This is a genomic window from Halapricum hydrolyticum (assembly GCF_025517535.1).
Lineage (GTDB): Archaea > Halobacteriota > Halobacteria > Halobacteriales > Haloarculaceae > Halapricum > Halapricum hydrolyticum.
Window position 1 is genome coordinate 1 of record NZ_JAOPKC010000001.1, and the last position, 55,565, is coordinate 55,565.

The window sequence follows — 55,565 nt, forward strand, 5'->3', positions numbered from 1 at the left end:
GACCCCTGTCTGGGAGGAACAGATGGGGTCGATTGCGACGCACGTCAACGCCGTCCTCGCCCGCGAGCAATCCCCACGGGCTGGCCTCGAATCGCTGGCATCCGAACTCCGGCGCATCGAACAGAACGCCTGACTCGCCTCGGAGTTCCCCCGGGGACCGTCCCCGGCCGCTTGTAAAGGCAGCTCGGTGGTCAGTGCGCAGGCTTCGTGAACCGGTGATTCAGAATCGTATACGTGAAACAAACGGCATCTCTGTGCTGCACTCACGCTCTGTATCGTTCACACCCATCTCAATAAATATCATCTAACATACCGGAACGTATGAAGACTTGGGAGAATCCATATAGCGGACCACCAAGCGTTTTTCTGCTGGCGACCGACGGGACAGTATGAGCGAACAGGACCCGGACGACGACACTGCAGCCGGACGCGTTTACGATCCCGACGCGGACCACCCGTTCCCGGACGAGCGGGTCAACGACGTGCTCGATCGGATCGAGGACGACCCGGAGATCCAGGCGCTGCTGGCGGCTCAGAACGTCAATCCCGTGGCACGCAAGCGGTACAACGACCACGGGCCGAAACACATCTCGATCGTGCGAAACCGTGCGCTGTGTCTCTACGACCTGCTCAAGCGTGGCTCTGTCCCGTTCAACGGGGCGGCCGACCAGGGCCTCGCGGAGGCCGACGAGGCGGTCATCATCGCACTCGCCGCGACGCTGCACGACATCGGGCACATCGTCCATCGGGACGATCACCCCTATTACTCGATCCCGCTAGCTGCGGACGTGCTCGACCGATTTCTCTCGGAAATCCCCTACTACGACATCGAACAGCGTGTCAGGCTCAAAGGCGAGGTCCTGCATGCCATACTCAGTCACGATACAGAGGAGGAGCCGCTCACGACGGAGGCAGGCGTCGTCAGGGTCGCCGACGCGCTCGATATGGAACGGGGGCGCTCGCGGATCCCCTACGAGCACGGCGGCCGGGGAATCAACACGGTCTCCAGTCAGTCGATCGAAACGGTCCGTCTGAAGGAAGGCGTCGACAGCGTCGTCCTCGTGGAGATCGAAATGAACAACGCCGCCGGCGTCTATCAGGTCGACAACCTTCTCAAGGCGAAACTGAACGGCTCGGGGCTGGAAGACGACATCCGGATCGTCGCGGTTAATACTCATAAGGAAGGTGATCGGATCGTCGAACGGATCGAACTGTAGCCGCGAACGGGCCTTCGCCGATCGATTCGTCGCGCCCGACGGCTCTAGATGTAGTTCGAATGTCAGAATGTTTTTGCGTGCTGGCGTGGATCGTTCCGGTGTGACTGCGGCAACCGTACTGACGATCGGTGGTGCGAAGGGCGGTGCTGGCAAGACTGTCACGGCGATCAACGTCGCCTCGGCGTTGCGGTCGGTCGGGTTCTCGGTCGCGCTCGTGGACGCGGATCTCGGGACGACGAACGTCGCCGACGTACTCGAACTGGACGTCGAGATCTCGATCCACGAGGTGCTGGCCGGCGAGGCCGACGTCGAGGAGGCGATCGTGACTGCCGAGACCGGTCTGGACGTCCTGTCGGGCGGCGACTCGATCGCGTACCTGGCCGAGGCCGATCCGGCCGAACTCCGGACGGTGATCGACACGCTTTCCGGCGAGTACGATACTGTGATCGTCGACACCGGGACCGGTCTGAGCCACGAGGTCCTGGTGCCGTTCGGGCTCGCTGACGGGGTCGCTCTCGTCTCGACGCCGAACGACACCTCGATCGTCGACACGCGCAAAACCGCGGAGGTCGTCGAGAAAGTCGATGGGACGCTTCTGGGCGTCGTCGTCAATCGCGTGACGGACGATACCGATCTCGAGCGCGTTCGTGAGCAGATCGAACTGCCGCTGCTGGAGTTGCTCCCCAACGATCCCCAGGCCAGCAAGACCGAGCCGGTCGTGATGAAAGCGTCCGACACGGATCTCGCTGGGGCTTACCGCCAGCTTGCGACGACGCTCCACCGACAGGTCAGCAACGAGGAGTGACCCGCATCGTTGCGATCGGGCAGGGCGTCCTTGCGCGAACGACGATGGCAATCTTTGAGTGAGCGTCCGCCCGAGTGCCTGCAATGACGTTCTTCGACCGACTGGCCGAACGTATCGACGCCGTCGACAGCGTCGTCTCCGTGGGGCTCGATCCCGACCCGGACCGCCTTCCCGAGTCCGTCGCCGACGCCGACCTGCCGCGCTTTCAGTTCAACCGCCGGATCATCGACGCGACCCACGAATATGCCGCCTGCTACAAGCCCAATGCGGCCTTCTACGAGGGACCCGACGGCTGGGCCGCCCTCGAGGAGACGATCGCTTACGCCCACGGCAAGGGCGTGCCCGTCTTACTGGATGCAAAGCGCGGTGACATCGGGAACACGGCCCGCCAGTACGCGAGTACACTCGACCCGGACGGGCTCGACGCCGACGCGATCACTGTCAACCCCTACATGGGACGGGACTCCCTGGCGCCGTTCCTCCAGCGCGAGGACAAGGGCGTGTTCGTCCTCTGTCGCACCTCGAATCCCGGCGGTGCGGACCTGCAGGACCTGGAACTGGCTACCGGCGAGCCGCTGTACGAGCGCGTCGCCGCCCTCGCGGACCTCTGGAACGACAACGACAACGTCGGACTCGTCGTCGGCGCGACCAACCCAGACGAGCTCGAAACGATCCGCGGACTCGTCCCCGAGATCCCGTTTCTCGTGCCCGGAATCGGCGCGCAGGGCGGCGACGCCGAGGCGGCCGTCGAACACGGGCTCGTCGACTGGGAGAGCGAAACCGCGTCCGGCCTCGAAGTGGGGCTGGTCAACTCCTCGCGCGGGATCATCTTCGCCGGCGAGGAGGCCCGCGGCGGTGCGGACGCCTACTTCGGTGCGGCAGGACAGGCGGCCAGGCGGCTCGCGACGCGGCTCGACGACTACCGATAAATCGGTCCCTACGACGCCTCGCGCATCACGTGCAGCGACGTGGGGATGCTTGCTGCGACGAGTCCGTACACGCCGCCCAGCAGCGGTTCGACGCCGAACGACGGGGCGAGAAGGAACCCCGCGGCGAATCCAAGCGGGTCCAGGACGAGCGCGAGGATGATGATCTGCTGACCGAACGGCTTGGAGCGAAACCACCGTGTTAGCGAGGACATCAAACGGCGGCTCGTCGCCCCCTCACTTGAATCTTCGAGAAGCGGCACCGACGTGCTCACCCGGTGAAGACGATCGGTGCCGGGGTAAAGCAGAGCAGTCCGGCCACGAGCGTCAGCACGCCGATCGCCTTGCGCGTGCGGTCGACGCCGGACTCGTCGATCGGCCGCGCGCCGCCCATCCGGCTCAACACCAGCGCGAGGACGCCCCACAGCATCCACAGCGCGACGGCACGACTGTCGCCGAACACCAGCTGCCAGCCGGCGATCGCGAACAGGAGCGCGGGAATCACGAGCTGGAACCGGTCGAGTCGATCGCCGACCAGCGCTCGCGCGACGTGCGCGCCGTCGAGTTGCCCGACCGGAAGGAGATTGAGGAAGGTCACGAACGCGCCGACCCAGCCGCCCAGCACGACCGGGTTGACCATCAGCGACGGGTTGTCGTAGACCAGCGGCTCCCCGAGGGCGAACGCGACCGCCTGAATCAGCGGCGGATACCCGAGCTCGACCTGCTGGATCAGCGCGTCGGATCCGACCTCGATCGGGGGCAATGAGACGCCGATCGCCGTGACGACGACCGTCGCGACCAGTCCGGCGAGCGGTCCGGCGACGCCGATGTCGAACAGCGCCGTCCGGCTCGGCAGGTGGTCTTTCATCCGGATGACGGCCCCGAGCGTTCCCAGCACGTTCGGCAGCGGGATGAAGTACGGCAGCGTCGCCTGTACGTCGTGGTGTCGACTCAGCGCGTAGTGGCCGAACTCGTGGACGCCGAGCACGCCGAGCACAGCCACGGCGAACGGCCACGCCCCGAGCATCGCCAGCGGATCGTCAGCGAGTGGGATATCGTACCACCGCGCGCCGGCGAACAGCGTCGTCGCCACCGTCGCAACGAAGAGACCGACGTTGAGCCAGGGGATCCCGTCGATACCGACCGAGCGCTCCTCGGCGACGAGGACGTGCTCGCCGGTCTCGTAGCGCAGCGTGACTCGATACCCGCGATTGCGAAACAGCGGCGCGAGTCGATCGACCACGTTGCCTTTCGGCGCCAGCGGCTCGCCGTAGTACCGGATCTCGCCGTCGCCGCGGTCGACCTCGTAGACGTAGAAGGTATGTGCGAAGGCTTCAGGACGCGGGTACTCCTCCAGACGATCCGACATCGGCTGGTGTTACGGTCTGGATTCGCAAATACCTGTTCCGTCCGCCGTCATTCGCAAATACCTGTTCCGTCCGCCGTCTCAACTGTCGCGCTCGGGCGTGTCGGACTCGGGTTCGGAGACGACTTCGGCGGGGACGCCGGCCACGGTCGCGCCCGGTGGCACGTCCGAGTCGACCAGCGAGTTGGCCGCGATCTGCGCGTCCGCGCCGATCTCGACGCCGGGGAGGACGATCGCGCCGGCACCGATCATCACCCGCTCGCCGACGACGACCTCGCCGGTCCGGACCTCGTCCTGCAGATACTCGTGACAGAGGATCGTCGCGTCGTAGCCGATGATGGCGTCCTCGCGCACGGTGATCAGTTCCGGCCAGAACACGTCCGGCGTGGCCGTCAGCGCCCAGGCGACGCCGGTCTCCACGTCGGCGCCGAGCCGCCGGAGCAGCCAGTTTTTCACCCGCAAACTCGGGGAGTAGCGGACGACCCAGATAATCAGAAAGTTGACCACGATCCGCAGGGGGTGGCGCGTCTCCGGCCAGTGCAGCAGCGAGTTCCGGGGGCCGGGCGTCGCCCGTCTGGAGAGTCGATCGTGGCGGGACGTGTCGTCGGACACGGCTTCGGGTTCGAGAGCCGCGACTATAGGAGTAACTGTTACTGTTCTCCGCGCAGCTCGGCCACGTGATCGATCCGCTGCTGGATCAACTCGGCCGTGCCGATGTCGTGGCGGACGCGCAGGCCGTCTTCGCCGGCCTCGCTCAGGACCGCCTCGGCGATCTCCTCGGCCTCGGCAATTTCTCCGGCGACGCCGACGACCGCGAACGACCGGGACGTCGTCGTGTAGATCCCGTCCTCGCGTTCGTCGACGCTGGCGTAGTACAGTAGCGCCTCGCCGGCGTACTCGCTCGCGATTTCGCGGGCCCCCTCCTCGTCGACGGCGACCTTCGTCCCGGCCTCCGGCTCGGCCGGATACCCCTCCGGGACGGCGTACTTGCAGACGGTGGCTTTCGGGGCGAACGACAGCTGCGGCAGGGACTCGCCGTCACGGGCAGCCGTCAGCACGTCGAGGAAGTCCGTATTCAGCACGGGCAGGGTGTTCATCGCCTCCGGGTCACCGAACCGGGCGTTGAACTCCACGACCTTGATGCCGTCGGCCGTGAGCATGAACTGCCCGTAGAGGACGCCCTTGTACTCTCCGAGTGCTTCAACGGTCGCCTCGATGACCTCGACGGCGTCCATGTAGTCCTCGCGGTCCATGAACGGCAACTCCAGCGTCGCGTCAGAGTACGACCCCATGCCGCCGGTGTTGGGTCCCTCGTCGCCCTCGTAGGCGCGCTTGTGGTCCTGGACGGCGGGCGTCACGCGCACCTCGCCGTTCGCCACCAGCGCCTGGACGGTGAACTCCTCGCCGACGAGCCGCTCTTCGAGCACGACTCGATCGTAGTCCGAATCCCGGAGGTACGCCTTGGCTTCCTCGGCGTCGACCTGGTCGCCCATGACGCGGACGCCTTTCCCGCCGGTCAGACCCGCGGGCTTGATCGCCAGGTCGCCGTCGGAGGAGTCGATGTACTCACAGGCGGCCTCCATGTCCTCGAAGGTCTCGAATTCGGGGTATCCGGGGATGTCGTGTTCGCGCATGAACCGCCGCTGGAAGGCCTTGTCCGTCTCGATGCGCGCCTCGGACTCGCGCGGACCGAACGCGTAGACCCCGGCGTCGTCGAGCGCGTCGGCGACGCCCGCCTCGAGGGGTGCTTCGGGACCGATCACCGCGATGTCAGCCTCGACGCGCTGGGCGTAGGTCGTCACGGCTCGCGGGTGGGTCGTATCGAGCACCTCGAACCCGTCCGCGAGACGGGCGATACCCGGGTTCTTGTTGCCGGCACAGGCGTACAGTGTACAGTCGGAATCGGCCAGTGCGCGGGCGATCGCGTGTTCGCGCCCGCCGCCCCCGACCAGTAGCACGGTCTCTGTCATACGCGATACCCCGCGGCACGACCGGTAAAAGGTTGCTGTTCGCCGCTGTCGCAGCCTGACGCGCGATCACTGTATTCGGCTGGCGGGTTCGGTCGAGATCGGGTGTTTTACAAATCGATGGAGAGATCAGAGCGGCATGGACAGAGCGCGTGCGATCGTCGTCGGGCTCGCGGGCGTCCTGCTCGTGCTCGCCGCGCTGCTCGTCCACCCGTTCTTGGAGTTCGTCCTCCTGGCGGTGTTGCTGGCGTTTCCGCTCCGGCCGCTCCAGCGGCGATTCGAGGGTCGATTCGGCGAGCGCACGACGGCCGCTGGACTCGTCGTCGGCGCGACCGTCACCGTCCTCCTCCCGCTCGCGTGGCTCATGTGGGTGGTTATACGGGAGGCGACGACGTTCGTCGAGCGCGTACAGCGCGGCGAGATAGACTTCTCTGCGGTCGAGACGTCGATCCGGAACGTGACGGGGCAGGACATCGACCTCCTGGAGACGGCCCGCCGGACGCTGCAGGAGACCGGGATTGGAACGGTCGACGGTGCGATCGGTGCGTTCGGGACGGCGGCGGACCTGCTGATCGGGACGGCACTGACGATCTTTCTGCTGTACTACTTCCTGAAAGACGCCGACCGGTTCGGGCGGTGGCTGGAGCGGACCGTGCCGATGTCCAGCCGCGTCTATGATCAGCTTCGCGAGGAGTTCAACGACGTCATGTGGGCAGTACTCGTCAGCCATGTGTTCATCGCAGTCGTCCAGGGCGTCGTCGCCGGACTCGGACTGGTCGTTTTCGGCGTCCCGAACGCCACGTTCTGGACGGTCGTGATGATCTTCCTCGCCGTCATGCCCATCATCGGCTCGTTTCTCGTCTGGGGGCCAGCAGTCGTCTATCTCCTTAGCGTCGAGCGACCGATCGCCGGTGTCGCGCTTCTCGTGTACGGGACGATCGTCGTCAGCTTCACCGACGACTTCCTGCGGCCGCTCGTCATCGACCGGTACACCGAGACGCGACTGAATCCCGGCGCCATCGTTCTGGGTGTCATCGGCGGGATCTACGTGTTCGGGTTCATCGGCGTCTTCTTCGGCCCGGTCGTCATCGGCGCGCTGCGAGCGGTCCTCGACGTCTACCGCCGTGAATACGTCGAGGACGTATCGACGGCCACGGCAAGTGAATAGAGCATACAGTATCCGTCGACCGGTGGCGATCGCAGAAGCCGGGTGAGACTGCCGGAGGCGTCGGAATTTACCCTCGTCGTCTCGAACCACACGCATGACCGACGACCCGCTCGCACGCAACCGCCTCGAAGACGAGGAGAGTCCGTATCTCCAGCAGCACGCGGACAACCCCGTCAACTGGCAACCCTGGGACGAGACTGCCCTCGAAGCCGCCCGCGAGCGTGACCGTCCGATCTTCCTGTCGATCGGCTACTCCTCCTGTCACTGGTGTCACGTGATGGCCGAGGAGAGTTTCGAGGACGAAACGGTCGCCGAGGTGCTCAACGAGCACTTCGTTCCGATCAAGGTGGATCGCGAGGAGCGACCGGACGTCGACAGCGTCTACCAGACGCTCGCGCAGATCGTCAGCGGCCGCGGCGGCTGGCCGCTGTCGGTGTGGCTCACGCCGGAGCAGAAACCCTTCCACGTCGGGACGTACTTCCCGCGCGAGCCGCGGCGCGGAATGCCCGGCTTTCTGGAGGTGCTGGGAAAGTTGCGGGCCAAATACACTGACGAGCGCGAAGAGATCGAAGCCCGCGCCGAGGAGTGGACCGAGGCCATCGAGAGCGAGGTTTCGACGACGCCTGACTCGGCTGGTGCGGTCGGCGACGACCTGCTCGTGGCCGCGGCAGACACAGCAGTCAAACGCGCCGATCGCACGCACGGCGGGTTCGGTTCGGGCGGTCCCAAGTTCCCCCAGACGGGACGACTCCGATTGCTGTTGCGTGCACACGAGCGGACCGGTCGCGAGGAGTTCCGGACAGTCGCGACCGCGGCGCTGGATGCGATGATCGAGGGCGGGATCTACGATCAGCTCGGCGGCGGTTTCCACCGCTACGCAACCGACCGAGAGTGGGTCGTCCCGCACTTCGAGAAGATGCTCTACGACAACGCCGAGATCCCGCGGACGCTCCTTGCGGGTTATCAGGTCACGGGCGAGGATCGCTACGCTGCGGTCGCACGGGAGACCTTCGAGTTCCTGCGGCGAGAACTGCGCCATCCGGAGGGCGGACTGTTCAGCACGCTCGACGCACGCAGTGCGCCGCCCGACGATCCCGAAGCGGGTGACGAAGAAGGCGCGTTCTACACCTGGACGCCCGCGGCGGTACGCGAAGCCGTCGCCGACGAGGCGGACGCCGACCTGTTCTGTGATCGCTACGGTATCACGGCGGCCGGCAACTTCGAGGGCGAGACGGTGCTGACCCGCGCCGCGTCGACCGAGCGACTTGCTGCCGACCACAATCTGGACCCAGAAGCGGTCGAAGACCGCCTCGAAACTGCTCGCCAGCAGGCCTTCGACACACGGGAGGAGCGACCGCGGCCGAACCGCGACGAGAAGATCCTCGCCGGCTGGAACGGGCTGGCGATCTCGGCGCTGGCCGCGGGTGGGCTCGTACTCGACTCGTCGTATGCGGAGATGGCGGGCGGCGCGCTGTCGTTCTGTCGCCAGCACCTCTGGGACGCTGAGGCAGGCCAACTCTCCCGCCGATACAAGGACGTCCAACCACGCTCGGGGGCCAACGAGACGGCGTCTCGCTCAGGCGACGTGCGGATCGACGGATACCTGGAAGATTATGCCTTCCTCGCGCGCGGCGCGTTCGACACCTACCAGACGACCGGCGACGTCGAACAGCTGTCGTTCGCACTCGATCTCGCCGAGGCGATGGTCGAGCGGTTCTGGGACGCAGACGCGGGGACGCTGTATTTCACTCCCGCTGGCGGTGAGAGTCTGATTGCCCGCCCGCAGGAACTGTCCGATCAGTCGACGCCGTCCAGCGCCGGTGTGGCCGCGGAGACGCTGCTCGCACTCGATCACTTCCGGACAGACGATCGGTTTGCCGACGTGGCCGCTGGCGTGCTCGAAACGCACGCGGCGACGATCGAACGCGATCCGCTCCGTCACGCCTCGCTGACGCTTGCCGCCGATCGCTACCGGAACGGGTCGGCAGAGCTCACGATCGCTGCCGAGGCGATCCCCGAGCCGTGGCGCGAGCAGCTGGCAACGACGTACCTTCCGGCGCGGATCCTGACCCGTCGGCCACCGACCGCTGACGGACTGGACGCGTGGCTCGGCCGGCTCGGATTCGAGAACGCGCCGCCGATCTGGGCCGGCCGGAACGCTCGCGACGGCCGGCCAACCGTCTACGCCTGCCGGGACTTCGCGTGTTCACCGCCCCAGAACGACCTTGGCGCGGCGATCGACTGGCTGCGAGCGTAGTGTCACTCTCGATCGCGGGCGTACGGTCCTGCAACCACGACTCGAATCAGTCGGAAAAGCAACTATTCGAGCGATTTTGCCCGGTTGTGGAAGTCTCCGCCACATTCGCAGGCACCTGGGTGTGTCGTCGCCTGGACGATGGTACCACACTGCAGGCATTCGTACTCGGACGCGGATTCCGGATCGTTCTCCCCTTCGATGTCCTGGCTATGAGGCATGATCGATAGTGAGGGTGGGTGACTGAAATATTAACCGGAGAAGGAATATAATGACATATTACCACAGGTGGCGAAGTCGCCGTACTCGCATTCGGCGCACTGCCAACCCGTCTAGCGCTCCGCAAAGTACTCGCGGATTCGCTCGGCCAGGTATACCGGGATCGAGACCGGCTCTTCTTCGACGAAGCGGGCGATTTCCTCGCGGTCGTCTGCTCGCGGCCCGTTGCCGCTCGCACCGTCCGTGTCGCGTGGCGACACGCGCTCGACGACCACTGTCGGAATGTACTCGATCCCGTACTCCTCGACTTTCGGACCCGCTTTCGAGCCGTCGTCCAGTTTTTCGACGGGAATCTCTTCGACCCGGTCGTCGCCGACGCCAGCCGCCTGCAGGGCCGCGCCGAACGCGGGCAACTGGGCGCGACAGTCGCCACACCAGTCACCGCCCCAGACGATGTACGTCAGTTCGTCGTGCTCGGCGAGCGTGTCGATCGTGTCGCTGTGTGCCTCCTCGTCGAAGACGGGATCCGGTTCCATCGTTTCCAGCGTCATGGCTCGTCGTTCGAGCCCGGCGAATAAAACGGTCGCGACTGTCCGTGAGAGCCGATACAGCAGCCCGTCTTACTGCTGCTCGAAGGCGGCGACCATCTCCGATGCGGCAGCGTCGACGTCGCGCTCTGCGACGAACGACGCGATCGCCGTCTTGAGCTCGATGAGTTGCTCGGGCCGGACGCCGAGTCCGTGCGTGATCGACAGCGGCTGAGAACGTGACGACTCGAAATCCTCGTGCTGACGCTGGAGGAATCCGGTGAACTGCCCCATCGCGACGTCCGTCCGTGGCGGGATCGACCCCTTCTTCTGGTTGAATCGCCGCTGTCCGTCGGCCGATCCGGCGTAGCGCAAGAACGCCTCGACGGCCTCGTCGTTGTCGGTCGCTTCCGAGGCGATTACCGCGTCCATGTTCATCGCGTATCGACCTTCGGTCCCGGGGAAGGGAACGTGATCCCAGTTGGATCCGTATCTAAATCCGTCGGTCTCCGTGTAGGCGCCCGCAGCCCAGTCGCCCTGATGGAAGAACACCGATTCGCCCTCGATGAATCGCTCGTTGGCGTCGGTCAGCGAGACGTACAGCGCGTCGTCGGTAGCCAGATCGGCGTACGCCGAAACGATGTCCAGCGCGTCCTCGATCGCGCGCCGGTGCCGTCCGGCCTCGCCGTCGGTCACCGACTGGTAGACGTCGTGGCCGTGCTCGCCGAGTAACACCGTCTCCCACAACTGGAGGACTGTCCAGGGGTTTTTCATCGGTAGCAACATCCCGACCTGCCCGGTTTCGACTTCGACCTGCCGGAGCAGTTCGACGAACTCTCGGGGACTCGAGACGCTCGATGGGTCCACACCCGCTTCGACGGCCAGTTCGACGTTGTAAAAGAGGTTGTTGATCCGGTGGATGTTCAACGGGACCGCGTGGTACGTGCCCTCAAATGTCGCGGCACTCCGCGGCCCGTCGAGATACTCCCGTTCCATGGCCGCGTCCGTCCAGACGTCCGAGACGTCCGCGAGAACGCCGGCCTCGACGTACGGCGCGAGGTTCTTGCCGGGCCACTCGACCCAGACGTCCGGCGGGTTCTCCTTGAGAATCCGGCTTTTGACCGTCAGACTGAGGTTCTCATCGGTGACGTCGCCGAGCGAGACGCCCGGATGGCGGCTCTGGAACCCCTCCAGGAGTGCGCTCATCGCCGCCTCACCGTCGCCGCCAACCATCCGGTGTAAGAGTTCGGCCCCCGACCTGGAGCCGGCATACCGGCTGTCGGTATTTGACATGTTCGCCCGTTCCTCGCGGCCGTTATTTAACTTACCGCCGCGGTTCTCAAGACTGGTACTATCCGTCCGATCCCACAGTCCGGACGACACTCTCTCGCTTTCGTTTCTGCTCTCTATCCTGCCCCCGAATGGACGACCGGGAGTACGAAAATAGATTCTGATAACCGGTGGAAGGATATATATGACCTATGGAGAAATCTACTCATATGGGATTCTCTCTCGACCGCGCAACAACTGCTGCGCTCGCGCTTCAGTTGGCACACGCGCTCTACCAGGCTCTCTTGCCGTCGGTGGCTGCTGGGCCGGCGTACGTGGTGTCGGCGGCCGGTGGATTCGTCGTCGCCGGGGCCGCGCTGGCGTATGCAGGTCGGCGGTTCGACGTCCGGATCGGTCAGTTGCAGACCGAAATCGAATCGCTCGCGGACGAGCGTGATTCAGCACGACAGCAACGAGACGAACTCCAGGCGGAGGTAACGACGCTCGAACGGCGGCTCGAAGACGCCCAGGCGGCGCTCGCCGAGCAGCGAGACGCGGCCAGTCCGTCAGCACCGGCGACGACGGACGGCGGCGTGCCGGCTGTCGACGACGGGCAGAGTAGTGAACTGCTTCAGGCACACACGGAGACCATCGAGCGGGTCAGCGAGGGCGATCTCAGTCAGCGTCTCGAGACGGAAACGGCGGATGAAGCGGTGAACGACCTGTCGCGAGCGTTCAACGAGATGGCGGCAGCCTTCGAGCAGACGATCGACACGGCGGGTGAGTTCAGCGAGGACGTGGCCGGTTCGAGCGAGCAGGTGACGGCTGCGACGGAGGCCGTCAGGGAGGCTAGCGAAAACGTCGCGGCGTCGATCGACGAGATCGCCGCGGTGTTCGGAGACCAGCACCAGCAGATCAGCCGTATCTCCGAGGAGATGTCGGAGATGTCCGCGACGATCGAAGAGATCGCCGCCTCGAGTGACGAGGTCGCCCAGAAAGCAGATCGGACCGAGCGCCACACTGTCGAGGGGATCGAAGCCGCCCGCGGCGTCGCCGACGCCATGGACGAAGCAAACGAGCAAACCGAGGTCGTCGTCGAGGCCGTCGAGGCGCTCGACGAGCAGATGGAAGAGGTCGGACAGATCGTCGACATGATCGACGACATCGCCGAGCAGACGAACATCCTCGCACTGAACGCCTCGATCGAGGCCGCGCATGCCTCTTCCGGTGAGGAAACCGGGTTCGGGGTCGTCGCCGACGAGGTCAAGAACCTCGCCGAAGAGACCAAAGACGCGACCGACGAAATCGAGACGCTCATCGGCGAGATCCAGGAACAGACCGGCGAAACCGTCGAGGAGATCAACGAGATGCAAACGACCGTCCAGGACGGACAGGCTGACGCCCGGGAAGGGCTCGAAGCCCTCGAATCGATCCTCGAACACGTCGAACAGACGGCCAGCGGCGTCAAGGAAATCTCCAACGCGACGGACGATCAGGCAGCCTCCAGCGAAGAGGTCGCCTCGATCGCCGACCAGGCCGCCGAGACCAGTCGCGAGCACGTCCAGGAGGCCGAACACGTCGCCGCGATCGCCGAGGAACAGACGCTCGCGCTCGGCGAGATGTACGTCAACGCTCGCATGCTCACGATGCGTGCCCGCCAGCTCACGACGCTGTTCGACCGCTACGAGACATCGTAGGTGACGTTTCGTACCGGAACGAGGGGCTCGACTCGCTACACCGAGAACACGTATGCCGATCCCGAGTCTGTTCCGTGCGGATCCTCGTCCAGGAGGGCACCGACGAGAGCCGTCGTCGCGTCGCCGGAGAGCGCGACACCCCATCCGAACCAGTCCTCGCTGTCACCGTCGGCGGCGACAAGTTTCGTCCGCTGATTCCAGGTGCCGTCCGATCGATCAAATACGTACGCCGCCCCTGCCTGTTCCCCATTGGGGTCCGTCTCCGCGTGTGCACTGCAGAGGGCAGTCGTCCCGTCGGCAGACAATGCGACGGCCCGCCCGAACCAGTCTTGCGGGTCTCCGGTCGAGAGTTTCGCCTGCTGCTCCCAGGAACCATCCAACTGTTCGAACACGTATGCCCCTGGGCTCGGGCGTTCGTACTCGGAAGTACCGATGAGCGCAACCGTCCCGTCGGCAGAGAGTGAGACGGTAGAACCAACCCGATACCCCACCTCTCCGGGCACGAGTTTTGCCTGCTGATTCCAGGTGCCGTCCGACCGCTCGAACGCGTACACCGACCCCAGGATTATCTCTTCAGGAGTAACCCTGTCGTAGGCAGCGCTGACCAGCGCGGTTGTCCCGTCGTCAGAAAGGGCGACAGCCTGTCCGAAATGGTCGTCCGCGTCACCGTCGGCGGCCGAGAGTTTCGCCTGCTGATCCCAGGCACTGCCTGACTGTTCAAACACGTATGCCGACCCCGCCTGTTCCCCGTTGGGATTTTCGTCTTCGGCCGCGCCGATGATGGCTGTCGTCCCGTCACTCGACACCGCAACATCGAGACCGAACATGTCGCCAGGCTCGCCGTCGGCGGCAGTGAGCTTCGCTTCCCGGTTCCAGTCCCCGCCCGTCTGGCTGAAGACGTACGCCGACCCTGCTCCGGACTGCGCGTCGCTGCTACCGTCCGGATCGTCGTCGTTAGGAGCACCGATGACCGCGGTCATCCCGTCGCTCGATACTGTCACCGAACCGCCGAACCAGTCGCCAGCGTCGCCATCGGCGGCAACGAGTTTCGTCTGCTGGGTCCAGGAACCGATACGACGATCGAACACGTACGCCGCTCCTGCCTGTTCTCCGTTAGGGTCCTTGTCTTCGAACGCACCGACGACCGCGGTTGTCCCATTTCTCGACAGCCCCACCGAAACGCCGAACCGATCCTCGGCATCGCCGTCGGCAGCCGAGAGCTTTTGGGACACGTCAGATGGGGGTGGAGAAGGTGTCGGGGTGGGCGTCGGGGGAGGAGTCGGAGTCGAGGTTTGCGTTGCGGTGGAGGGAGGTGTCGAAGTGAGCGTCGCGGTGGAGGGAGGCGTCGAAGTGGGCGTTGCGGTGAGCGTGGCGGTTGGAGTTTCCGTCGGCGTTGCAGGGCTGTCCGTGGGTATCGAGTTGGTTTCGGATGGCGTGTCCTGGTCTGTGCCGTTTGTGGAGGTGTTGTCACATCCGGCGAGAACAGCCGTAGTACTCCCCAGGAGCAGAAGGAATTGGCGACGAGACTAATTCATACTATCTAATAGCATGAACCGTTCTGAAAAAGGGCACCGTTGAATATACACCCCTATCATAGCGCTCTCGTCGTCCGTGTCAGTAGGTGTCTCACCTGGGACGTACTTTTACTACGCGGTCGGTCGTCCGTTCGGACATGGACGTCGGTGTACTGACCGTCCCGCTCGGAGACCAGCCACGCGAATCGGCTTTCGAGTATCTCGCCGAACTCGGCGTCGACGCGGTCGAACTCGGCTGTGGCGGCTATCCGGGGGAGGGCCACGTCGATCGAACGGTACTGCTGTCCGACCCCGATGCACGGGCCGCTCTCCGGGAAGAGCTGGACGCACACGACCTGCGCGTGAGCGCGTTCGCGACGCACAACAACCCGCTCCACCCCGACGAGGAGCGGGCAGCCGAGGCCGACAAAGAGCTACGGGAAGCGATCGACCTCGCCTCGCAGTTCGACGTGGGGACTGTGACCTGTTTCTCGGGGTTGCCCGCCGGCGGTCCGAACGACGAGGTGCCCAACTGGGTGACCGCACCCTGGCCGGGCGAGCACGCCGATGCCCACGCGTATCAGTGGGACGTCGCGACCGACTACTGGGGGGACCTGGCGAGCTACGCCGACGAGCACGGCGTCGACCTCGCGATCGAGATGCACCCGAACATGCTGATCTACGAGCCGACGGGGCTGCTCGAACTCCGCGAGCGGACGAACGAGCGCGTCGGCGCGAACTTCGATCCGTCGCACCTCTACTGGCAGGGGATCGAGATCACCGACGCGATCAGACTGTTGGGCGATGCGATCCATCACGTCCACGCCAAGGACACCCGGATCTACGACGCCCAGGCCCGGACGAAGGGCGTGCTGGACACGACGCCGTACGACGAGGTCGCCGAACGGTCCTGGATCTTCCGGTCGGTCGGCTACGGCCACGGCGAGGACCACTGGCGGGACGTCGTCTCGACGCTGCGAATGGTCGACTACGACGGCGCGCTCTCGATCGAACACGAGGACGCGCTCACCTCCGCCAGCGAGGGCTTGGAAAAAGGTGTCGAGTTGCTCCAGCGAGTCGTCTTCGAGGAACAGCCCGGCGACGCGTACTGGGCGTGATCGTGGCTGCGGTCCGTCGTCAGGAGATCGTGGCTGCGGTCCGTCGCCAAGTTATTTTGCCGTGCCTGGCGACGTGTCGAGCATGGCACTCTCGATCGGGATGCTCGGGTACCGCTTCATGGGGCGCGCTCACGCGAACGCCCTCGCTCGATTGCCGATGTTCTTCCCGGACGCACCGGCCGTCGAACGGGACGTGGTGATCGGCCGCGACGAGTCGGCACTCGCCGACGCTGCAGACCGGCTCGGGTTCGCACGAACGGCTACCGACTGGCGGGACGTGATCGGCGAGGTGGACGTCTTCTACAACCTCGGGCCGAACCACCTCCACGCCGAGCCGTCGATTGCGGCGCTCGAAGCTGGCGTGCCAGTCCTCTGTGAGAAGCCGCTCGCGGCCGACGACGCGGCCGCCGAACGGATGGCCCGAGCGGCCGCCGACGCGGACGTCCCGACGGCAACGGCGTTCAACTACCGGTACGTCCCGGCGATCCAGTACGCAAAGCGATTGCTCGACGCCGGCGAACTCGGCGAGATCCGTCACTTCCGCGGGCACTACCTCCAGGACTGGCTGGTCGATCCCGACGCGCCCTGGAGCTGGCGACTCGACGCTGATCTCGCCGGCAGCGGCGCGCTCGGCGACCTCGGCGCGCACACGATCGACCTCGCTCGCTATCTCGTCGGCGACGTCGCCGAGGTCAGCGGGCAGCTACAGACGTTTGTCGACGAGCGACCCGCTCCGGATGGCGACGGCACCCGCGAGGTGACCGTCGACGACGCCTACAGCGCGCAGGTGACCTTCGAGAACGGCGCTGTCGGGACACTGGAGGCCTCGCGGTTCGCGACCGGCCACGAGAACGACCACACCATCGCAATCCACGGCTCGAAAGGGAGTCTGCGATTCGGCCTCGAACGCCTGAACGAACTCGAAGTTAAATTCGAGGGCGACCGCGGCTACCAGCGCGTGCTCGTGACCGACGAGGACGATCCCTACGGCGATCGCTGGTGGCCACCGGGGCACGTCCTTGGATGGGAACACACCTTCGTCCACGAGAACTACGAGTTCCTCACTGCCGTCGCAGAAGGGGGCGAGTACCGCCCGAACTTTGCCGACGGGGAAGCCGTCCAGCGCGTGCTGGCAACCATCGAGGAGAGCGACGAGCGCGGCGAGCGCCTGCCAGTCAAATGAACGGCGATAGCGACGCCGACACGGGCGAACTGACGCTCGCGTTCTCGCTGTCGGCCATCGAGCGACTTGCGGACCCGAACGCGGTATTCGAGGACGCGCAGACCTGGAGCCGATATATCGGTCTGATCGACGACGATACCGAACGGATCGAGCAACTCGTCGCGGAGTGCGACCTCCGGCAGGATTTCGACCTCCGAGACCGGGACAAGTGGCTCACCCTGGAAGAGATACACGAGGCGACGCCGACCCCGCGGCACGTCTACGTCGGGGCGAGCGACGACGACATGCGAGTATCGACCATGTTCGACTGGGAGTACATTCGCGTCACCGAGGCAGCCGAGAAAGCCGGCTGGGCCGTCTCCGAGCGATCCGATCCGGGACTCGCCGCTCGACTCCTGACGGCCGTTCGAAACCTGATCGGGTGACTGCTGGACCAAAACGCTGCGACTCGCGTCGCTCGTCGCAGTCCTATCGCTCTTCAGAATCGAGCACGCGAATCTGGTCGCCCCGAACCGTCACGCGGCCACCTTTTTCTTCGTCGGGTTCGCTCACTGCATTCGCGAACCACTTCTCGAAAAAGCTGGACCAAAACGCTGCGACTCGCGTCGCTCGTCGCAGTCCTATCGCTCTTCAGAATCGAGCACGCGAATCTGGTCGCCCCGAACCGTCACCGGGATCGGGACCGTCGCCTCGTAGAGTTCGACGGTCACCTGGTCTTTGCCCTCGTCGATGCGCTGGACCTGTGCCTTCTCGCCTTTGAACGGACCGGCGATGAGCTCGACGATGTCGCCTTCGGCGATCCCCTCGACGTCGGGTTTGGGCGAGAGGAAGTGCTCGACTTCCGAAATCGAGGACTCGCCCTGGACCACGCCGTTGGCGTGGGGGATCTCATCGAGGATCCGATCGAAGACCGAGATGTCGTCGGCCTCGACCATCACGTAACTCGTCAGCGAATCCGGCGCGAGCGCGGCGTGGATCTCATCTTCCTCACGGCTGATGATCATGTCCGCGACGGTGCGCTCCTGGCTGGCCGTGGTCTTGACTGCGTAGACGCCCATCAGGGACCACCCGGGACGAACGACATGAACGCGAAGATCAGGAATCCGAGCAACCCGACCAGGAGAATCCCGGCCCCGGCGATCTTGGCCACCTGCGAGAACTCCTCCCAGGACGGCGTACTCGCCAGTTTGAGGACGCGGATGTATGACGATAGCTCTGTCGGGACGTGCATATCTGGTGTTTACCCGTCAGCACTTTTCTATCTATCTCTTTGCGCCCGGCGCGAGACGCGCCTCGAACTCGGCTTCATCCGGTCGAGGCCGCCAACAAGACACATTGAAACCGGCTGCAGACGCAGGACCCGTTATGACAGAACCGCGTATCCGCCGGGCGCGAGCGGACGACCACGAAGACGTCGTCGCGTTCACCCGGGAGACGTGGTCCGATCGGGACGTCGAGGACTACATCCCGGACGCCTTCGAGGAGTGGGTCGAGACCGACGGTCCGGAACAGCGCACTGTCGTCGTGGAGGTCGACGGGAGCGTCGTCGGGGTCTGTCAAGGTGTCGTCCTCTCCGAACACGAGGCCTGGCTCCAGGGGATGCGCGTCGATCCCGACCACCGCGGATCGGGAATCGCGCTGTCGATGATGGACGATCTGTTATCGTGGGCGCGCGAGCAGGGCGCATCGGTCGCCCGCGACATGGTCTTCTCCTGGAACGGCGGTGGCCTCGGCCTGTCTCGTGCGGCCGGGTTCGGACCGGCGACGGAGGGGCGATGGGCCCAGCCCGCACCGGACCCGAGCGCCAGCCCGGGCCTGGAGCGACGCGACGATCCCGACGCGGCCTGGAGCCACTGGCAGCGCAGCGACGCCCGCGACCACCTGTCCGGGCTCGGCGTCGACACCGACGAACCCTGGTCGCTCTCGGAAGTCACTCGCGAGCGCCTGCACGAGGACTGCCAGCGCGTCATCTCCCTTCGCGACGAGACCGGCACGCGGGCGACGACCGCGCGAATCCGCCAGCGCGAACGAAACACTGACGACGGCGTCGAGACGTGGGCCGTCTACGGCCACAGCGCGTGGGACAGTCCCGACGCCGCCCGGGCGCTGTTCGACGCCGTCGCCGCCGACGCCGCCGATCTCGGGGTCGACCACACCCGCGTTCTGATACCGGAAACCTGCCGGCACGTCTCGGTGGCCGCAGCCGCGGACGGGCGGATCTCCGACGAACCGTTCTTCGTCCTCGAAGCGGATCTCACGGGATCGCCATAGTACAGCCACTCTCGTTCGGGGCGTAACCTATTTCGCTGTTGTGTCCATACTATGCAATATAATGGTCGAATTCGTCCTGCTCGACGCCTCGGTCGGAGACACGCCAGTACGACGGAACTTCCGGCGTGAGCTCCCGGGCGACGTGACGGTTTTCGAGATCAGCGAGGGCGAACTGCCGCCCGATCCCGAGACGTTCTCCTACGACGGTGCAGTCATCAGCGGCTCACAGTGCTCGACCTACGACGACCAGCCGTGGATCACTGATACCGAAGACTGGGCACGGGCGGCCCACGACGCCGGAATCCCGATGATCGGGGTCTGCTGGGGCCACCAGTTGCTCGCGGAAGCGCTGGGCGGACGGGTCGCCGACATGGGCGAGCGCGAACTCGGCTACCGGACCGTCCGGCGCGTCGGCGCGTCGCAGCTGTTCAACGGCGTCTCCCGGACGTTCACGGCCTTCGAGACACACACCGACGCCGTCGTCGAACTACCGGAGAACGCGCGCGTGACCGCACGCAACGACGCAGGGCTCCAGGGGTTCCAGATCGGTCGGACCTACGGCGTGCAGTTCCATCCCGAATACGACATGGATGCCGCTCGGTGGGTCATCGAGGGGAAAGACATCTCCGAGAAAGACAGGCAGGCGGCACTCGAAACTGTCACCGAGGACAACCACGCCGCGGCCGCACAGGCACGGCTGGTCTTCGAGAATTTCCGTCGGGTTGTCGCCGGCGAACGGGTCTGTCGGATCGATCCGATCACTCCGGACCGGTGACGTCGGTGACGGTACCAACGCCCTTCGAGCGGCCCTCGCGGAACACGAACCGCTGTCCCTCCTCGATGCAGTACGGCCGGAATTTGAATCGAACACGGGCACGTCCGGTGTCACCGGGCAGCAGTTGCCCGCCCTCGGGGTAGAACGCGGCCGCCTCGCTGACGGTTTCGAGGTGAACGACCGGTTCGTAGCCGTCGCCGATCCGCGTCGGATGGTTCAGCACCATCACCTCGGCCTCGAACTCACGAACCGGCGTCGGATCGGCTTCTCGGGGGAGCAGGACCATCCCGCGCTCGACGTCGGCCTCGCGGACGCCCTTGAGCGCGATCCCGACGATGCGGCCGGCCTCGGCCTCGTCGACGCGGTGGTAGTGCATCTCGATCGAGCGGACCTCGACTTCCCGAAAGGTTCCGTCGGCCATCGGCCCGAGCAGGAGTTCGTCGCCGGCCTCAACGCGTCCGGAGCGGATCGTCCCCGACGCGACCGCGCCGACGCCGCTGACCTTGTAGGTTCGATCGATGTACATCTCGAAGTCGCCGTCGGCGGCGGTCTCGGTCTTCGGGAGGCGCTCGAACAACTCGTCGAGCGTCTCCAGCCCGGTGCCGTCGACGGCCGAGGTCCGAAGGACCGGCACGACCGTCTCGGAGATCTCTTCGACGGCTGCGTCGATCCCGTGGCGGGTGATCGGTAGCGGCGTCTTCTCGGCGTCACGGAGCAGTCGCTCGACCTCGCGTTCGACCTCGGCGAGGCGCTCGTCGTCGACGAGATCGACCTTGGTGATCGCGACGATCGTGGGCAGTTCGGTCGCCAGCAGGATGCCGAGGTGCTCTCGGGTCGTCCTCGTGGGCCCGTCGTCGGCCGCAACCGTCAACAGCCCGTAGTCGAGTTTCTGGCCGACGATCCCGCGAATGGTCGTCCGCAGCCACGGCTCGTGGCCGACGGTATCGACGAAGCTGACCAGACGGTCGGATTCTTCGACCACGCGGGCGCGATCCGACTTGCGGTCGGGGTTGTCCATTCGGACCGGGCCGTCCTCGTCGAACCCGTAGACGCCGTAGGAGAGATCCGCCGAGAGACCCCGCTCGATCTCGTGTGGGCGGACGTCCAGATACGAGCGCGTGTCTCCCTGGCCGTCGTCGGCCTGGCCGGTCACCAGTGACCCGACGAGCGTCGATTTCCCGTGGTCGACGTGGCCCGCAGTCCCGACGACGATGTGCTCGTCGTCGGCCAGTCGCGTCCCTTCCCGGATCGTCGCGACCCCCACGATCCCGCCGCGATCGACGCTCCAGGTCTGGACGTCGGCGATGTGCGCGCCGGCCTCGTCGGCCAGAAGCGAGAGGACGTCCATCGACTCGGAGAACGTCTCGGGTTCGATCCCGGCCAGACCGCCGTCGTCGGTGACGCCGACGACGTAGGTCGCCTCGCCGTCACCGCTCAGGACGCGGTGGCGCAGCTGCGCTGCGAGGCTCTCGAAGCGCCCCTCCGTCGCGTGGAGGTCCTCGCTGAGCCGCTCTTTGAATTCGACGCTGCCCCCTTCCTGCTCCCCGCGTTCGAGTGCACGCTCAAGGACGGCCCGGTCCGGGCTCATAGGCGTGGGTAATTGTGGCGCTCTCATAAGCCTTCCCCGTATTCGCCTCAGTACAGGTCTGTATCGCTATATATCATCCTTCGTGGTGTGGAACGATTTGCGGTACGTTGGATCCACATCGACCGCCCGGCGTTGCCCTGGAGAGACACGAACCAGGACTCGGACGATTCGTCTTCTGGTGGCAGTCGCCACGGTAACTAGCACTATCGGATCGGGTCGACGCCGATCGCCTCGAAGAACCCGTCCGCGTATGCGTCGTCGGTGACGCGATCAGCCGCCGCGAGCGCCGCGTCGTCCGCGTTCGCGACTGCGACGGCCTCGCCCGCGACCTCGAACGTCGACACGTCGTTCTCGGAGTCGCCGACCGCCAGAAACGCCGCGGGGTCCAGACCGAGTTCGTCGGCGACGACTTCGAGTCCCTGGCCCTTGCTCACGTCGGGCGATTTCACGTGGTAGGCGTAGCCGGTGTCGACGACCTCTAATCCGCGCTCGGCAGCGATCGATTCCAGCGGTGCCAGCGGCTGTTCGCGAGCGACGGCGATCTCGGTCTCGCGCCACCGGTTGACGAAATCGATCTCTCGCCACCCCAGACTGTAGCCGGCCTCGACGTACGCGTCGGCGACGGCCTGTGCGGCCGCGCGATCCCCTTCGAAACGGAGCGTGTCGGTGTCGGCGACGGCGACGACCCCGCCGTTCTCGGCGATCACCCGCCCCTCGATCCCGGCGAACTGGCAGAGCGCGATCGGATACGGCATGGACTTGCCCGTCGCGACGACGACCGGTGCGGGCCACTCCCGCAGCACTGGCAAGACACGGTGGTCGATCGCCCCCTGGCCGTCGGTCAGCGTTCCGTCGACGTCGACCGCAAGCGGCGGCGCGTCCATCATATTTGCTCGTCGATGCGGAGAACTATCGGTCTTGCGTGTCCGCTATTCGTCCGTAAGTCGTTCGTACGCAGCTTTGACGCGCTTGAACTGTGCCTCGTCGCCGTCTTCGGTGTCCGGATGCACCGATTTGACTTTCTCCCGGTAGGCCCGTTTGATCGCCTCCTGGTCGGCGTCGGGGTCGAGTCCGAGCGTGCGGTAGGCTTCAGCAGTCGTCGGACCGTCGCTGCCGGGCGGAGCGCGGGTCCGGCGTTCGCGGGGACCGACCCGGCGTCGCTCGCCCGGACCGCTCGCCCGCTGCCGCCGACCGCGACTGCCCGGCGGCACCCAGTCCTCGCGGGGGCCGGCCCCGAAGTCGCCACGTCTCCCGCGACCGTCTCGGCGGCGGTCGCGACCTGCGTTGCGTTCGGCCTGGCGCTGGACGCGCGCGTAGAGACGACTGGCCAGCCGGCCCGTCCCGTGAATCCAGAGCAGGTAGGATACTGCTCCGAACATCGCCGCCACCACGAGGACGAACGGATTATAGACGACTCCGAGGAGCGCGAACAGGACCGCCATCCCGCTAAACACTGCAGCGAGCCCGACCAGCAGGCGTGATTCGTCCACGGATAGCGTTCGGCCAGGCTACCCCTAAACCTCCCGGCAACGGCAGAGAGTGTCGGGATTTCGGCGTCTCGCCCGAGGGACGGCAGCCGCGCCACCACCAGCGTAAAGCGTCCGTGGGTGCTATACTCACACATGAATGCTTCCGGACTCTGTGACATCTGTGGGAAGCCGGACGTCGACCACGTCTGTGACCGGTGTGGACGACTGGTCTGTGAGCGCCACTATGACGACGGGCACGGGGTCTGTACGGAGTGTGCTACCGAGCTCGGTCTCGGGGACGAGCACGTCGATCCGGACGACCTTCCCAACGACGTCGATATCTACCGGTTCTAGGGGTCGTACGACGCTTATCGGTTCGACGTCTCCTGCCTACCGCGGCGTGCAGACGAACACGGTCCGGTCGTCGTCCGGGCCGTAGCCCCCGACCGGTTCGACGTCGAGACCGTATCCAGACAGCGTCGCCGCGATTTCGAGATCGTCGAAGGGGGTCATCGGACGCGTGTCGACACAGACCTCGCCGTCGGGCGTGAACACGATCTGATCCCAGCGCAGCCGGTCGCCGTCGGGATTCATCTGCACGAGACGGGCGTATCTGCCAGCGTCCGTCTCGCCCACGTCGATCGCGACCTCGTTTCCCTCCGGCGGCAACGGCGAGTTGTCGAAGACGAACACGCCGTCGGCAGCGAGGTGTGCGGCCACGTCCTCGATCGCCGGCCCGAGTTCCGCCGGCGGCAGGTGATTGATCACCCCACGAATCGCGACGACGACGTCGAACTCCGAATCGACCGGGATCCCGGGGACGCCAGCCGCGTGATAGTCGGCGTCGACCTTCTCTCGGGCACGGGACAGCATGCCCTCGTTCGGGTCGATCGCGGTCACGTCGTAGCCGGCGTCGACGAATCGCTGGGTGTGTTCGCCGGTTCCACAGCCGATCTCCAGAAGGGTCAGATCCGCTGGGTCCCGGTCGTCGAGCAGGTCCTGGACGAACGCACAGTCCCGATCGTAGTCCCACTCCGACTGGATCGCGTCGTAGAGTTCGGGATAGTCGGTGTACAGCCGTTCCATGTGCTGACGGCGAACCCGACCGCCGTATATGTACCGGCGATCGAGGCGACTGCCCCGGGGCTTGACCCCGTGGTGGGCTCACCGTCGTTTGGACCGGTTTCCCGGACCCGGACCAACCCACATTTCCAAGGTCTCCGGGCGATAACGTCCTGTATGTCATTCCCTAACTCGGGGAAAGATCTCGAGTGTCGGTGTACGCGCTGCAAGTACAACAACAGTGGAACGTGTGGGTATCAAGGGCGACTGCTCATCAATCAGAACGGCGAGTGTGAGATGATGGAAACCGGGTTTGGCGGGCCGCCCGGTCCGCACGGACAGCAGGAATGATCCGGGAGCGTGTCGGATCCGGACGGCGCAAGCCGGTCCGACGCGATAGAGACGGATGTCGTCCTCGACTATCGGAAGGGCGTGCGAAGTAGTGTCATGATACCAGGTCGTTTTTCTCGGCACCGCTGTTCTACCCAGTATGGACGCCGAAAAAGACGCGTACGGCCAGGCGATCCTGGACTATTACGAGTACGAGGACGGATTCGAGATCGTCGAACGCGACGACGGATTTGTTGCCCCTTCTGGTGGCCCGGAGATGTATTTCAGCGAGTACGACGATTGGGGCGAGCACGTGCAGGCGGCCTTCGATCGTCTCCGAGGCCGCGTGCTAGATGTCGGTTGCGGCGCGGGCCGGCACGCACTGCATGCACAGCGGCAGGGCCACGACGTATCCGGGATCGATGTTTCGCCCGGCGCGGTCGAGGTGAGCCGCGACCGGGGCGTCGAGGACGTCCGCGAGTGTGACGTCGCCGAGGTCGTCGACGAGTTCGAACCGGACGCCTTCGAGACCGTACTGATGTTGGGCAACAACTTCGGACTGGTCGGGACGGCCGAGACCGCGCCGGACGTGCTCGGTGGGCTGGCGACGGTCACCTCAGACGAGGCTCGGATCCTCGCCGAAAGTCACGACGTGTACGAAAACGCCGACGACTACCACCGGGTTTACCACGAGTACAACCGCGATCGGGGCCGTCTGCCGGGCGCGCTGCGGATCAAGACCCGGTACAAGACCCACGCGACCGACTGGTTCGACTACCTGCTGGTCGCTCCCGAGGAAATGGATTCGGTTCTGGCTGACACAGTGTGGGCCCGGGCGGAGACCTACCGGGGCGAGAACGGGCAGTACGTGGCGGTGCTGGAGAAGGCGCCGCTGCGGCGTTGAGCATACGCGCGAGCGGTAGCGAGGTCGCTTTGTGCCCTCGAACGTCGAACGGCGAAGTGTGCCCTCGAAACGTCGAACGGCGAAGCCGTGAGACAGTGAGCGCCGTTTCACCGGACGCGAGGGCTTGCCCCGAGCGACCGGCAGTTTTCCCCAGGTTTTTTGCAAGGAGTGGTTCGAGCGCGCCGGAGGCGCGGCTCGAACCCGACGCAGTAAAAAGTGGTTTCTAGTAAATGAGCTCGTCGTCGTTCTCGACCATATACAGGGTCCGGGCGGCGATGTTGACCGCGTGGTCGCCGATCCGTTCGAGGTCACGGATCGTCAACAGGAGCCGCGACACGTCGGTCATGAGTTGCTCGATGTCCTCGTCGTCGTTCGGGGTGGCGGCCTCCCGCTCGATCAAATCGCGCATCACCGTGTCGGAGGCGTCGGCACACATCGCGTCGATCTCGTCGTCGCGTTCGGCGATCTCGAAGCAGGCGTCGACGTCTTCTTCGGCGTAGGCTTCCATCGCGTCTTCGACCATCTCGACGACCGCGTCGCCGATCTCCTGGGCGTCGACTTCCGGGAAGACGTCCCGGTCGGCTTCGAGCGTGTACTCGCCGAGGTTCGTCGCCAGATCGGCGATCCGTTCGAGGTCGGTGATGATCTTGAACGACGCGGCGATAAAGCGCAGGTCGCCCGCGACCGGCTGCTGGAGTGCGAGCAGGTTCACGCAGTCCTGTTCGAGATCGAGATACAGCTGGTTGACCTCGTAGTCGTTGTCGATGACTTCCTGAGCGAGCCCCTCGTCTTTCTGCTGGAGGGCGTTCTGTCCCATCCGCACGCGCTCGAGGACGACTTCGCTCATGTACAGCACGTCCTCGCGGAGGGCGTTCAGCTTCTCCTGGTAGGATTCTCGTGGCATTTGTTCGTATGCTGTGTGATAGGCTGGGCTACGTTAGTTTTACTGTCGAAGCTTGTTGGCCCCGATCCCTCTTCGAGTGGCGGCTACCCGAACTTGCCGGTGATGTAGTCTTCGACGCGCTGGTGTTCGGGGTTCTCGAAGATCTTCTCGGTGTCGTCGAACTCGACGAGTTCGCCGCCGGTGAGGAACACGGCGGTCTTGTCGGAGATGCGGGCGGCCTGCTGCATGTTGTGGGTGACGATCACGACGGTGTAGTCCTCGGCGAGGTCGTCGATCAGATCCTCGATCTTCGAGGTGGCGATCGGGTCCAGCGCACTGGCTGGCTCGTCCATGAGGATGACCTCGGGATCGACCGCGATGGCACGAGCAATGCAGAGGCGCTGTTGCTGGCCGCCTGAGAGATCCAGCGCGGACTTGTCCAGTTGATCCTTGACTTCGTCCCAGAGGGCGGCTTTCTTCAGCGACTCCTCGACGACTTGCTGTTCGTCGACGTCCATGTCCTGGACGCGCAGGCCGTAGGCGACGTTGTCAAAGATGCTCTTGGGGAAGGGGTTGGGATGCTGGAAGACCATGCCGATCTTCCGGCGCAACGCCACCGGGTCGACGTCCTCGTCGTAGACGTTCTTGCCGCGGAAGAGCAACTCGCCCTCGATCCGGGCGGCGTCGACGAGGTCATTCATGCGGTTGATCGAGCGCAGGAACGTGGACTTGCCACAGCCCGAGGGGCCGATCATCGCGGTGACCTGCTTTTCGGGGATTTCGATGTTGACGTCCTGCAGCGCCTGCACGTCGTCGTAGAACACATCCAGATGGCGAGCCTCAATGACGGTTTCCGTGGACGCTACTGGACCTGCCCCACGGTCGTCGGCGACCTCGGTAGTTCCGAGCAGTGATTGCTCGGACGCTTCTGTGCTCGTCTCGTCGGTTACTTCGGTTCCGGTTTCAGATGCCATAGGTCTGTGTGATGGGGTCGTTAGCGAGCGATGCGGCGGTGGAACGGTGTTGTGTTATTGTCATTGTTCTCGCTGATACCTGTTCCGGATGACGATCGCAGTGGCGTTCAAACTGAGCAGTGCGATTAGCAACGTCATCGAACCGGCGGCGGCGACGTTCTCGCGGAAGAGTTCTTTGGCGTCTAGCGCCCAGCTGAACACCTGCAGCGGCATCGCCGTTCCCTGGTCGAGCAGCGAATCGGGGACGCCGCCGATGGCAGCCAGCCCGACCATGATCAACGGTGCGGTCTCGCCGATCGCACGCCCCAGCGCGAGGATCGTCCCCGTGAGGATCCCCGGGAGCGCGCGCGGGAGCACGACGTTTCTGATCGTCTGCCAGCGCGTCGCGCCCATCCCGTAAGACGCCTGGCGCAACGAGTCCGGCACGGCCTTGATCGCCTCCTGTGCGGAGATGATCACGATCGGCAGGATCAACAGTGCCAGCGTGAATCCGCCGGCGACGACCGCGCCCAGCCGCAATCCGCCGTAGCGGATGAATACACCGACACCGAGCAGCCCGTAGACGACAGAGGGGACGCCCGCGAGATTCGAGATGTTGATCTCGAGGAAGCGCTTGAGTCGGCTCTCGCCGGCGTACTCTTCGAGGTAGATCGCCGCGCCGACGCCGACCGGGAACGAAACGAACGTCACGATCACCATCAGATACAGCGAGCCGATGAGTGCAGGGTGGATTCCAGCCAGCCCTGGCTCGTAGTGTGAGCCGTTCGTCAGGAAGTCCACGGTGAGCCAGGTATCGGGGCCACTGATGCCGAGTCGCCGTCCGAGCACCACTCCAGCCAGCAGACCGCCGCCCAGGATGACAGGGACGGCAACGCCGGACGTTCCCGACCGGTCCCGGTCAGAGAGCCACCACCCGTACGTACCGATCGCACCCGCGGTTGTGAGCCCGAAGACCAACTCGACCGCCGGGACCAGCAGGACGAACCGTTCGTGCATCTGCAGAGCAATCACGAGACCGAGGGCGAAGACCACCGGAAGCGCGAGGCCGCGACCGCCCTCGCTCCGCGTTCGAAACACGTCGAGCACATATGCGAGTGCCGGGAGCACGACCGTGACGCCGTATAGGGCCGGGACGACCCCGGAGACGATAACGTACTCGCGGTGGAACCAGAACCCGGCGAGGGCGCCTGCGAGGAGGACAAACGGGGCAAACAGACCGAGCAAGCCGGGTACCCGGCGCCGTACGGCTATCGCCCCGTAGACGCCCGTGCCGAGCACAGCACCGAGTGCGTAGACGCCGACGGCCGTCGACTCGCCCGGGATGCCGAGCGATGACTCGACTGTCATCCCGAGGACTATCGACGCGACTTCGAGACCCAGCGCGGCGATCCCCGTACCTGTGATCGCGGCGGCGGTCGCGCGGACACCGAGCGATCCGACAGCCGGGTTCCGGAGGAAAAACAGCGCCAGCAGCGCCGACGGGATTCCGACCGTGATAGCGTAGACGAGTGTGGCCTGCGTCCCGAGGAAAAACGAGACGATCGAGGCGATGCCGCCACCGCTGACGATGATACCGACGAACTGGAGGCCGACGGAGAGTTCACGACGGTGGGTCAGCAGGTACGCGAGGTACGCCCCCGTCGGAAACACGGACGCGACGACGACCAGCAGCGCGAGCTGGCCGCCGAGCCAGAGCACGAGGACCGTGGTCAGGGCGAGCGTCCCGAGCGCGAGGCCGACCGCACGGATTGCGACACGACCGACCGTCCGGTTCGACCAGCAGTAACTCCCGACGAGCAGTGCGGGGATACCGAACGTTCCCAGAAGCAGGACGTACCACTCGCGCTCGGCCGTGAACGGCTGGAACGCGTCCAGCGCCGTGTAGACCAGCAACACGAACAGTGCCAGAACGCCGACGAGGGCCGCAGCCCTGGTGATGTTCTCGAACACGACGCCTCGAATCCGGTTCACACGACCGAAGGTCGTCGACTCACTCTGTGTAGCCATTATTCGTATTCCTCCCGGTAGCGTTCGGCGACGAGATTGCTCACGACGTTCATCACGAACGTGATCGCGAACAGCGTGAGTCCGATCGCGAAGAGGCTCTTGTAGGTGAGCGATCCGGGATCGACGTCACTCTTCCCGATGTTGATCATCGCGGCCGTCATCGGTTCGACGCTGTTGAGAAACGCGCTGAAGGGATCGAGTGGATCGATCAGCCGCGCGTTCGACCCGGCCGCGATCGTCACGATCATGGTCTCACCGATGGCTCGCGACAGTGCTAGAATGAACGACGAGAAGATGCCCGAGATCGCTGCCGGGACGACGACGGTCGTCGAGACTTCGAATTTCGTCGCGCCGAGTCCGTAACTCGCCTGCCGGAGCGAATCGGGGACGGCACTCATGGCGTCCTCGCTGATCGAGGAGACCATCGGGATGATCATGATCCCGACGACGAGCGACGCCGAGAGCGCGTTGAACGTGCTGATCGACGGGAAGATCGTCCCCAGAGCCGGCGTGACGTACACCAGCGCGAAAAAGCCGTAGACGACAGTCGGGACGCCGGCCAGAATCTCCAGCGTCGGCTTGAGAATCGACCGCGTGCGATCGCTGGCGTACTCGCTGAGATAAATCGCCGTCAGGACGCCGATCGGGAGCGCGACGACGGCGGACCCGAACGTGATCAGTAGGGTCGCACTGACCAGCGGCAAGACCCCGTAGGACCCCTCGATCTGCGGGCTCCAGTTCGTCCCCAGCAGGAAGTCCTCGATCGGGACCTCCGACCAGAACGTCAGGGCGTCGCTGAATAGCGTCGCGATGATCGCGACGGTCGTCAGGACCGACAGAATACCGCAGGCGAGGAAGATCGCCCGATACGTCTGCTCTTTGGCCGTTCGCGAGGCGTTCGTCTCGTCGGTGACGATGTCGCGGGTCTCACTACTCATCGCTTGTCACGCTGTCGATCGCGGCCTCCAGACGACCCCGCTGGAAGGCCTGCTGTCGTTCGGTCAGCGGTACGTATCCGACCGCGTCTGCCACGAGCTCTTCGCTGGTCACGTTTCGGACGTAGAACCGACAGAACTCCGCCACGTGTCGCTGTGCGAGCGCGCCTTTGGCCACGTAAATGAACAGCGGCCGCGAGAGCGGCGTGTACCGCCCTTCGGCCGCGTTCTCCAGCGTCGGCTCCACGCACTCCGCGTCGGTTTCCGGGTCCTCGATCGAGACGGCCTTGACGGCCTCACTGTTACCGTTGTAGTGGGCGAACCCGAAGTAGCCCATCGAGTATTTCGATCCCTTGACGCCGGTGACGATCGTGTTGTCGTCTTCGGTCGCCGAATAGTCGCTCCGATGGGCGTCTTCCTCGCCCATGATCGCTTCAGTGAAGTAATCGAACGTTCCCGACGTCGAGGCTGGCCCGTACAGTTCGAACTCTTCGTCGGGCCACTCCTCGCGAACGTCGCTCCAGCGGTCGGCTCCGTCTGGACCCCAGATCTGGGCGAGTTCGTCGACGGTCAGACAGTCCACCCAGTCGGCCTCGTTGTTGACCACGACGGTCAATGCGTCGGTCGCAACCCTGATTTCGAGCGGTTCGATGTCGTTTTCGGCACACTGTTCGCGTTCACTGTCTTTGATCCCGCGACTGGCGTTGTTGATCACCCGGTCACCGGTACAGAAGTAACTCCCGAATCCGCCACCGGTCCCGGTCGACTGCACTGAGATGCGGACGTCGGGGTGCCTGTCGAGAAACTCCACTCGCATCGTCCGGGTGAGCGGGTATACCGTACTCGACCCGGCAATGCCGATTTCCCCCGACAGTGGACCGCCGGCGTTGCCATCGCCCGAATCGCCACTGTCGTACTCTGCCCGACTCTTGATGCAGCCTGCCAGACCAGTCGCTCCTGCTCCGGCCGCCCCAGCGAGAAACGAGCGCCGGGACACTCCACACGCCATCTCGCGTGTCATTGCCGGTTTGAAACCACGATGTAGATAAGTATTCTACTATTATCAGTATGTGGTCTATATAGGAGTATATATTGTGGGGTGGCAGAGACAGCCCGCCGCCAACAGATGGGGTCACTGCAACAGCGTGTCGTCGGCTTTGATCGCGTAGTAGGTCCTGGCTGCGATGTTGGTAGCGTGATCACCGGTCCGTTCGAGATCACGCACGAGCACGAGCACCTGCTGGACGACTGGCGGTTCGACGTTTGCGAACGGTTCTGTTCTTCTCGGCTCGAGGAGCTGTCGAACGAGCGTCTCCATCGCGTTCTGACAGCGACTGTTGAGGGCCGTATCGCGCTCGACGACGGCCCGGCAGAGGTCGGCGTCACCGGTTTCGAACGCGTAGAGCGCGTCGGCGACCATCTCGGACGCCAGTTCGCCGATCTCGACAAGCCGGACGGCGGCGAAGGTATCGCTCGTGACCTCGTGCAGCAGCGGCCCGACGAGCGACGCGAGATTCGCCGCCAAATCGGCGATCCGTTCGAGGTCGGTGAGTATCTTGAACGCGGCGACGACCGTCCGGAGGTCGCTCGCGACCGGCTGGTGCAGTGCGAGCAACTCGATGCAGTCGCGTTCGAGGTCGAGATAGCGCTCGTTGACAAGCCTGTCGCCGTCGACGACCGTCCGGGCGAGTTCCGGATCGAGCGTGTCCAGTGCAGACAGCGCCCGCCGGAGCTGGTCGCGAACGAGATCGCCGAACGCGACGACGTCGTTCCGCAGTGCGGCCGGTTCCTCGGAGAGCGACGATGCGGGCATCCTCACCCGAACTTGCCGGTGATGTAGTCTTCGACGCGCTGGTGTTCGGGGTTCTCGAAGATCTTCTCGGTGTCGTCGAACTCGACGAGTTCGCCGCCGGTGAGGAACACGGCGGTCTTGTCGGAGATGCGGGCGGCCTGCTGCATGTTGTGGGTGACGATCACGACGGTGTAGTCCTCGGCGAGGTCGTCGATCAGATCCTCGATCTTCGAGGTGGCGATCGGGTCCAGCGCACTGGCTGGCTCGTCCATGAGGATGACCTCGGGATCGACCGCGATGGCACGAGCAATGCAGAGGCGCTGTTGCTGGCCGCCTGAGAGATCCAGCGCGGACTTGTCCAGTTGATCCTTGACTTCGTCCCAGAGGGCGGCTTTCTTCAGCGACTCCTCGACGACTTGCTGTTCGTCGACGTCCATGTCCTGGACGCGCAGGCCGTAGGCGACGTTGTCAAAGATGCTCTTGGGGAAGGGGTTGGGATGCTGGAAGACCATGCCGATCTTCCGGCGCAACGCCACCGGGTCGACGTCCTCGTCGTAGACGTTCTTGCCGCGGAAGAGCAACTCGCCCTCGATCCGGGCGGCGTCGACGAGGTCATTCATGCGGTTGATCGAGCGCAGGAACGTGGACTTGCCACAGCCCGAGGGGCCGATCATCGCGGTGACCTGCTTTTCGGGGATTTCGATGTTGACGTCCTGCAGCGCCTGCACGTCGTCGTAGTAGACGTCGAAGCTCTGAGCTCTGAGGATCGTCCGGCCGGTCGACGTCGCGTTCTTGCCCGGGACTTCGATCGCGGAGTCGACCAGGGGCTCGCTGGTCGGATCCGCACTGTTCTCGCCGCTCGATACCGTCTCGTCCTGGTTTGTGAGTCGTTCCTGGCTCATGCTGTCTCCTCCCGCTGGAACTTGTTGCGGAGAATGATCGCCGTCCCGTTCATGATGAGCAGGACGACCAGTAGCGTGACGACGCCTGCCGCGAGGACGCCGTGCCGATAGAGGGGATCGAACTCTTTCGACCACCGGAAGATCTGTCGGGGCATCGCACTCCCGGTCGCGAAAAAGCCGTCAGGTGCGCGCCGGACGATCGCCGGCATCCCGATCATCAGAAGCGGCGCGGTCTCGCCGATCGCCCGTCCGAGCGCGAGGATCGTCCCGGTGAGAATACCCGGGAACGCTTGCGGGAGCACGACGTCCCTGATCGTCTGCCATCTGGTCGCTCCCATCCCGTAGGAAGCTTCCCGGTGGGAATCGGGCACTGCCCGGATCGCTTCCTGTGCGGAGATGATCACGATCGGCAGAATGAGCAGCCCGACCGCGAGCGCGCCGACGATGATCGCACCCACCGGCATCGACAGGAACCGGATGAAAAGCGCCAGTCCCAGCAGTCCGTAGACGACTGACGGGACACCTGCGAGGTTTCCGATATTGATCTCGATGAGCGTGACGAACTTGCCAGCTAGCCCCTGACTTGGCGCGTACTCCTCGAGATAGATCGCCGCGCCGACACCGACCGGGAAGATCAAGATCACGATCGCGAACAGCATCATCACCGATCCCACGAGCGGCGGGTAGATCCCGGTCTTCTCGGCGGAGAACCGCGAGTGAGCGTTCGTCAGGAACCCCCAGTCGAGCCACGGGTCAGGCATGCCGAATCCGACCTGCTGGACGAGCAGCCACCCGGCAAGCGCCCCACCGATCAGAACGAGGGGGAACGCGAGTCCGGCCATCCCCTCCCGTCGACGGACGACGCCTTCGACGTAGACCGCCAGCGGCGGGACGGTGACACTGGCGACGACGATCCACACGTCGGATCCGACGCCGAGTGCCGGGGCAGCGACCAGTCCGAGGGCGGCGACGATCATCGAGAGGCCGCCCAGTGCCAGTCCGGCCTCGCGGCTCTCGCGCCGCCGGGCCAGGATCGGGGCGAAGATCGCTACAACGGGCAGCGTGACGGTTGCGAGCAGCATCACCCACCGAACCGGCAGAAACGGCGAGGCGAGCACGAGCTCCCGGACGCTGAATAGCCGTGTCGTGAGTACGGGGCCGACGCCGGCCAGACCCGCGATCCCGTTGACGATGTCGTTGAACATCGCCGGCGGGAGGCCCGCGAGCGCGACGACGGGGGCCACGATAATGATTGCGAGCCGTTCGACCGCTTTTCGGGGGCGCAGACGGGCGTGACCGTAAATCGCGCCGACGGCGACGAGCAGCGCCAGCTCGGTCGCGAACAGCTCCGAGACAGTCAGCACCTCGATGAACATGACGAGTACGCCGGCCGAGACGAGCAGACTGACGATCGGGAGTCCGAGAGTCGCGTAGGCGACTTCGCCGGCCGGATCGTCCCGTCGATAGTAATACAGCGCAGTCAGCGCGACCGGCAGTCCCAGGGTCGCTCCAAAGACGAGCAGGTACGCCGGCAACACCACAGGCACGACGAACAGCTCCAGACCGGGGAGCACCGGGATCGCGAACGTCAGTGCGGGCTCCGCCTCGAACGGACGGAAGGCGTCGTTGGCGACGAACAGCAACAACACCATCACCGAGACCAGCGCCAGGGAGGTCGACGCCAGACAGATCGCCTCGAAGGCGCGTCCCCGGAGCCGGCTGACCTGTCCGGCCTGTTGGGCCCACGACGGGGTTTCAGCCGCCATCAGTGGCTCACCTCCGGAGTCGGCGTCCAGATCGCAGTCATTCGTACTCCTCCCTGTATCGTGCGGCGATGCGGTTGCTCGCGAGGTTCATCAGGAACGTCACGACGAACAGTGTCATACCGATCGCGAACATGCTGAGGAATCCGGGGCCGCTGACGTTGTCGGCGCTGTTGATCTGGACCATCGCCGCGGTCATCGGCTGGTTTCCTTCCCAGAGGTTCTGCAGTGGGTTGGCGAAATCGAACATCCGCGATCGACTCCCCATGGCGACGGCGACGATCATCGTCTCGCCGATCGCTCGTGACAGTGCGAGGATGTACGACGAGAAGATGCCCGAGATCGCTGCCGGGATCACGACGCCAGTCGACACTTCGAACTTGGTCGCGCCCATACCGTAGGCGGCCTGCCGGAGCGAGTCCGGGACGGCACTCATTGCGTCTTCGCTGAGACTGGAGACCATCGGGATGATCATGATCCCGACCATGACCGACGCGCTGAGGACGTTGAACGTGTTCAGCGGAAACCCGAACGTCCGCAGGAACGGCGTGACGTACACCAGCGCGAAGATCCCGTAGACGACCGTCGGAATCCCGGCGAGGATCTCCAGTGCCGGTTTGAGCACTGACCGTGCGCGATCGCTGGCGTACTCGCTGAGATAGACGGCAGCCGCAGTGCCGATGGGGAGCGCGATCATCGCCGAGATGATCGTCACGAGTAGCGTGCCGGTCAACAACGGCAGGACGCCGAACTGGTCCCGCGAGAGGAGGAACTCCGTGCCGGTGAAAAACCCGACAGGGTTGACCTCGGGAAGCGTGAAGAACTCGACTGCGTTCCAGCCCAGCAGACCGACAATCCCGAGCGTAACAGCGATCGAGACGCTCGCGCACGCGAAGAAGACGTAGCGATACATCCGTTCGACCGTCGCTCGTTCGGACGGCCGCGACGTGATTTCGTCGGCTGTTTCTGTACTCATAAATAGAAACGGAGGCGGGGTCTACTTGCCGGCCGCTTCGTCGAGCTTCGCGAGGTTCTCGTCGCGCAGATCCGTACTCGATGGGACGTAACCGATCTCCTGAACGATGTCCGTCTCGGCCTTTTCGAGGTAGAACTTCATGAACTCGTAGACCTCCTCCCGCTGGAGGGCATCTTTCGCGACGTAGATGAACAGCGGTCGTGCCATCGGGTACGAGCCGTCCTTCGCGTTGGCGAGACTGGGCTCCGTACACCCCTGGCCGCCGTCGATCTCGAGGGCCTTGACCTGCTCGCTGTTGGACTTGTAGTAGGCGTACCCGAAGTACCCCATCGCGTTCGTGTTGTCTCGGATCCCCTGGACGATCGTCTCGTCGTCCTCCGTGGGCTGGTGGCGGGCGGTGTGGCGGTAGTCCTCGCCGACGATGTTCTCGTTGAACCAGTCATAGGTACCGGACGTCTCGGCGGGCCCGAACAGCGGGATCTCCTGATCGGGGAACTCGTCGCGGATCTCCGACCAGTTCGTCGCGCCGTCCTCTCGCCAGATCTGGGACAGTTCGTCCGGTGTCATGCAGTCGACCCAGTCGGCGTCGTTGTTGACGGCCATTGTGAGAGCGTCGCCGGCGATCTGGAACTCGACCGGCTCGACGTCGTTCCCGCTACACTGCTCTGTCTCGCTGTCCTTGATCGGGCGGGATGCCCCGTTAATCTCCGCGTCACCTGGACAGAACCAGTTCTTGAAACCGCCACCACTGCCCGTGGGATCGACGGTGACGTTGACCCCCTCGTGTTCCTCCATGAACAGCTCGGCCATGGCGTCTGACACGGGGAAGACAGTGCTCGACCCCTTGATGGTGATCTCGCCGGACAACCCGGAGTCGCCGTTGCCGTTGCCGTTGCCATTGCCATTGCCGTTGCCATTGCCATTGCCGTTGCCATTGCCGTTGCCGTTGCCGTCACCTGTGGACGTACAACCGGCCAGTGTGATCGCTCCCGCTGCGCCGGAACCGATCAGGAACTTGCGTCGCGTCACGTCGCCCGCGTCTTTGCGTGACATCACCTGAATCCAACTGTGAAACAGGGAAATACCCTGCTATGAGGAGTATAGATAGTTCAATTCTATATAGTAAGGACAGTATGGTATACATTGTCGCATATTGCCAGCAATATTGATATTGTTTCGAGCGATCGGCAGTTGCCGGTTCTCGTTGACGGCTGGCGATGAGTCCCCTCCTGACCGAGGTCAGGGTGACTCTCTTCCGGCGACGTAAGGGTCGATATCGGCGAATGTCTTGTCCGATTCTCCCTTGGCGACCAGCATCCTCGTTCACTCTTCTACTCTCCGGAAAATAAATACAAAAACATAGTTATATGTTACACTATAGCTGTCATGATGGGTGGCTTTGGCTGGACGTAGCAATATATACATATTAGTGGCATTTACTACATAGATGTTCCATAATCTATTAGTCCACGCGAGTCTCCAGTTGGGGTATGGAGACCCGGAAAGTCCAGGTGACAGGCGGCTCGACCTACACCGTGTCACTTCCGAAAGAGTGGGCGACCGACAACGACGTCAGCGCGGGATCCGTCGTGGAGTTTCATTCCGAGAAGGACCTGCTGTTGCTCTCGCCGCAGGACGAGGTCGATCGGACCGAGGGAACGCTCGACATCACCGGGCTGGCGGAAGACCACGACTTGACGCGTGCGGTGATGACCATGTACGTCAGCGGGTTCGACATCATCACGCTCGAAGCCAGTCGGATCACTGCCGCACAGCGTCGCGTCATCCGCGACGCCACGCAGGGACTGGTGGGGCTGGAAGTGATCGAAGAGACCGGCGAACGGGTCGTGCTGCAGGACCTGCTCGACTCCTCGGAGCTGTCGGTCCACAACGCGATCACGCGCATGCGCCTGGTGTCGCTGACGATGCTGTCCGACGCCGTCGAGGCGCTGATCGAGAACGACGACGAACTCGCCGACGACGTGATGGAACGGGACGACGACGTCGACCGGCTGTGGTACATGGTTTCGCGGGTGTTCCGGACGGTACTTCGCGATCCCGCTGCAGCCTCCGACATCGGTTTCCCCCGCGAGACGGTGTTCGATTACCAGTCGGCCGCCCGCCAGCTCGAGCGGATCGCGGACCACGCGACCAAGATTGCCCGGATCGCCGGCGAGGTTGGCGACGTCACCGACGCGGAGGCCGAGGCACTGATCGATCTCAAGGACGGCGCCATCGAGGTCCCGGAGCTGGCGATGGACGCGCTGTTCGAGGACGACCCCGACGAGGCGACGCGCATGGCGAACGAGGCGCGTGCGATGGTCCGTGACGTCGACGATCAGAGCCGCGAGGTGGACAACCTCATCCGGAAGCAGGATGATCCACAGAGTGCCCAGCGACTCGGCCTGGTCGTCGACTCGCTGTCCCGGACGGCCGACTACGGATCCAATATCGCCGAGAGTGCCCTCCAGAAGGCCGCGCCCCGGCCGAGCTAGGCCGCCTCAGCCGCCCGCTCGAACCGACCCCCTCTCGCGCTTGCGGCGAACGCACCGATCAGTCTCGCTTCGACCTGGACTCCGAGCGCCCGCGCTACTCGGCCCGGAGACCACGCATTCGATGGCCCTGTATCGTCTTCAGGCAGGCACCGGCGTCCGACAGCACCGGTGCTGGCGTCTCCAGATCGGCGTAGAGATACTCGTAGAACCCGAAGCCGTCTGACCCCAGCACGTGTATCTGATCCGATTCGCGGAGCTGCGTCTGACGCTCGTTCGCGAGGCCGAGACAGCGCGACTGTAGCGTCGCCAGCGTGTCGTCGATCCGGCTCAACTGACGGGTCCCGGACGCCGACTCGATCGCCGCACCCGCTTCGACGACATCCCGTTCGATCGCCGTGAGGTCGGCTTCGAACGCGACGAGTCGATCCCGTTCTCGCTCGACGTACTGGAGCGCCCGCTTTCGCTCGTCACGGGCCTGCCTGCAGGCGTCGGTGACGGCGTCGTATACCTGCCGTGTCAACACGGTACCGTCGACGATGCGACTGGCCAGCGGTTCCCCGAATTCGGCCGCGAGGTTCGCCCGGAGCGACTCGTCGTATTCGATCTCGTAGTGCGGGACCTCCATTACTGTCTCCCGATACGCGTCGCGCACCTCCCCTAATCCGCGAGCAACCTCGGTGGGACGGGCTATCGATGCCGCGGTCACGGCACCGGACTGAACGGCTGTCGAGGCTCGGGCGTCCACCTGAATCGCACTGACGCGCCGCAGCAGCGTCTCGAACGCGTCCCGCTCGGCCTCGAGAATGTCACGTTCGGCTCGGACGGCAGCGAGCGCGCGGTCGATGTGTGGATGTCTGATGTCAGTCATCTCTGATCGGGACTCGGCGAGCACTCGATGGCACAGTGCGTCAGACGCTGTGCGCACCAGTCTCTCGGCCTCGACTGAACGGAGAAACACGAAAATGTGTTACTATTAGATCTATAGTTCGGTATTGATCTATATATGTGGGTGGTGATGAGCTGTCGGCACACGGAGAGGGCCCGAAATCGACGGCTGCGTCCCGCACTCGCGGGAAGACTCCAATTGCGTTTCGTTGAAAGCGGTCGTCTCGAGTGGCGAGCCCAGTCACAATTCGATCGGGTCGATCGCGCTGCGTCGCCCATCGAGCACGTCGAACCGATCGTCGCGACGCCGTTCGAGCCAGTAGAGCAGCCGCTCGGCCCACTGGAGCTTCTGCCGTTTCGCGGGTCCGACTGCCGGGTCGTCGAAATCCCATCCGGGGAAGACGAGCTCGCTCGCGCCGAAGTGGTCGGCCAGAAACGCCGCCCGGTCGCCGTCGGTGAACCCGCCGAAGTTCCGGACTGGGGTCCGCGGCGCCGCTTGCGTCGTCGGGATCACTGCCGACAGCCGACAGCGCGGGACGTACTCATGGACGGCGTTCGCGTTGTCGCCGTGCGCGTGGATCACGACCGGCGTCCCGTAGGTCGTCAGCCGGACGGCAGTCTCGGGCGTGCCGTCGAGGTCGGTGACCAGACAGTCCACGCCGATTTCGCTGGCGAGTAGTCGTCGCCCGGCACTCGAGGCGGCGACGACGGCGTCGGCCCCGCGAGCCAGTTCGAGTTCGCCCTCCAGGGACGGCCCCGCGCCCGCAATCGCCACGCGGTCGCCGGCGAAATCCAGCGATCCGTCGAAGACCTCCCCGTCCAGTGCACGCAACATACCGGCGTACACGTCACGGGCACGTTCGTCCGCCTCACGGTCGTACCCCATGTCCTCGAGGATCTGCTCGTAGATCGGTTCCCAGGTCTCGAAGTCCATGCTACTCTAGACGTTCCGCGATCGTCGCGAGTGCTTCACCGAGCGCGTTCGATTCGTCGATGTCGGTCGCGAGCGCACCGAGAGCGGCCGGCGACCCGATCAGCAGATCGCTATCGCCCTCGCCCGGCGCGTAGACGCCGCCATGGGCCGGGGCGTGGGTCGCGAGCCAGTCGCGCTGGGTCGGTGAGAGGCCCCCCAGCTCGAACACGCGGACGACCGACCGGGTGGCCGTCCGCTCGTCAGCACCCACGCGCTCGCAGTGTCGTTTCGCCTCGCCTACTGTCGTCACGTCGAGTTCCTCGATGTCGATCGCGCCGTCGTCGATCCGCTGGCGGGTGAACGTGTCGCCGACGAGGGCGGCGTCGCGCGTCTCGGCGACGTCGTGGGTGCGAATCACGTGTGCGCCGCGTTCGACCGCCATCGACGTCGCCGCCAGACTCACCGGCAACGCCGCCTCGGTCGATCGGTCCGCGATCGATCGCAGGAAGTTCTTGCGGTTGATCGAGACGAGGATCGGCCGTCCCAGTCCGCGGAATTCCCGGAGCCGGCGGAACGTCTCCCGGTCGTCCTCGATCGTCTGGGCTTCGCTCCAGCCGCCGAAGGCCGGATCGACGATCGTCTTGTCCGTCAGGCCGTGTTGCTTCAGTGCCTCGTAGACCTGATCGACGTAGTCCGCACCTCGTTCCCACTCCGGCGAGCGCCGCTCGGCCCAGGGCGTCTCCTCGACGGCGCCCGGACGCTGCAGATCCGGCGGACTGGCCATCTTCGCGACGGCGACGTCGTAGTCCGAACAGATCTCGGGCATCTTCGGGTCCGCGAACCCGCCGATGTCGTTGACCATGTCGAATCCCCGCTGGAGTGCACGTTCGGCGACCTCGTGATAGCGAGTCTCGATCGAGAAGACCGCGTCGCCGTTCACTGATTCGATCGTCTCGATCGCGACGTCGAGACGGTCGAGTTCCTCCTCGGCGGAGAGGACCTCGAACCGCTTGTTCGCCGATTCGAGTCCGATGTCGACGATATCGGCCCCCTGATCGATGAGTTCGCGGTCGACGTAGGCGGCGGCCTCGCCCGGATCGTCGTAGACGCTCGGATCGTATGGCGACTCGCGGCTGACGTTGAGCACGCCCATGATTCGCGGGGGATGATCGTCGCCGATCCGCAAGCCGCCGGCGTCGACAGTCTGCATGGCTGCCCCGAGGGTCCGGAGGAAGAAAAACGGCGGGGAGGCGGCCATCTTTCTGTGAGGAGGGCATCCCGCTGTCTAGGGCGGGGTGGACGTCATCCAGTCGCGTTGACGTTTTCTGTCCAGGCCGGCTCCGTCACCGTCGTCTCGTTGAGATCGGTCACCGTGTACTGGTAGGCGATCGCGAGATCTGTACCCCGAACGCTCGTCCCGGACGCTCGAACCGTCGTACTCGTGACGAGGCCGTCGTCGGTGACGAGCACGGTCGCGTTGATCTGATCGAGTTCGGAGAACGAACTGCCGGCCCCCGCAGAGAGCACCGGCAGGCTCGCCTGACCGCTCGCGGTGTACCGCGTTACGGTTTCGTTCCCGAATTCGGTCGTCCCCTGCTCCTGGAGCGACGCGTTCATGTTCTCGTACAGTCCGGTCCAGCCGGCCGACGTGAAATTCACGGGCGTCGGCGGTGCGGAATAGTTGTACGGCTGCTGGTCGTAGTAGTACTCGGCTTGCTGGCTCGTCGAACTGTTCGCCCGCAGGAACGTCTCGTCACCGGCCGTGTACTTATCCGTCCGCTGCTTGGTCGCGTACTGCGGCGCGGTCACACTCTTTGTCGCGGTCTGGAGGCCCACTCGGTCGGCGAGGTCGTAATACGAGACCATCTGGGTGTCCGAGACGGACGTGTTCCCGCCGGTCGTCTGTCGGACGAGCACCTGCTGGCTGGCCGTCAGTGAACTGGCAGCGTCGATCCGCTCGGCGTGGTTGGCGGCTAGCTCCTCCGGGTCGACGTCGCTCGCCGGCGGTTCAGTCGTCGTTTCGTCTGCCGGATCCGTCGTCGTTCCGTCTGCCGGATCCGTCGTCGTCTCGGTCAACGGGTAATCGTCCGTCGTCTCGGTCGGTGTCGTGTCGCCGGTGCTGCAACCGGCGAGCGCGACGAGCGCGACCGCCAGGACGACGAGGACGATTCGCTTCGTCTGCGGGGACAGTAATCGATCCATCGACTCGCCGTTCCCGGTGAAGGTCCTTAAGTTGCGTCTTTCGGTCCCGCAGCTTGCCCCTCTCGGCACGTTCAAGTGGTCACTCGCCTGTACGTGTCCTATGTACCTCGCCGAGCACGCGTGGCCGGACCTGGAGTCGTACTTCGAGTCCGAATCGCTCGCTATCGTCCCGCTGGGGTCGACAGAGCAGCACGGCCCTCATCTACCGGAAGGCACCGATCACCTGATCGCCGAGGGGTTCGCGCGTGAAGCCGCAGCGCGAACCGGATACCTCTGCACGCCGACGATCAATATCGGTGTCAGCCCCCACCACCGCCAGTTCCCGGGAACGATGTGGGTCGATCCGCCAGCGTTCAGAGCGTACGTCGAGAGCTTCTCGCGGAACCTCGCGTACCACGGGATCGACCGGATCGTCTACGTGAACGCCCACGGCGGCAACGTCGACCACCTCCGGGAGGTCGGACGACGGCTCCACGGAGACGAGGTCGCCTTCGCAGTCGAGTGGATGTGGAACGAGAGCATCCCCGAACTCGTCGACGAGGTCTTCGAGCAGAACGGTCCCCACGGCGGTCCGAAAGAGACCGCGCTGATCCAGCATCTGGCCGGCGACCTCGTCCACGACGACCGCCTGGAAGACGCCAGAGACGGCGGCGTCCCGGACATCGAGGCCGCCGAGACGACCAAGTTCGGCGCACGGACGTTCTACGACGCGATCGACAACTCGGACAACGGCGTGTTCGGTGATCAGACCGACGCGACCGCACAGAAGGGCGAGCAACTGTTCGAGGCCGCCGCCGATCAGCTCGTCCAGCTCTGTGAGTGGCTATCCGACCAGGACATCGACGACCTGCTGCCCGAGCCACGCGTGTGAGTGGGTTTCAGATCGAGACTGCTACTCCTTGCGGGATTTCAGCCACCGGTCGAGACACTCCCGAATCGCCGCGTCGCGGTTCCCGCGGTGGTCGGTAAACGCGACGTCGTCGAGCGCCTCTAACGTCTCCTCGTCGAACTCGACGGTGACCGTGTCCATATCGAGAAACGTCTCGTCCATCACTGCAATATGGGGCACTTGAGAACAAATAGGTTCGTCAGACGCACGTCACAGCACTACTCGTCGATGAGTTCTTCGAACTCCGGGAGAATGTCCTCGCCTTCTCCGGAGCTTTCGCCGGTCGCGTTGTCGTCGCCTGGTTCGTCACCCACATCGTCGGATTCGGTCTCGTCGACGACTTCCGACTCATCCGACTCGTCCTCGTCTGACTCCTCTTCGATCTCTTCGATTTCGAGGACTTCGAGCGGGATGTTCTCCAGGCGCTGGCCGATCTCTTTGCGGGCGATCCGGGCCGCGTGCTCGTCGCGTTCGACGTTGAAGACCGTCATCTCCAGTTCGAGCGCGACCAGACTCTCGTCAGCGGCGAGGAACGCGGGCTCGAGTTCTTCCCCACAGTGTGGACAGGAGCGACCGCCCATGTTGATCTCGACGTAGTTGAGATCGGGATTCAACATCTCGCCCGTCTTCGAGATGGCGATCCGAACCGCTTCGTCAGCCGTTTCCACGTCGTAGACTGGAACGGCGGCTTCGACGACAACTCGACAGTTCATATACTGGTATTACTGGCCCAGCGATATGAAGGTTAGCCACGGTTTCTCGATGCGTCACGCCGAGCGTGGCCGACCGAAACGGAAAAGCGAACGCGGCCCCGAACCCGAGCGAATGGAAGCTGGACGGATCGACGTGTCCGCGCTGGCCGGTGGGTTCGATCTCCAGGCGACCCTCGAGAGCGGCCAGTCGTATCTCTGGCAACGTGCCGACGGTCGAATGTACGACGGTGACGAGCAAAGCGGCGGCGACGCCTGGTACGAGACGGTCGTCCGCGTCGACGACGACCGCATCCGACTCGACGCCGGTGACCCGGTCGTCGTGCGCGTCCGTCAGCGCGACGGAGCCCTCGAATGGGAGTCGACGACGGACGCCGACTGGATCGTCCGATCGCTGCTCCGTCTCGAGGACGACCTGCCGGCGATCCGCGCGGCGACGCCGGACGACCGGTTGCTCGACGCCGCCTTCGACCGCTACTGGGGGATGCGGCTAGTCCGGGACCCCCCGTTCGGGACGCTGATCTCCTTTATCTGCTCGGCACAGATGCGCGTCTCCCGGATCCACGAGATGCAACTCGCGATGGCCGAGGCGTTCGGCGACACGGTCGCCGTCGACGGCCGTACGTATCGGGTGTTCCCGACGCCGGACCAGCTCGCGGCAGCCACGGAATCGGAGCTTCGCGACCTCGGCCTGGGCTATCGCGCTCCGTACGTCCAGCGGACGGCCGAGATGGTCGCGTCGGGCGAGGCTCATCCGGACGATGCGCGCGACCGCGCCTACGAGGACGCCCGGGAACACCTGACGCAGTTCGTCGGCGTCGGACAGAAAGTCGCCGACTGCGTCCTGCTGTTCTCGCTTGACTTTCTGGAAGCCGTCCCGCTGGACACCTGGATCCAGACGACGATCGAAGAGTACTACCCCGACTGCGATCGCGACAGTTACGCCGCGACCTCACGGGCGATACGGGAGCGACTTGGCGGGGAGTACGCCGGCTACGCCCAGACCTACGTCTTCCACCACCTTCGTAGCGAGTCGTGACTGCGTTGTACCATGCTGCCGGCGGCGTCATAGAACAGTTGGCATACTCGAGTTACGAATCGGTAGAGACCGGTGAGCAATAGACCGTGATGATTCCTGAATCATTGAGTCTCGTTTACAAAGAGTACGATGATCACAGAGCGAATACACACTGTCTGAGTGAGTACTTCAAGAGTCAGTATGTGTCGTCTAACTGTCTTATCGGTATAGATTAAGGCGTTGGAGGAGCGAACCGACCAACACGGCCACTGGAATGATTTCAAGCCGCCCGACCCACATGTTGATGATCAACATCCCTTTGGCGGGAGCAGGCATGGTCGACCCGGTAATCCCGGAATCGAGTCCCACGTTGCTCTGGGCGCTCATCACGTCGAAGATTACGTATTCCAGTGGATGGGCCGGTGAGAGAACACGTAGGAGGACGGCAACACCGATCGCCAGAAATGTGAGCCAGAGGACGAACACGACTGTCGCTTCCGTGTACTCGCGCTGGGCCTGTTCCTCGTCGAGTCGCCGGCCATCGATATTCAGGTACCGAATCGCACTCGACGGGTGGAACACCTCTTGAATCTGCCAGACTGTCCCTTTGACGAGCGTAGCAACCCGGATGAGTTTCAGGCCACTGACCGTCGAACCGGCCGCCGCGCCAGTGAGCATCCCGACACACGCCAGCAGTGTCGCACCGGCACTCCAGACCTGTTCCGTCCCACCGCCGATCGTCGTACTGCCGAAGCCCGTGTTCGACGTCGCCGAGACGAACTGGAAGAGGCTGATCCGAAACGTCTCTTCGAGCGAAGAGTACTGGCCGTTCGCGTAGAGGATCACTGTCAGCAGGAGTGAGCCGATAGTGAACCAGATGAACACCCATCGCGTTTGCAGATCGGTGTAGAAGTTCCGAATTTCCCCCTTGAAGATCAGATAGTGGACGGGGAAGGCGATACTCCCCGCGACCATCACGGGGACCGTTGCGTACTCGATCAACGGACTGCCGTAATGGCCGATCGAATCCGCGTGCACGGAGAATCCACCCGTCGCTATGCCAGTCATCCCGTGGTTAATCGCATCCCACAGCGGCATCCCGACGAGCACAAACAGAATGATCGAGCCGAGCGTGAGACCCACGAAGATCTTCCAGATCTCACGGACGGTCGTCACGATACTCGGATGGATCTTTTCCGAGCGGGCTTCGCTCTCGTAGAGGGTGTACGAGCCACTGTGTCCCCCGCCCCGTCGGAGGATGGCGACGGTTAGCACGATGACACCGACACCACCGACCCACTCGATGAACGATCGCCACCAGTGGAGCGATCGGGGCAGTTCTTCTTCGACAGCAGCCATCGTGAGACCGGTCCCGGTGAAGCCGCTCATGCTCTCGAACACCGCATCCAGCGGACGGAGGAATACCTCAGTTGTCGAATCCATCGGTGGCGTGTTGGTCCAGACAGGAAACGGATCGATCTGGATCGTCCAGGCGATGAGGAGGAATGGCAACCCACCGAGGACACCGATCAGCGCCCATGCTGATGCAGCGGTGACCATCGCCTCGCGTTTTTCCGGCGGATCCGCGCCACGATACCGCCAGACGAGGCCAGTCCCGATCCCGGCCATGACGATCGCAGAGACGACGAATGCAGGAATCGCGTAGAACTCGGCGTTCACAGCTGCCACAAAGATGGACACCATCATCATCAGAGAGATCGCCTGCACGATGCGTCCAACGTCACGTCCGACAGCCTTCGTATCTACTTTCAACATATATTGAGATTCACTGCCCAGATTCGATTCCGTTGTTATGTCGTCCGGTCTTCGTAATGTCCGAAAATGTCCGTGAGCTCGGGGTTGGCCCCGGTTGCGGAATAAACAGTTAACAGATCGTTCGCTTTGATTCGCGTCTGCCCGCGCGGTGTTATTGGTTTGTTGTTATCCTCACGTTCGATGGCGACAATCAAGACATCGTCCGACAGGATCCCCTCTTTACCAGCTTCAGTGAGTGTCTTTCCAGCAACCGGTGCGTCCTCTGTGACCGTGATTTCGAAGACCTCTGCCTGATCGCCGATCCGCATGTAATCGACGATAGCTGGTCGGGCGACCGCTCGGTAGAGATGCCCGGCGATGAGTTGCTGCGGGTTTTCGATCGTATTCACGTCGATCTGACGGAAGAGATTCATGTGCTCGGGGTTGTGGACCACCGACGTGATTGCTGGGATATCAAATTCCGCTGCGAGCAGACAGATCATGACGTTCGTCGCGTCTTGATCAGTCGTCGAGATAATGGCGTCTGCTCGCCCAGCCCCGGCGTCGCTGAGTGTTTCTTTCGACGTGGCATCTGCATTGAGCACCAGGCAGTCGTGCTCGCCGGCGATAGCGTCGGCTCTCTGTGCGTCTCTCTCGATCACTACAACCTCGTTTCCGGAGCGTGTCGCAATATCGATCAATGGTGTTCCGATATCGCCTGCGCCAACAATGATGATGTACATATCTGAGATGGATTAGCGGTCTGTGGTCTGCTTGGATAGGTGGTGTTCGATCCGGATCATGATTCACTCACGTCTTCCTCGGGAAAGACCAGGATCGGGACGTCACTGTTGTTGAGGAGGTGGTGCGTAACGTCCCCACTTAACAATTTCTGCCAGCGACTCCCACCGCGTGGTGTAAACACAATAGCACTTGCGTCGAGGTCGTGTGCCGCATCGATGAGCGTCTGTGCGACATCGGTGCCGTACAGAATCTCCGTTTCGAGGGTGATACCAGTATCGCTGAGGCCATCCCTGACAACAGCGAACAGGTCTCGTGCCGCCTGCTCGCGCTGTTCAACGGAGGCTTTATCGAGCGCACCACCGGCTTTTTCGATGACGTGGACGGCGATCACGGTCCCACCAACGTCGTCAACGTGCGAAGCGACTGCCTCTGTCGTCGCCGCTGCGTCGTCAGGATCAGCTACTGGAACAATGGTTCGCTCGAGAACTGATTCAGTCATGTTGCTTCTCCTCCTCTTCGTCGTAGGTCTCCCCGAGGTACTGCCATCGATATGAACCACCGTCACCGTCGATATCTGGAATCCACCTGACGTGGTAGGCGAAGGGGCCACGCGCCCCCTCTGGTGCATCCGGGCGTTTGACGACCACGAATGTATACGCGCCGTGGTCCTCCATATGAACGAGTTCTTCGCCCGCCCGTGGGTCAATCGCGTCTGTCCCCGGCGGAGTAGGGTCAGTTGCAGTCATATGTTGAGTGCCTCCCTGCTGATTCTCGCCCATCTATTCGAACGACGATGGTTCGGGATGGGCTGCTTCGAACGACATGTGCGGATGTCTTGCCGTGGAAGTGATCTACACTCTCCTAGATTATCGACACAGCATAACACTTCGCGTTTCATTTTCGAAGGAGAAATATATGGGGGGATATTTCCCTCTTCCATAACATTGATGGGTGTATATGATATATAGGTCGTCTAACAGTGAGTGGTTGCGCAGCCAAATCGGGGGTTAATTATGCGTTATGACCGTAGCTCTCGTATGGTATCTCGCATCGACGAGATCGACAAGCGCATCCTCTATTATCTGGCAAAGGATGCGAGGAACACGGCGGCGCCGGAAATCGCCGACGAGATGGAGGTGACACCAGCGACGATCCGGAATCGAATCCGTCAACTCGAAGAGGAAGGGGTTCTGCGGGGCTACCTTGCGGACATCGACTACAAATCCATCGAAGGACACGTCACCTACCAGTTTAGCTGTACAGCTCCGATTCCAGAGCGTGACCGCCTCGCACAGGCGGCCCTGGAGGTTTCGGGCGTCGTGACCGTCCGGGAGTTGATGACTGGTAACGCGAACCTGGCAATAACGGCTGTCGGATCGGACACGAACGATATCGGCCGCATTGCGGGTGAGCTGTCGGACATCGGGCTCGATATTGAGGACGAGAGCGTGATCGAAAAGGAGTACCACCGACCGTACGACCCGTTCGGACCGGAAGACGCCCCGAAGGGGCCGTCATTGACGGATTTCATGGGGCTCGCTGGCGGAGCGGAAGTCGTCGAATTCACTGTGTCAGAGGGGGCCGAGGTTGCCGGGTTGACTATCGAAGAGGCGGTCGATGAGGGGTTGTTGGCTGACGAGATGCTGGTGGTCGGTGTTGAACGGGACGGTGACGTCATCACGCCAAAAGGTGAAACGGTTATCGAGGCGGGAGACGTGATTTCCCTGTTCTCGAAAACGGGGCTAGAGAAAGACGCCTTAGAGGTGTTTGGGACACGATGACTGGCATCAATAAACCTATAATAGAGGTCGTGAACTTCGAACGGAAGAACCATGAAATGTGAACGATGTGGGTCGGATGGGTCTGTTGAGCGGTACGACGTAGACGGATTCACCGGATATCTCTGCGATGACTGTGTCGAGGTCTGGGAGCAAATCCAGTCCCAATAGCGGCACGATCGACGGGACGGTCGTAAATTCTGTCTGATAGTTGGTTCAGATAACGAGCACCGAATCAACCAGTGGTGTTGTCTCACGGCGACGCAACTGTTGAAATGGATTTTGAGAGGTGCAGAGATGCAATTAATCGCGGGAGTGTGTCGTGTGTGATTTCGACTGTCGGATGTCGCGGCAGTCAGAACCAGCGCGAAATCAAGGATTCTGTGTCCTTCCGATGGACTGTCAGTATCGGTTGTGGGTCGGTGTTGTTCATTATGTCGTCTACTGTGGATCCGAAGATATATCGACGGAGTTCTCCTTTTTCTGGCGCCCCGAGAACGGTCAAATCACGCGTTTCAGACTGTTCGATGATCGTGTCGGCCACATCAGGTTTGCAGAGAACGTCACAATGTACTTCGATCGACTCAGCGACCCGAGAACGGCAGGTATCAAGCAGTTTCGCTGCATCGTTTTCCCGCTGTTCAGAGGCGTCTTCGGAGATGACGTGAAGCAGTTCGATCGAACAGCCGTACGCGGTAGCGATCGCCTCCGCGATCCGTATTGCAAGCCCGGAGTGGGGACCTCCAGCGACTGGCACGAGAATACTTGTCGGTGAGTCGAATGCGGGCATTCCTGACCCGACGATAGTGTGACACTGCAAGCCGTCCGTCTGATCGGATCCCATCCGAGAGAAAAAACTCTCTTCCTCTTTGTCGATGAGGACACTCGTGATATCGTGACTCTCGATGAACGAGTGCAAGAGATCGTCAGAGAGTTCTTTTCGCTGTTGAACGACAGGCACGTCGAACTCCTGCTTGATCATGAACTTGGTGCCCGCGTCATGACGGACAACGTCCGTGTTCTTCGTGTCACCCGGCTCGACAGCGTGGAGAAGATAGAGTGTGCCGTCTGTCCCGCTGGCGATACTAGCCCCGAGAAGACCGGTTTCGGTGACGTTCACAGCCTCGTGGAATGGCACGAGAATCCGTTGATCTTCGGATGGCCACGCCACATCTTCGCACTTAAGTGTCTGGATCTGTGGAGGATCATCCGAATTAACTGGCATGAGACGCATTCTATAGCACAGAATGATAAATGCACCCCTTCTGTGGAAGACTACGATATCAGCTGGTTTCGCGAGCCGGAAGTGCATGAAAACACCTTGTGAACACTTCTATGACGCCCTCCTATGCTGCTGCTATCCGTCGATGGTGACATCCAGTACGACGGAGTACCGGAGTCCGTTACGAGGGACTCCCGGACAGGATCAGGCCGAGGACGATTCTCGCGTCCATCCGGGATCGGTCCCGGTCCGTTCGATCAGCTCGGCCCGACAGGCCGGACAGTAGTCGGGGACGGCAGATCCGCCCCGTGGAACGTACACTGCGCCGCCACACTCCACGCACGCGTCCGCGCCGATCGTCACGCAGTCCGCACAGACGTTGAAGTCGTCGACCGTGAGGTCACGCAACGGTTCGAGTTGTTTGTCCAGAGTGTACTCGTCGATAACCGTCTGACAGCGCTGGCACAGTTGCATGGCGATCCGTTTCGACACATGTGATCGTGTCTCATATACCTGCCGACTGTGGCGAAATTCCCGGACGTGGGGGAAAAGACCGCTACCTGTAACAGCGCGAGAGTCCCGCCCTTCCCGTGAGGGACGAGTGTTCCGACACGCAGTCGGAACCGAGGACCGAACAGGGCGGGCGTGAAGCGCGTAATCTCCGTCAAGAAACCGCCGTGTTACTGCTGGTCTTGAGTCTCCAACGTATCAAGCCCGGCTTCTAACACCTCTGCATAGGCTTCTGAGAGGTCCAAGTCATTTGCTTCTGCGTAGTCTTTCACTCGGCCACCGAGCGTGTGCGAGATGTCGATGTTCGGGCGCATACGAAAAGACTTTAAGACTAAAAGTATAAACGTCTGTTGTCGTGAAGCGCACCATTGTCGTGAAGCGCACCAACACGTTCGCCGTGCGCGCGCTCACAGACAACGATGAGCAGGTGCTACGGGACCTGTTGGACGCTTCCGCTGCTCTCTGGAACGAAGTGATCGGGAAGAACACAGAAGCGTGGGAGTCGTTCTTCACGCTCAAAGACCAGTATCACGACGAGTCGAACACGTCGGTCACGGAACATCCAGAACCACCGGGGTTCCGTGGTCTTGGAAATCGGAGATTTCCAATGGTCGGCGAATCGTAGATTCGCCTCGACAACGAAGACGACGGACGTGTTCTCAAAGGCGTCATACGAAAGGACGCATACAGCGTCGAATGGGGCGACCGCTCCCGGATTGAGATTGTCGTCGGAAAAGAACTCCGGGGTAGGCACGACAGCCCAAAGAGCCGTCTCCGACTGGAAATTGTTGGCAACCCGAACTGGCCCGACTACGAGGACCAGAGTCGGTTGGAACTGTGGTACGACGAGACTGATAGCACCTTCCGAGCTTCGCAACCCGTGACTGTTACATATGCACGGGACACTCCACTGGCCGACGAGACGGCCGCTCTGGACATTGGTGCGAACAATCTCGTCGCCTGTACCACCACGACTGGCGAGCAATACCTGTACGAAGGCCGCGAGTTGTTCCAGCGATTCCGGAACACAACGCGAGAAATCGCCCGGTTACAGTCGAAACTCGAAGACGGCAGGTACAGTAGCAAACGTATCCGGCGACTGTACCGCAAGCGAACCCGTCGTCGTGACCACGCACAAGAAGCACTGTACCGTGACCTGCTCGAACGACTGTACGCCGAGGGTGTCGATACGGTGTATATCGGTGGCTTGACCGACGTGCTGGAGACGCACTGGTCGGTCGAAACCAACGCGAAGACTCATAACTTCTGGGCGTTCAAGCAGTTCACTGAGCGGCTGGTCTGTACCGCCGAGGAATACGGTATCTCGGTAAAGGTCCGGTCGGAAGCATGGACGAGTCAAGAGTGCCCACAGTGCGGTTCGACAGACCGAACGACGCGGCATCAGGACACGCTCACCTGTCCCTGTGGGTTTGAGGGCCACGCCGACCTCACAGCGTCAGAAACGTTCCTGAGACGGCACACTGAGAAGGCAGTCAGGCCGATGGCACGGCCCGTGCGGTTCGAGTGGGACGACCACGACTGGTCGGAGTCACCACGCTCTCATCGTCCCAAAGAACAGCGCACAGACCCGAGTACCGTTCACCACAGCGAGAATGTTGCCTCCGGGGAGTCGTAGGCCGGCTGGGACTCCCACGGAGGAAACCGCGCCGTCGTCGGGCTTCGCCCGACTGCTTGAGGGACGTAGTCCCTCTCTGTTCACGGCGCGGAGGATGTCATAGCTGTTTGCTCACGTATGGGCCGTCCTGGACGTACCCGAGCTTTTCTCGATAGTATTCGCGCGCACCGATCCCGCTGATGACGCTCAGCTTCTCGAAGCCGGCCTCGCGAGCGCGTCGTTCGGCCTCACCTAGCAGCTTCCGGCCGTAGCCCTGGTGTTGCCAGTCGGGCACGTCGCCCGTCGCGCCCCGGTCGCCGACGCCGACGGTGTTTCCGTAGACGTGCAGCTCTCGAACGAGTGCGGCGTCCTGCAACTCCTCGCGTGTCGGCTCGTTCGGGAACCGGAGCCGACAGAAGCCCACCAGGAGATCGCGGTCGCGGTCCTCGTAGCTGATGAAATGTTCCGTCCCGCCCCCGGCCTCATACGTGAGGGTGTCGAGGGTCACGTCTTCGGGATCTTCGTCGTTCATCCCGACCTCACGACACCGGATGCAATCACAGGACGTCCCCTTCTCGTCCATCCGCTGGCGCGCGAGCTGGCGGAGATTGGACTTCTGGACGCCCGCCTCGATGAAGTCTGCGGGAATGTCTCGCTGGACGCGCTGCAGGCGCGTGTACTTCGGAATGAGGTCCTTGATCTCCGCGACCAGTTCCGCGGCCTCCTCGCTGGAGAGAGGCTCGTAGTCGTCGCGGTGCCACATGTCGTAGGTCGCGGTCCCCTCGACGATCAGTGTGGGGTAGATCTTGAGATAATCCGGCCGCCAATCGCTGTGTTCGAAGATGCGCCTGAAGTCTTCGATGGCCATCTCCTTGCTCATCCCGGGCTGGCCAGGCATCATGTGATAGCCGACCTTGAAGCCAGCGTCCCGGAGCCGTCGGGTCGCGTCGATGCTGGCCTGGATTCCGTGGCCGCGGTGCATCTCGCGGTTGATCCGCTCGTAGGTCGTCTGGACGCCGACCTCGACTTTGGTTCCGCCCAGTCGCAGCATCCGATCGATCTGCTCGGGCCCACACCAGTCGGGCTTGGTCTCGAAGGTCGTCCCGATATTGCGGATGTTTCCGGTCTCGTTTTCCTCGATCACGTCTTCGAGATACGTGAACTCGTACTCATCGGGATCCTGGGCGAAACTGACCCCCTCGGCGGGTTCCGGCTCCGCCTCGGGGTCGAAGTCGTTCATCGCCTCTAAGGCGCGCTTGACGAACCACTCCTGGTAGTCGTGGCTGCGTGCGGTCATCGTCCCGCCCATCAGGATCAATTCGACCTTGTCGACGGTATGTCCGATCTCGCGCAACTGATTGAGTCGCAACGTCACCTGGCCGTAGGGGTCGTAGTCGTTTTGCTTGCCCCGTGCGGCGGCGGGTTCGTTGCCGGTGTAACTCTGGGCGCTGGAGAACTCCGAATCCGGCCCGCCCGGACAGTAGAGACACTTGCCGTGCGGACAGCGCTCGGGTGAGGTCATGATCGCAACCGGCGCGACTCCCGAGGCGGTTCGGACGGGCTTGCGCCGCAGGACTGACTCTAGTTCCTTGCGTTGCCCGTCCGGTGCGCGATCGAGGAGTTCGGAGTTTTTCGGGACCTTGTGAGAGCCGTGCTTCGAGCAAACCTCGCGTTTCGCTTGCTCGACGCCGTCCCGCTGGAGGTCGTCCTCGAGGATCCGGTCGATCAACTCCGCGCAGGCCTGCTCGAAGGCGTCCTCTGACTCCTGGCTGTCGGTGCTCATGGCCCCAAGACTGTCTGTAACTCGTGGAGTCGGCAGAATAAGGGTGTCGCTCCGGGCAGCCCGGGAATTGCTGCTGCCCGCCGGGCGCTGGTCGTCGTCGGCTGTCGTTCAGATCGCCTGACGCGTCAATCCGTGATCCAGTTACAGCTGTCCTCGTCCGGTTCCGGTCCAGTTTCCGGATACGGGCCGGCACAGCCGTATCGCTTCCCCCATGGATCACCGATCCCCGGCTTTCCCGTGGCGGCTTTCGTGTAGCTGGGCACGATGACGGCGACTACCGTGTCGCTCCTGAAGTCGATCGGGGTGACCGATCCGGCAGTCATCGCACCGTCGGCCAGTTCGACGGCGACCTCCCGGTCGTCGCGAATGTACCGGACCGGTTCCGATGTCGACGGATCACTAACGTCTGCTCTGAGTTCGAACCGGGCGTACTCGCCGTCGATCTGCAGGCCCCAGGTACTCAGCGTCGCATACCAGAACCCCGGCCACGGGACCAACGGGGCGCCCGACCGCGGCAGGAAGACGTTATCGTATTTGGTCACCATTGGGCCGTGTTCGACCCCGTCATCGAGATCGGTGAACCCGTCACCGGAGGCGCGCACCGCCGGTAGCTCGGTTCGATTCACTGTCGCCGATTCGAGATACGCTGGCGATGCGTCGATCGTGAACTTCACGTCGTCGTATAGCGGCGATCCTTCGAAATCTGCATCTCCCGCCATGTCCACGTCACCCGCAATCACCCGCTGGGCGAACGAGACCACCTCTGCGATCTCACCGTCGGCCACGTCCAGGGGCGCCATCACCTCGTCTTGCGCCGTATTTTTCGTATCTGTTGCCTTGTCGTCGAATCTCGACGTCCACTCGAAGACGTTGTCGAGATAGACCTTGGTGGCCTCCGCGCGGACCTTCGCCTTGGGATTCTCGTATGGCCCGCCCGGACCGTCCCCGTAGACCAGCCTCGATTTCATATCACTGATATTCTCTCGAAGCCCATCGAGAATCGGTTCGCCGTCGACGAACGTGGTCGGGCCGACCTCGACCGGTGGGATTTCGTCTTTCACCGTCGCTCGAACGTCGTCGACCTCATCTTCGATCCACGTTTCCAGCGTTTCGCGTTCCGCTTCTTCGAGCACGTCGGGTTCGAAGGTGTCTGTCCTACTGGTGACTGCTTCTCCCATCCTGTCT

At 63.5% G+C, this 55,565-nt stretch carries 58 protein-coding genes and 1 pseudogene (1 of these 59 running past the window's edge); 20 read left to right on the forward strand and 39 right to left on the reverse strand.

The genetic code is table 11. The features are described 5' to 3' along the window. Positions 1–389: 389 nt before the first annotated feature. The 3 genes from OB916_RS00005 (at position 390) to pyrF (ending at position 2,951) form a co-directional block, all read left to right on the forward strand. Positions 390–1,217, forward strand: coding sequence for an HD domain-containing protein (locus tag OB916_RS00005; RefSeq protein WP_315907225.1), 828 nt, complete (start codon positions 390–392; stop codon positions 1,215–1,217). A gap of 100 nt (positions 1,218–1,317) precedes the next feature. Continuing rightward, on the forward strand, positions 1,318–2,022 hold the full coding sequence (locus OB916_RS00010; RefSeq protein WP_315907226.1) for a MinD/ParA family ATP-binding protein: 705 nt from the start codon (positions 1,318–1,320) through the stop codon (positions 2,020–2,022). Positions 2,023–2,105: 83 nt separating this feature from the next. Next, on the forward strand, positions 2,106–2,951 hold the full coding sequence (gene pyrF / locus OB916_RS00015; RefSeq protein WP_315907227.1) for an orotidine-5'-phosphate decarboxylase: 846 nt from the start codon (positions 2,106–2,108) through the stop codon (positions 2,949–2,951). A gap of 8 nt (positions 2,952–2,959) precedes the next feature. Here pyrF and OB916_RS00020 read toward each other — a convergent pair whose 3' ends face one another. The 4 genes from OB916_RS00020 to purD all read right to left on the reverse strand — a co-directional run bounded on the left by OB916_RS00020 (position 2,960) and on the right by purD (position 6,284). After that, entirely contained in the window at positions 2,960–3,163 is a 204-nt protein-coding gene (locus OB916_RS00020; RefSeq protein WP_315907228.1) for a hypothetical protein, read from the reverse strand. Positions 3,164–3,219: 56 nt separating this feature from the next. After that, on the reverse strand, positions 3,220–4,317 hold the full coding sequence (locus OB916_RS00025; RefSeq protein WP_315907229.1) for a site-2 protease family protein: 1,098 nt from the start codon (positions 4,315–4,317) through the stop codon (positions 3,220–3,222). Between the two features lie 78 nt (positions 4,318–4,395). Next, positions 4,396–4,926: an acyltransferase gene (locus tag OB916_RS00030; protein ID WP_315907230.1), complete on the reverse strand. Its 531-nt coding sequence runs from the start codon at positions 4,924–4,926 to the stop codon at positions 4,396–4,398. 38 nt (positions 4,927–4,964) lie between these two features. Next, on the reverse strand, positions 4,965–6,284 hold the full coding sequence (gene purD / locus OB916_RS00035; protein ID WP_315907231.1) for a phosphoribosylamine--glycine ligase: 1,320 nt from the start codon (positions 6,282–6,284) through the stop codon (positions 4,965–4,967). A gap of 136 nt (positions 6,285–6,420) precedes the next feature. Between purD and OB916_RS00040 the strand changes: the two genes are divergently transcribed. Then, positions 6,421–7,449: an AI-2E family transporter gene (locus OB916_RS00040; RefSeq protein ID WP_315907232.1), complete on the forward strand. Its 1,029-nt coding sequence runs from the start codon at positions 6,421–6,423 to the stop codon at positions 7,447–7,449. A gap of 94 nt (positions 7,450–7,543) precedes the next feature. Continuing rightward, positions 7,544–9,706, forward strand: coding sequence for a thioredoxin domain-containing protein (locus OB916_RS00045; RefSeq protein WP_315907233.1), 2,163 nt, complete (start codon positions 7,544–7,546; stop codon positions 9,704–9,706). Between the two features lie 62 nt (positions 9,707–9,768). Here OB916_RS00045 and OB916_RS00050 read toward each other — a convergent pair whose 3' ends face one another. The 3 genes from OB916_RS00050 to OB916_RS00060 form a co-directional block, all read right to left on the reverse strand. Then, a complete protein-coding gene (locus OB916_RS00050) occupies positions 9,769–9,924 on the reverse strand; it encodes a rubrerythrin-like domain-containing protein (RefSeq protein WP_315907234.1) in 156 nt (51 codons plus the stop codon). A gap of 111 nt (positions 9,925–10,035) precedes the next feature. Beyond that, positions 10,036–10,473, reverse strand: a complete 438-nt coding sequence (locus OB916_RS00055) for a thioredoxin family protein (RefSeq protein ID WP_315907235.1) — start codon at positions 10,471–10,473, stop codon at positions 10,036–10,038. Positions 10,474–10,542: 69 nt separating this feature from the next. After that, on the reverse strand, positions 10,543–11,742 hold the full coding sequence (locus tag OB916_RS00060) for an ABC transporter substrate-binding protein (RefSeq protein ID WP_315907236.1): 1,200 nt from the start codon (positions 11,740–11,742) through the stop codon (positions 10,543–10,545). Between the two features lie 206 nt (positions 11,743–11,948). On the opposite strand from OB916_RS00060, the gene OB916_RS00065 reads away from it, so the two are divergent. Then, positions 11,949–13,415 carry a methyl-accepting chemotaxis protein gene (locus tag OB916_RS00065; RefSeq protein ID WP_315907237.1) on the forward strand — a complete coding sequence of 489 codons (1,467 nt, stop codon included), beginning with the start codon at positions 11,949–11,951 and terminating at the stop codon, positions 13,413–13,415. 35 nt (positions 13,416–13,450) lie between these two features. On the opposite strand, the gene OB916_RS00070 is transcribed toward OB916_RS00065, so the two are convergent. Then, positions 13,451–14,647, reverse strand: a complete 1,197-nt coding sequence (locus tag OB916_RS00070; RefSeq protein ID WP_315907238.1) for an FG-GAP repeat protein — start codon at positions 14,645–14,647, stop codon at positions 13,451–13,453. An 88-nt stretch (positions 14,648–14,735) separates the two neighbouring features. On the opposite strand from OB916_RS00070, the gene OB916_RS00075 reads away from it, so the two are divergent. From OB916_RS00075 to OB916_RS00090, 4 genes are all read left to right on the forward strand, one after another. Further along, complete coding sequence (locus tag OB916_RS00075) at positions 14,736–14,945, forward strand: hypothetical protein (protein WP_315907239.1); 210 nt, start codon at positions 14,736–14,738, stop codon at positions 14,943–14,945. Between the two features lie 142 nt (positions 14,946–15,087). Beyond that, positions 15,088–16,047, forward strand: coding sequence for a sugar phosphate isomerase/epimerase family protein (locus tag OB916_RS00080; protein ID WP_315907240.1), 960 nt, complete (start codon positions 15,088–15,090; stop codon positions 16,045–16,047). Positions 16,048–16,129: 82 nt separating this feature from the next. Continuing rightward, positions 16,130–17,230: a Gfo/Idh/MocA family protein gene (locus OB916_RS00085; RefSeq protein WP_315907241.1), complete on the forward strand. Its 1,101-nt coding sequence runs from the start codon at positions 16,130–16,132 to the stop codon at positions 17,228–17,230. Continuing rightward, positions 17,227–17,655: a DUF7124 domain-containing protein gene (locus OB916_RS00090; protein WP_315907242.1), complete on the forward strand. Its 429-nt coding sequence runs from the start codon at positions 17,227–17,229 to the stop codon at positions 17,653–17,655. Before OB916_RS00085 ends, OB916_RS00090 begins: the two co-directional genes overlap by 4 nt. A gap of 195 nt (positions 17,656–17,850) precedes the next feature. On the opposite strand, the gene OB916_RS00095 is transcribed toward OB916_RS00090, so the two are convergent. Both OB916_RS00095 and OB916_RS00100 read right to left on the reverse strand, forming a co-directional pair. Continuing rightward, the gene (locus OB916_RS00095) at positions 17,851–18,288 is read right to left on the reverse strand and encodes a transcription elongation factor Spt5 (protein WP_315907243.1); all 438 of its coding nucleotides are present in this window, start codon (positions 18,286–18,288) and stop codon (positions 17,851–17,853) included. Continuing rightward, on the reverse strand, positions 18,288–18,461 hold the full coding sequence (locus OB916_RS00100; RefSeq protein WP_315907244.1) for a protein translocase SEC61 complex subunit gamma: 174 nt from the start codon (positions 18,459–18,461) through the stop codon (positions 18,288–18,290). Before OB916_RS00100 ends, OB916_RS00095 begins: the two co-directional genes overlap by 1 nt. A gap of 134 nt (positions 18,462–18,595) precedes the next feature. Between OB916_RS00100 and OB916_RS00105 the strand changes: the two genes are divergently transcribed. Together OB916_RS00105 and OB916_RS00110 are read left to right on the forward strand one after the other, a co-directional pair. Beyond that, positions 18,596–19,501 carry a GNAT family N-acetyltransferase gene (locus OB916_RS00105; RefSeq protein WP_315907245.1) on the forward strand — a complete coding sequence of 302 codons (906 nt, stop codon included), beginning with the start codon at positions 18,596–18,598 and terminating at the stop codon, positions 19,499–19,501. Positions 19,502–19,562: 61 nt separating this feature from the next. Continuing rightward, positions 19,563–20,276 (forward strand): type 1 glutamine amidotransferase, encoded by a 714-nt coding sequence (locus OB916_RS00110; RefSeq protein WP_315907246.1) that lies wholly within the window; start codon positions 19,563–19,565, stop codon positions 20,274–20,276. On the opposite strand, the gene OB916_RS00115 is transcribed toward OB916_RS00110, so the two are convergent. The 3 genes from OB916_RS00115 to OB916_RS00125 form a co-directional block, all read right to left on the reverse strand. Beyond that, positions 20,260–21,864: a GTPBP1 family GTP-binding protein gene (locus OB916_RS00115; RefSeq protein ID WP_315907247.1), complete on the reverse strand. Its 1,605-nt coding sequence runs from the start codon at positions 21,862–21,864 to the stop codon at positions 20,260–20,262. The genes OB916_RS00110 and OB916_RS00115 overlap by 17 nt on opposite strands. A gap of 203 nt (positions 21,865–22,067) precedes the next feature. Beyond that, positions 22,068–22,751, reverse strand: coding sequence for a phosphoglycolate phosphatase (locus tag OB916_RS00120; RefSeq protein WP_315907248.1), 684 nt, complete (start codon positions 22,749–22,751; stop codon positions 22,068–22,070). Between the two features lie 42 nt (positions 22,752–22,793). Then, a complete protein-coding gene (locus tag OB916_RS00125; protein WP_315907249.1) occupies positions 22,794–23,354 on the reverse strand; it encodes a J domain-containing protein in 561 nt (186 codons plus the stop codon). Positions 23,355–23,486: 132 nt separating this feature from the next. Between OB916_RS00125 and OB916_RS00130 the strand changes: the two genes are divergently transcribed. Continuing rightward, positions 23,487–23,687: a hypothetical protein gene (locus OB916_RS00130; RefSeq protein ID WP_315907250.1), complete on the forward strand. Its 201-nt coding sequence runs from the start codon at positions 23,487–23,489 to the stop codon at positions 23,685–23,687. 36 nt (positions 23,688–23,723) lie between these two features. Here OB916_RS00130 and OB916_RS00135 read toward each other — a convergent pair whose 3' ends face one another. Further along, positions 23,724–24,419 (reverse strand): class I SAM-dependent DNA methyltransferase, encoded by a 696-nt coding sequence (locus OB916_RS00135; RefSeq protein WP_315907251.1) that lies wholly within the window; start codon positions 24,417–24,419, stop codon positions 23,724–23,726. Positions 24,420–24,572: 153 nt separating this feature from the next. Between OB916_RS00135 and OB916_RS00140 the strand changes: the two genes are divergently transcribed. Together OB916_RS00140 and OB916_RS00145 are read left to right on the forward strand one after the other, a co-directional pair. Further along, positions 24,573–24,746 carry a hypothetical protein gene (locus OB916_RS00140; protein WP_315907252.1) on the forward strand — a complete coding sequence of 58 codons (174 nt, stop codon included), beginning with the start codon at positions 24,573–24,575 and terminating at the stop codon, positions 24,744–24,746. Between the two features lie 139 nt (positions 24,747–24,885). Beyond that, a complete protein-coding gene (locus tag OB916_RS00145; RefSeq protein ID WP_315907253.1) occupies positions 24,886–25,629 on the forward strand; it encodes a class I SAM-dependent methyltransferase in 744 nt (247 codons plus the stop codon). A gap of 223 nt (positions 25,630–25,852) precedes the next feature. Here OB916_RS00145 and phoU (OB916_RS00150) read toward each other — a convergent pair whose 3' ends face one another. The 10 genes from phoU (OB916_RS00150) to OB916_RS00195 all read right to left on the reverse strand — a co-directional run bounded on the left by phoU (OB916_RS00150) (position 25,853) and on the right by OB916_RS00195 (position 36,914). Further along, positions 25,853–26,533 (reverse strand): phosphate signaling complex protein PhoU, encoded by a 681-nt coding sequence (gene phoU / locus OB916_RS00150; protein ID WP_315907254.1) that lies wholly within the window; start codon positions 26,531–26,533, stop codon positions 25,853–25,855. Between the two features lie 83 nt (positions 26,534–26,616). Then, on the reverse strand, positions 26,617–27,486 hold the full coding sequence (gene pstB, locus OB916_RS00155) for a phosphate ABC transporter ATP-binding protein PstB (protein WP_315907255.1): 870 nt from the start codon (positions 27,484–27,486) through the stop codon (positions 26,617–26,619). Positions 27,487–27,546: 60 nt separating this feature from the next. Next, the gene (gene pstA / locus OB916_RS00160) at positions 27,547–29,493 is read right to left on the reverse strand and encodes a phosphate ABC transporter permease PstA (RefSeq protein ID WP_315907256.1); all 1,947 of its coding nucleotides are present in this window, start codon (positions 29,491–29,493) and stop codon (positions 27,547–27,549) included. Next, positions 29,493–30,431: a phosphate ABC transporter permease subunit PstC gene (pstC, locus tag OB916_RS00165; RefSeq protein WP_315907257.1), complete on the reverse strand. Its 939-nt coding sequence runs from the start codon at positions 30,429–30,431 to the stop codon at positions 29,493–29,495. Before pstC (OB916_RS00165) ends, pstA (OB916_RS00160) begins: the two co-directional genes overlap by 1 nt. Further along, on the reverse strand, positions 30,424–31,449 hold the full coding sequence (locus OB916_RS00170; protein WP_315907258.1) for a PstS family phosphate ABC transporter substrate-binding protein: 1,026 nt from the start codon (positions 31,447–31,449) through the stop codon (positions 30,424–30,426). Before OB916_RS00170 ends, pstC (OB916_RS00165) begins: the two co-directional genes overlap by 8 nt. Before the next feature lie 111 nt (positions 31,450–31,560). Further along, positions 31,561–32,241 carry a phosphate signaling complex protein PhoU gene (phoU, locus tag OB916_RS00175; protein WP_315907259.1) on the reverse strand — a complete coding sequence of 227 codons (681 nt, stop codon included), beginning with the start codon at positions 32,239–32,241 and terminating at the stop codon, positions 31,561–31,563. 2 nt (positions 32,242–32,243) lie between these two features. After that, positions 32,244–33,122, reverse strand: a complete 879-nt coding sequence (gene pstB, locus OB916_RS00180; protein ID WP_315907260.1) for a phosphate ABC transporter ATP-binding protein PstB — start codon at positions 33,120–33,122, stop codon at positions 32,244–32,246. Continuing rightward, positions 33,119–34,888: a phosphate ABC transporter permease PstA gene (gene pstA / locus OB916_RS00185; protein WP_315907261.1), complete on the reverse strand. Its 1,770-nt coding sequence runs from the start codon at positions 34,886–34,888 to the stop codon at positions 33,119–33,121. Before pstA (OB916_RS00185) ends, pstB (OB916_RS00180) begins: the two co-directional genes overlap by 4 nt. A gap of 37 nt (positions 34,889–34,925) precedes the next feature. Further along, positions 34,926–35,861, reverse strand: a complete 936-nt coding sequence (pstC, locus tag OB916_RS00190; RefSeq protein WP_315907262.1) for a phosphate ABC transporter permease subunit PstC — start codon at positions 35,859–35,861, stop codon at positions 34,926–34,928. 21 nt (positions 35,862–35,882) lie between these two features. Next, on the reverse strand, positions 35,883–36,914 hold the full coding sequence (locus tag OB916_RS00195) for a PstS family phosphate ABC transporter substrate-binding protein (protein WP_315907263.1): 1,032 nt from the start codon (positions 36,912–36,914) through the stop codon (positions 35,883–35,885). A 437-nt stretch (positions 36,915–37,351) separates the two neighbouring features. On the opposite strand from OB916_RS00195, the gene OB916_RS00200 reads away from it, so the two are divergent. After that, positions 37,352–38,356: a phosphate uptake regulator PhoU gene (locus tag OB916_RS00200; RefSeq protein WP_315907264.1), complete on the forward strand. Its 1,005-nt coding sequence runs from the start codon at positions 37,352–37,354 to the stop codon at positions 38,354–38,356. Positions 38,357–38,450: 94 nt separating this feature from the next. Here the strand turns inward: OB916_RS00200 and OB916_RS00205 are convergent, their stop codons facing one another. From OB916_RS00205 to OB916_RS00220, 4 genes are all read right to left on the reverse strand, one after another. After that, positions 38,451–39,224 (reverse strand): DUF7260 family protein, encoded by a 774-nt coding sequence (locus OB916_RS00205; RefSeq protein ID WP_315907265.1) that lies wholly within the window; start codon positions 39,222–39,224, stop codon positions 38,451–38,453. A 258-nt stretch (positions 39,225–39,482) separates the two neighbouring features. Next, positions 39,483–40,175: a 6-hydroxymethylpterin diphosphokinase MptE-like protein gene (locus tag OB916_RS00210; protein ID WP_315907266.1), complete on the reverse strand. Its 693-nt coding sequence runs from the start codon at positions 40,173–40,175 to the stop codon at positions 39,483–39,485. Between the two features lies 1 nt (position 40,176). Beyond that, a complete protein-coding gene (gene folP / locus OB916_RS00215; RefSeq protein WP_315907267.1) occupies positions 40,177–41,364 on the reverse strand; it encodes a dihydropteroate synthase in 1,188 nt (395 codons plus the stop codon). 92 nt (positions 41,365–41,456) lie between these two features. Next, on the reverse strand, positions 41,457–42,356 hold the full coding sequence (locus OB916_RS00220; protein ID WP_315907268.1) for a DUF7537 family lipoprotein: 900 nt from the start codon (positions 42,354–42,356) through the stop codon (positions 41,457–41,459). Positions 42,357–42,456: 100 nt separating this feature from the next. On the opposite strand from OB916_RS00220, the gene OB916_RS00225 reads away from it, so the two are divergent. Further along, on the forward strand, positions 42,457–43,227 hold the full coding sequence (locus OB916_RS00225) for a creatininase family protein (protein WP_315907269.1): 771 nt from the start codon (positions 42,457–42,459) through the stop codon (positions 43,225–43,227). A gap of 21 nt (positions 43,228–43,248) precedes the next feature. Here OB916_RS00225 and OB916_RS00230 read toward each other — a convergent pair whose 3' ends face one another. Continuing rightward, positions 43,249–43,407 (reverse strand): ribbon-helix-helix protein, CopG family, encoded by a 159-nt coding sequence (locus tag OB916_RS00230; RefSeq protein WP_315907270.1) that lies wholly within the window; start codon positions 43,405–43,407, stop codon positions 43,249–43,251. Positions 43,408–43,463: 56 nt separating this feature from the next. After that, the gene (locus OB916_RS00235) at positions 43,464–43,958 is read right to left on the reverse strand and encodes a DUF555 domain-containing protein (protein ID WP_315907271.1); all 495 of its coding nucleotides are present in this window, start codon (positions 43,956–43,958) and stop codon (positions 43,464–43,466) included. A gap of 112 nt (positions 43,959–44,070) precedes the next feature. On the opposite strand from OB916_RS00235, the gene OB916_RS00240 reads away from it, so the two are divergent. Continuing rightward, a complete protein-coding gene (locus OB916_RS00240; RefSeq protein ID WP_315907794.1) occupies positions 44,071–44,994 on the forward strand; it encodes a DNA-3-methyladenine glycosylase family protein in 924 nt (307 codons plus the stop codon). Between the two features lie 198 nt (positions 44,995–45,192). Here OB916_RS00240 and OB916_RS00245 read toward each other — a convergent pair whose 3' ends face one another. The 4 genes from OB916_RS00245 to OB916_RS00260 are packed head-to-tail and all read right to left on the reverse strand — an operon-like array spanning position 45,193 to position 48,218. Beyond that, a complete protein-coding gene (locus OB916_RS00245) occupies positions 45,193–46,749 on the reverse strand; it encodes a TrkH family potassium uptake protein (RefSeq protein ID WP_390883999.1) in 1,557 nt (518 codons plus the stop codon). 35 nt (positions 46,750–46,784) lie between these two features. Next, positions 46,785–47,471: a potassium channel family protein gene (locus OB916_RS00250; RefSeq protein ID WP_315907272.1), complete on the reverse strand. Its 687-nt coding sequence runs from the start codon at positions 47,469–47,471 to the stop codon at positions 46,785–46,787. Positions 47,472–47,527: 56 nt separating this feature from the next. After that, complete coding sequence (locus OB916_RS00255) at positions 47,528–47,971, reverse strand: universal stress protein (RefSeq protein WP_315907273.1); 444 nt, start codon at positions 47,969–47,971, stop codon at positions 47,528–47,530. Beyond that, complete coding sequence (locus OB916_RS00260; protein WP_315907274.1) at positions 47,964–48,218, reverse strand: hypothetical protein; 255 nt, start codon at positions 48,216–48,218, stop codon at positions 47,964–47,966. The genes OB916_RS00255 and OB916_RS00260 overlap by 8 nt, the downstream gene beginning before the upstream one ends. Positions 48,219–48,509: 291 nt before the next feature. Here OB916_RS00260 and OB916_RS00265 point away from each other — a divergent pair, with 291 nt between their 5' ends. After that, a complete protein-coding gene (locus OB916_RS00265; protein WP_315907275.1) occupies positions 48,510–49,253 on the forward strand; it encodes an Lrp/AsnC family transcriptional regulator in 744 nt (247 codons plus the stop codon). 352 nt (positions 49,254–49,605) lie between these two features. Here the strand turns inward: OB916_RS00265 and OB916_RS00270 are convergent, their stop codons facing one another. The 3 genes from OB916_RS00270 to OB916_RS00280 all read right to left on the reverse strand — a co-directional run bounded on the left by OB916_RS00270 (position 49,606) and on the right by OB916_RS00280 (position 51,296). Further along, positions 49,606–50,562, reverse strand: a complete 957-nt coding sequence (locus tag OB916_RS00270) for a universal stress protein (RefSeq protein ID WP_315907276.1) — start codon at positions 50,560–50,562, stop codon at positions 49,606–49,608. A gap of 114 nt (positions 50,563–50,676) precedes the next feature. After that, complete coding sequence (locus tag OB916_RS00275; RefSeq protein WP_315907796.1) at positions 50,677–50,946, reverse strand: DUF7571 family protein; 270 nt, start codon at positions 50,944–50,946, stop codon at positions 50,677–50,679. A 206-nt stretch (positions 50,947–51,152) separates the two neighbouring features. Further along, on the reverse strand, positions 51,153–51,296 hold the full coding sequence (locus OB916_RS00280) for a hypothetical protein (protein WP_315907277.1): 144 nt from the start codon (positions 51,294–51,296) through the stop codon (positions 51,153–51,155). A gap of 59 nt (positions 51,297–51,355) precedes the next feature. Here OB916_RS00280 and OB916_RS00285 point away from each other — a divergent pair. Then, positions 51,356–52,618 (forward strand): annotated as a pseudogene (locus tag OB916_RS00285) (RNA-guided endonuclease InsQ/TnpB family protein). 97 nt (positions 52,619–52,715) lie between these two features. Here the strand turns inward: OB916_RS00285 and OB916_RS00290 are convergent. Then, positions 52,716–54,380, reverse strand: coding sequence for a tRNA uridine(34) 5-carboxymethylaminomethyl modification radical SAM/GNAT enzyme Elp3 (locus OB916_RS00290; RefSeq protein WP_315907278.1), 1,665 nt, complete (start codon positions 54,378–54,380; stop codon positions 52,716–52,718). A gap of 125 nt (positions 54,381–54,505) precedes the next feature. Then, on the reverse strand, positions 54,506–55,565 hold the 3' end of the coding sequence (locus tag OB916_RS00295) for a DUF7286 family protein (RefSeq protein WP_315907279.1). 2,006 nt of this gene lie beyond the right edge of the window; the window shows 1,060 of its 3,066 coding nt (coding positions 2,007–3,066); its start codon lies off the right edge, out of view — the gene reads right to left on this strand; it ends in the stop codon at positions 54,506–54,508.

Bases quoted from the DNA above. Each gene is read 5' to 3' on its own strand.
- OB916_RS00005 (WP_315907225.1), top strand. From the start codon at position 390: ATGAGCGAACAGGACCCGGACGACGACACTGCAGCCGGACGCGTTTAC.
- pyrF (WP_315907227.1), top strand. From the start codon at position 2,106: ATGACGTTCTTCGACCGACTGGCCGAACGTATCGACGCCGTCGACAGC.
- OB916_RS00020 (WP_315907228.1), bottom strand. From the start codon at position 3,163: ATGTCCTCGCTAACACGGTGGTTTCGCTCCAAGCCGTTCGGTCAGCAG.
- OB916_RS00025 (WP_315907229.1), bottom strand. From the start codon at position 4,317: ATGTCGGATCGTCTGGAGGAGTACCCGCGTCCTGAAGCCTTCGCACAT.
- purD (WP_315907231.1), bottom strand. From the start codon at position 6,284: ATGACAGAGACCGTGCTACTGGTCGGGGGCGGCGGGCGCGAACACGCG.
- OB916_RS00040 (WP_315907232.1), top strand. From the start codon at position 6,421: ATGGACAGAGCGCGTGCGATCGTCGTCGGGCTCGCGGGCGTCCTGCTC.
- OB916_RS00045 (WP_315907233.1), top strand. From the start codon at position 7,544: ATGACCGACGACCCGCTCGCACGCAACCGCCTCGAAGACGAGGAGAGT.
- OB916_RS00050 (WP_315907234.1), bottom strand. From the start codon at position 9,924: ATGCCTCATAGCCAGGACATCGAAGGGGAGAACGATCCGGAATCCGCG.
- OB916_RS00055 (WP_315907235.1), bottom strand. From the start codon at position 10,473: ATGACGCTGGAAACGATGGAACCGGATCCCGTCTTCGACGAGGAGGCA.
- OB916_RS00060 (WP_315907236.1), bottom strand. From the start codon at position 11,742: ATGTCAAATACCGACAGCCGGTATGCCGGCTCCAGGTCGGGGGCCGAA.
- OB916_RS00065 (WP_315907237.1), top strand. From the start codon at position 11,949: ATGGGATTCTCTCTCGACCGCGCAACAACTGCTGCGCTCGCGCTTCAG.
- OB916_RS00080 (WP_315907240.1), top strand. From the start codon at position 15,088: ATGGACGTCGGTGTACTGACCGTCCCGCTCGGAGACCAGCCACGCGAA.
- OB916_RS00085 (WP_315907241.1), top strand. From the start codon at position 16,130: ATGGCACTCTCGATCGGGATGCTCGGGTACCGCTTCATGGGGCGCGCT.
- OB916_RS00090 (WP_315907242.1), top strand. From the start codon at position 17,227: ATGAACGGCGATAGCGACGCCGACACGGGCGAACTGACGCTCGCGTTC.
- OB916_RS00095 (WP_315907243.1), bottom strand. From the start codon at position 18,288: ATGGGCGTCTACGCAGTCAAGACCACGGCCAGCCAGGAGCGCACCGTC.
- OB916_RS00100 (WP_315907244.1), bottom strand. From the start codon at position 18,461: ATGCACGTCCCGACAGAGCTATCGTCATACATCCGCGTCCTCAAACTG.
- OB916_RS00105 (WP_315907245.1), top strand. From the start codon at position 18,596: ATGACAGAACCGCGTATCCGCCGGGCGCGAGCGGACGACCACGAAGAC.
- OB916_RS00110 (WP_315907246.1), top strand. From the start codon at position 19,563: ATGGTCGAATTCGTCCTGCTCGACGCCTCGGTCGGAGACACGCCAGTA.
- OB916_RS00115 (WP_315907247.1), bottom strand. From the start codon at position 21,864: ATGAGCCCGGACCGGGCCGTCCTTGAGCGTGCACTCGAACGCGGGGAG.
- OB916_RS00120 (WP_315907248.1), bottom strand. From the start codon at position 22,751: ATGATGGACGCGCCGCCGCTTGCGGTCGACGTCGACGGAACGCTGACC.
- OB916_RS00130 (WP_315907250.1), top strand. From the start codon at position 23,487: ATGAATGCTTCCGGACTCTGTGACATCTGTGGGAAGCCGGACGTCGAC.
- OB916_RS00135 (WP_315907251.1), bottom strand. From the start codon at position 24,419: ATGGAACGGCTGTACACCGACTATCCCGAACTCTACGACGCGATCCAG.
- OB916_RS00140 (WP_315907252.1), top strand. From the start codon at position 24,573: ATGTCATTCCCTAACTCGGGGAAAGATCTCGAGTGTCGGTGTACGCGC.
- OB916_RS00145 (WP_315907253.1), top strand. From the start codon at position 24,886: ATGGACGCCGAAAAAGACGCGTACGGCCAGGCGATCCTGGACTATTAC.
- phoU (WP_315907254.1), bottom strand. From the start codon at position 26,533: ATGCCACGAGAATCCTACCAGGAGAAGCTGAACGCCCTCCGCGAGGAC.
- pstB (WP_315907255.1), bottom strand. From the start codon at position 27,486: ATGGCATCTGAAACCGGAACCGAAGTAACCGACGAGACGAGCACAGAA.
- pstA (WP_315907256.1), bottom strand. From the start codon at position 29,493: ATGGCTACACAGAGTGAGTCGACGACCTTCGGTCGTGTGAACCGGATT.
- pstC (WP_315907257.1), bottom strand. From the start codon at position 30,431: ATGAGTAGTGAGACCCGCGACATCGTCACCGACGAGACGAACGCCTCG.
- OB916_RS00170 (WP_315907258.1), bottom strand. From the start codon at position 31,449: ATGACACGCGAGATGGCGTGTGGAGTGTCCCGGCGCTCGTTTCTCGCT.
- phoU (WP_315907259.1), bottom strand. From the start codon at position 32,241: ATGCCCGCATCGTCGCTCTCCGAGGAACCGGCCGCACTGCGGAACGAC.
- pstB (WP_315907260.1), bottom strand. From the start codon at position 33,122: ATGAGCCAGGAACGACTCACAAACCAGGACGAGACGGTATCGAGCGGC.
- pstA (WP_315907261.1), bottom strand. From the start codon at position 34,888: ATGGCGGCTGAAACCCCGTCGTGGGCCCAACAGGCCGGACAGGTCAGC.
- pstC (WP_315907262.1), bottom strand. From the start codon at position 35,861: ATGAGTACAGAAACAGCCGACGAAATCACGTCGCGGCCGTCCGAACGA.
- OB916_RS00195 (WP_315907263.1), bottom strand. From the start codon at position 36,914: ATGTCACGCAAAGACGCGGGCGACGTGACGCGACGCAAGTTCCTGATC.
- OB916_RS00200 (WP_315907264.1), top strand. From the start codon at position 37,352: ATGGAGACCCGGAAAGTCCAGGTGACAGGCGGCTCGACCTACACCGTG.
- OB916_RS00205 (WP_315907265.1), bottom strand. From the start codon at position 39,224: ATGACTGACATCAGACATCCACACATCGACCGCGCGCTCGCTGCCGTC.
- OB916_RS00210 (WP_315907266.1), bottom strand. From the start codon at position 40,175: ATGGACTTCGAGACCTGGGAACCGATCTACGAGCAGATCCTCGAGGAC.
- folP (WP_315907267.1), bottom strand. From the start codon at position 41,364: ATGCAGACTGTCGACGCCGGCGGCTTGCGGATCGGCGACGATCATCCC.
- OB916_RS00220 (WP_315907268.1), bottom strand. From the start codon at position 42,356: ATGGATCGATTACTGTCCCCGCAGACGAAGCGAATCGTCCTCGTCGTC.
- OB916_RS00225 (WP_315907269.1), top strand. From the start codon at position 42,457: ATGTACCTCGCCGAGCACGCGTGGCCGGACCTGGAGTCGTACTTCGAG.
- OB916_RS00230 (WP_315907270.1), bottom strand. From the start codon at position 43,407: ATGGACGAGACGTTTCTCGATATGGACACGGTCACCGTCGAGTTCGAC.
- OB916_RS00235 (WP_315907271.1), bottom strand. From the start codon at position 43,958: ATGAACTGTCGAGTTGTCGTCGAAGCCGCCGTTCCAGTCTACGACGTG.
- OB916_RS00240 (WP_315907794.1), top strand. From the start codon at position 44,071: ATGGAAGCTGGACGGATCGACGTGTCCGCGCTGGCCGGTGGGTTCGAT.
- OB916_RS00245 (WP_390883999.1), bottom strand. From the start codon at position 46,749: ATGTTGAAAGTAGATACGAAGGCTGTCGGACGTGACGTTGGACGCATC.
- OB916_RS00250 (WP_315907272.1), bottom strand. From the start codon at position 47,471: ATGTACATCATCATTGTTGGCGCAGGCGATATCGGAACACCATTGATC.
- OB916_RS00255 (WP_315907273.1), bottom strand. From the start codon at position 47,971: ATGACTGAATCAGTTCTCGAGCGAACCATTGTTCCAGTAGCTGATCCT.
- OB916_RS00260 (WP_315907274.1), bottom strand. From the start codon at position 48,218: ATGACTGCAACTGACCCTACTCCGCCGGGGACAGACGCGATTGACCCA.
- OB916_RS00265 (WP_315907275.1), top strand. From the start codon at position 48,510: ATGGTATCTCGCATCGACGAGATCGACAAGCGCATCCTCTATTATCTG.
- OB916_RS00270 (WP_315907276.1), bottom strand. From the start codon at position 50,562: ATGCACTTCCGGCTCGCGAAACCAGCTGATATCGTAGTCTTCCACAGA.
- OB916_RS00275 (WP_315907796.1), bottom strand. From the start codon at position 50,946: ATGCAACTGTGCCAGCGCTGTCAGACGGTTATCGACGAGTACACTCTG.
- OB916_RS00280 (WP_315907277.1), bottom strand. From the start codon at position 51,296: ATGCGCCCGAACATCGACATCTCGCACACGCTCGGTGGCCGAGTGAAA.
- OB916_RS00290 (WP_315907278.1), bottom strand. From the start codon at position 54,380: ATGAGCACCGACAGCCAGGAGTCAGAGGACGCCTTCGAGCAGGCCTGC.